56 protein-coding genes and 3 pseudogenes (2 of these 59 cut by a window edge) are annotated in these 55037 nt (G+C 60.2%); 24 read left to right on the top strand and 35 right to left on the bottom strand.

The window, feature by feature from the left end:
• Nucleotides 1-1658, top strand: partial view of a transketolase gene (gene tkt, locus ACQRBT_RS20820; RefSeq protein WP_412047341.1) — the 3' portion only. Its footprint begins 397 nt before the window's first position; 1658 of the gene's 2055 nt are visible here — the last part of the coding sequence; the start codon falls outside the window, past its left edge; its stop codon occupies nucleotides 1656-1658.
• A 110-nt stretch (nucleotides 1659-1768) separates the two neighbouring features.
• Here tkt and uvrA read toward each other — a convergent pair whose 3' ends face one another.
• The 7 genes from uvrA to ACQRBT_RS20785 form a co-directional block, all read right to left on the bottom strand.
• Entirely contained in the window at nucleotides 1769-4282 is a 2514-nt protein-coding gene (gene uvrA, locus ACQRBT_RS20815; RefSeq protein ID WP_412047340.1) for an excinuclease ABC subunit UvrA, read from the bottom strand.
• Nucleotides 4279-5991, bottom strand: a complete 1713-nt coding sequence (locus tag ACQRBT_RS20810) for an ATP-binding protein (RefSeq protein WP_244383308.1) — start codon at nucleotides 5989-5991, stop codon at nucleotides 4279-4281. Before ACQRBT_RS20810 ends, uvrA begins: the two co-directional genes overlap by 4 nt.
• A 109-nt stretch (nucleotides 5992-6100) precedes the next feature.
• Nucleotides 6101-9172, bottom strand: coding sequence for an error-prone DNA polymerase (locus ACQRBT_RS20805; protein ID WP_412047339.1), 3072 nt, complete (start codon nucleotides 9170-9172; stop codon nucleotides 6101-6103).
• Nucleotides 9169-10581 (bottom strand): Y-family DNA polymerase, encoded by a 1413-nt coding sequence (locus ACQRBT_RS20800; protein ID WP_412047338.1) that lies wholly within the window; start codon nucleotides 10579-10581, stop codon nucleotides 9169-9171. Before ACQRBT_RS20800 ends, ACQRBT_RS20805 begins: the two co-directional genes overlap by 4 nt.
• A gap of 7 nt (nucleotides 10582-10588) precedes the next feature.
• Nucleotides 10589-11203 (bottom strand): translesion DNA synthesis-associated protein ImuA, encoded by a 615-nt coding sequence (imuA, locus tag ACQRBT_RS20795; protein WP_060752535.1) that lies wholly within the window; start codon nucleotides 11201-11203, stop codon nucleotides 10589-10591.
• Nucleotides 11203-11820: a transcriptional repressor LexA gene (gene lexA, locus ACQRBT_RS20790; protein WP_412047337.1), complete on the bottom strand. Its 618-nt coding sequence runs from the start codon at nucleotides 11818-11820 to the stop codon at nucleotides 11203-11205. Before lexA ends, imuA begins: the two co-directional genes overlap by 1 nt.
• A 45-nt stretch (nucleotides 11821-11865) precedes the next feature.
• Nucleotides 11866-12453, bottom strand: coding sequence for an NUDIX domain-containing protein (locus ACQRBT_RS20785; protein ID WP_060752533.1), 588 nt, complete (start codon nucleotides 12451-12453; stop codon nucleotides 11866-11868).
• A gap of 193 nt (nucleotides 12454-12646) precedes the next feature.
• Between ACQRBT_RS20785 and ACQRBT_RS20780 the strand changes: the two genes are divergently transcribed.
• Entirely contained in the window at nucleotides 12647-13573 is a 927-nt protein-coding gene (locus tag ACQRBT_RS20780) for an alpha/beta hydrolase (RefSeq protein ID WP_412047336.1), read from the top strand.
• 192 nt (nucleotides 13574-13765) lie between these two features.
• Here the strand turns inward: ACQRBT_RS20780 and ACQRBT_RS20775 are convergent, their stop codons facing one another.
• Nucleotides 13766-14926 (bottom strand): alpha-hydroxy acid oxidase, encoded by a 1161-nt coding sequence (locus ACQRBT_RS20775; RefSeq protein WP_090370517.1) that lies wholly within the window; start codon nucleotides 14924-14926, stop codon nucleotides 13766-13768.
• A 121-nt stretch (nucleotides 14927-15047) separates the two neighbouring features.
• On the opposite strand from ACQRBT_RS20775, the gene ACQRBT_RS20770 reads away from it, so the two are divergent.
• Nucleotides 15048-15833, top strand: coding sequence for a DeoR/GlpR family DNA-binding transcription regulator (locus ACQRBT_RS20770; protein WP_412047335.1), 786 nt, complete (start codon nucleotides 15048-15050; stop codon nucleotides 15831-15833).
• Here ACQRBT_RS20770 and ACQRBT_RS20765 read toward each other — a convergent pair.
• Genes ACQRBT_RS20765 through ACQRBT_RS20755 form a run of 3 tightly spaced genes read right to left on the bottom strand, consistent with a single transcriptional unit; the run spans nucleotide 15798 to nucleotide 17169 of the window.
• Nucleotides 15798-16526, bottom strand: a complete 729-nt coding sequence (locus tag ACQRBT_RS20765) for a DUF72 domain-containing protein (protein ID WP_412047334.1) — start codon at nucleotides 16524-16526, stop codon at nucleotides 15798-15800. The genes ACQRBT_RS20770 and ACQRBT_RS20765 overlap by 36 nt on opposite strands.
• Entirely contained in the window at nucleotides 16523-16954 is a 432-nt protein-coding gene (locus ACQRBT_RS20760; RefSeq protein ID WP_060752528.1) for a hypothetical protein, read from the bottom strand. Before ACQRBT_RS20760 ends, ACQRBT_RS20765 begins: the two co-directional genes overlap by 4 nt.
• A gap of 2 nt (nucleotides 16955-16956) precedes the next feature.
• Complete coding sequence (locus ACQRBT_RS20755; RefSeq protein ID WP_060752527.1) at nucleotides 16957-17169, bottom strand: hypothetical protein; 213 nt, start codon at nucleotides 17167-17169, stop codon at nucleotides 16957-16959.
• 203 nt (nucleotides 17170-17372) lie between these two features.
• Here ACQRBT_RS20755 and ACQRBT_RS20750 point away from each other — a divergent pair, with 203 nt between their 5' ends.
• The gene (locus ACQRBT_RS20750) at nucleotides 17373-17933 is read left to right on the top strand and encodes a type 1 glutamine amidotransferase domain-containing protein (RefSeq protein WP_060752526.1); all 561 of its coding nucleotides are present in this window, start codon (nucleotides 17373-17375) and stop codon (nucleotides 17931-17933) included.
• Between the two features lie 60 nt (nucleotides 17934-17993).
• Here the strand turns inward: ACQRBT_RS20750 and ACQRBT_RS20745 are convergent, their stop codons facing one another.
• The 3 genes from ACQRBT_RS20745 to ACQRBT_RS20735 form a co-directional block, all read right to left on the bottom strand.
• The gene (locus tag ACQRBT_RS20745; protein WP_060752525.1) at nucleotides 17994-18200 is read right to left on the bottom strand and encodes a PLD nuclease N-terminal domain-containing protein; all 207 of its coding nucleotides are present in this window, start codon (nucleotides 18198-18200) and stop codon (nucleotides 17994-17996) included.
• Between the two features lie 91 nt (nucleotides 18201-18291).
• Nucleotides 18292-18852, bottom strand: coding sequence for a putative natural product biosynthesis protein (locus ACQRBT_RS20740; protein WP_244699416.1), 561 nt, complete (start codon nucleotides 18850-18852; stop codon nucleotides 18292-18294).
• A 62-nt stretch (nucleotides 18853-18914) separates the two neighbouring features.
• A complete protein-coding gene (locus ACQRBT_RS20735) occupies nucleotides 18915-19298 on the bottom strand; it encodes a DUF2946 domain-containing protein (protein ID WP_060752523.1) in 384 nt (127 codons plus the stop codon).
• 191 nt (nucleotides 19299-19489) lie between these two features.
• Between ACQRBT_RS20735 and ACQRBT_RS20730 the strand changes: the two genes are divergently transcribed.
• Together ACQRBT_RS20730 and ACQRBT_RS20725 are read left to right on the top strand one after the other, a co-directional pair.
• Nucleotides 19490-20098 carry an SCO family protein gene (locus ACQRBT_RS20730; RefSeq protein ID WP_060752522.1) on the top strand — a complete coding sequence of 203 codons (609 nt, stop codon included), beginning with the start codon at nucleotides 19490-19492 and terminating at the stop codon, nucleotides 20096-20098.
• Nucleotides 20098-20565 (top strand): copper chaperone PCu(A)C, encoded by a 468-nt coding sequence (locus ACQRBT_RS20725; protein ID WP_060752521.1) that lies wholly within the window; start codon nucleotides 20098-20100, stop codon nucleotides 20563-20565. The genes ACQRBT_RS20730 and ACQRBT_RS20725 overlap by 1 nt, the downstream gene beginning before the upstream one ends.
• A 312-nt stretch (nucleotides 20566-20877) precedes the next feature.
• Here ACQRBT_RS20725 and ACQRBT_RS20720 read toward each other — a convergent pair whose 3' ends face one another.
• A complete protein-coding gene (locus ACQRBT_RS20720) occupies nucleotides 20878-21207 on the bottom strand; it encodes a DHCW motif cupin fold protein (protein ID WP_090370508.1) in 330 nt (109 codons plus the stop codon).
• 136 nt (nucleotides 21208-21343) lie between these two features.
• The gene (locus ACQRBT_RS20715; RefSeq protein WP_244383299.1) at nucleotides 21344-21814 is read right to left on the bottom strand and encodes a GNAT family N-acetyltransferase; all 471 of its coding nucleotides are present in this window, start codon (nucleotides 21812-21814) and stop codon (nucleotides 21344-21346) included.
• 178 nt (nucleotides 21815-21992) lie between these two features.
• Between ACQRBT_RS20715 and ACQRBT_RS20710 the strand changes: the two genes are divergently transcribed.
• A complete protein-coding gene (locus ACQRBT_RS20710; protein ID WP_060752518.1) occupies nucleotides 21993-22325 on the top strand; it encodes a hypothetical protein in 333 nt (110 codons plus the stop codon).
• Here the strand turns inward: ACQRBT_RS20710 and ACQRBT_RS20705 are convergent.
• The gene (locus ACQRBT_RS20705) at nucleotides 22318-23931 is read right to left on the bottom strand and encodes an ATP-binding response regulator (RefSeq protein ID WP_412047333.1); all 1614 of its coding nucleotides are present in this window, start codon (nucleotides 23929-23931) and stop codon (nucleotides 22318-22320) included. The genes ACQRBT_RS20710 and ACQRBT_RS20705 overlap by 8 nt on opposite strands.
• 111 nt (nucleotides 23932-24042) lie before the next feature.
• Between ACQRBT_RS20705 and ACQRBT_RS20700 the strand changes: the two genes are divergently transcribed.
• The 6 genes from ACQRBT_RS20700 (at nucleotide 24043) to ACQRBT_RS20675 (ending at nucleotide 29021) form a co-directional block, all read left to right on the top strand.
• Nucleotides 24043-24645 (top strand): LuxR C-terminal-related transcriptional regulator, encoded by a 603-nt coding sequence (locus ACQRBT_RS20700; protein WP_090370502.1) that lies wholly within the window; start codon nucleotides 24043-24045, stop codon nucleotides 24643-24645.
• 108 nt (nucleotides 24646-24753) lie between these two features.
• Nucleotides 24754-26085, top strand: coding sequence for a flavin-containing monooxygenase (locus tag ACQRBT_RS20695; RefSeq protein WP_412047332.1), 1332 nt, complete (start codon nucleotides 24754-24756; stop codon nucleotides 26083-26085).
• A 25-nt stretch (nucleotides 26086-26110) separates the two neighbouring features.
• Nucleotides 26111-26521, top strand: coding sequence for a RidA family protein (locus ACQRBT_RS20690; protein ID WP_060752514.1), 411 nt, complete (start codon nucleotides 26111-26113; stop codon nucleotides 26519-26521).
• A gap of 11 nt (nucleotides 26522-26532) precedes the next feature.
• Nucleotides 26533-27210 carry a DUF1028 domain-containing protein gene (locus tag ACQRBT_RS20685; RefSeq protein ID WP_412047331.1) on the top strand — a complete coding sequence of 226 codons (678 nt, stop codon included), beginning with the start codon at nucleotides 26533-26535 and terminating at the stop codon, nucleotides 27208-27210.
• On the top strand, nucleotides 27207-28352 hold the full coding sequence (argE, locus tag ACQRBT_RS20680) for an acetylornithine deacetylase (RefSeq protein ID WP_060752512.1): 1146 nt from the start codon (nucleotides 27207-27209) through the stop codon (nucleotides 28350-28352). Before ACQRBT_RS20685 ends, argE begins: the two co-directional genes overlap by 4 nt.
• 288 nt (nucleotides 28353-28640) lie before the next feature.
• Complete coding sequence (locus ACQRBT_RS20675) at nucleotides 28641-29021, top strand: hypothetical protein (RefSeq protein WP_060752511.1); 381 nt, start codon at nucleotides 28641-28643, stop codon at nucleotides 29019-29021.
• Between the two features lie 48 nt (nucleotides 29022-29069).
• Here ACQRBT_RS20675 and ACQRBT_RS20670 read toward each other — a convergent pair whose 3' ends face one another.
• Complete coding sequence (locus tag ACQRBT_RS20670) at nucleotides 29070-29981, bottom strand: LysR substrate-binding domain-containing protein (protein ID WP_060752510.1); 912 nt, start codon at nucleotides 29979-29981, stop codon at nucleotides 29070-29072.
• A 256-nt stretch (nucleotides 29982-30237) separates the two neighbouring features.
• On the opposite strand from ACQRBT_RS20670, the gene ACQRBT_RS20665 reads away from it, so the two are divergent.
• Entirely contained in the window at nucleotides 30238-31653 is a 1416-nt protein-coding gene (locus ACQRBT_RS20665; protein ID WP_104994040.1) for a purine-cytosine permease family protein, read from the top strand.
• Nucleotides 31654-31720: 67 nt separating this feature from the next.
• Here ACQRBT_RS20665 and ACQRBT_RS20660 read toward each other — a convergent pair whose 3' ends face one another.
• Nucleotides 31721-33277: a methyl-accepting chemotaxis protein gene (locus ACQRBT_RS20660; protein ID WP_412047359.1), complete on the bottom strand. Its 1557-nt coding sequence runs from the start codon at nucleotides 33275-33277 to the stop codon at nucleotides 31721-31723.
• A 406-nt stretch (nucleotides 33278-33683) separates the two neighbouring features.
• Here ACQRBT_RS20660 and ACQRBT_RS20655 point away from each other — a divergent pair, with 406 nt between their 5' ends.
• On the top strand, nucleotides 33684-34052 hold the full coding sequence (locus ACQRBT_RS20655; protein WP_205345325.1) for a hypothetical protein: 369 nt from the start codon (nucleotides 33684-33686) through the stop codon (nucleotides 34050-34052).
• A gap of 391 nt (nucleotides 34053-34443) precedes the next feature.
• Here the strand turns inward: ACQRBT_RS20655 and ACQRBT_RS20650 are convergent, their stop codons facing one another.
• Nucleotides 34444-35145 (bottom strand): hypothetical protein, encoded by a 702-nt coding sequence (locus tag ACQRBT_RS20650; protein ID WP_205345324.1) that lies wholly within the window; start codon nucleotides 35143-35145, stop codon nucleotides 34444-34446.
• A gap of 26 nt (nucleotides 35146-35171) precedes the next feature.
• Entirely contained in the window at nucleotides 35172-35873 is a 702-nt protein-coding gene (locus ACQRBT_RS20645) for a hypothetical protein (protein ID WP_205345323.1), read from the bottom strand.
• An 82-nt stretch (nucleotides 35874-35955) separates the two neighbouring features.
• Here ACQRBT_RS20645 and ACQRBT_RS20640 point away from each other — a divergent pair.
• From ACQRBT_RS20640 to ACQRBT_RS20630, 3 genes and pseudogenes are all read left to right on the top strand, one after another.
• Nucleotides 35956-36087: pseudogene (locus ACQRBT_RS20640) on the top strand (fructose-bisphosphate aldolase); the annotation flags it as partial.
• A gap of 389 nt (nucleotides 36088-36476) precedes the next feature.
• Entirely contained in the window at nucleotides 36477-36815 is a 339-nt protein-coding gene (locus ACQRBT_RS20635) for a DUF6124 family protein (protein ID WP_205345322.1), read from the top strand.
• 130 nt (nucleotides 36816-36945) lie between these two features.
• Nucleotides 36946-37869 (top strand): hypothetical protein, encoded by a 924-nt coding sequence (locus ACQRBT_RS20630; RefSeq protein WP_412047330.1) that lies wholly within the window; start codon nucleotides 36946-36948, stop codon nucleotides 37867-37869.
• A 293-nt stretch (nucleotides 37870-38162) separates the two neighbouring features.
• Here ACQRBT_RS20630 and ACQRBT_RS20625 read toward each other — a convergent pair whose 3' ends face one another.
• Both ACQRBT_RS20625 and ACQRBT_RS20620 read right to left on the bottom strand, forming a co-directional pair.
• The gene (locus tag ACQRBT_RS20625) at nucleotides 38163-39272 is read right to left on the bottom strand and encodes a tetratricopeptide repeat protein (protein ID WP_205345320.1); all 1110 of its coding nucleotides are present in this window, start codon (nucleotides 39270-39272) and stop codon (nucleotides 38163-38165) included.
• Between the two features lie 70 nt (nucleotides 39273-39342).
• Nucleotides 39343-39555: pseudogene (locus tag ACQRBT_RS20620) on the bottom strand (hypothetical protein); the annotation flags it as partial.
• 66 nt (nucleotides 39556-39621) lie between these two features.
• Here ACQRBT_RS20620 and ACQRBT_RS20615 point away from each other — a divergent pair.
• Nucleotides 39622-39759 (top strand): annotated as a pseudogene (locus tag ACQRBT_RS20615) (IS3 family transposase); the annotation flags it as partial.
• A gap of 240 nt (nucleotides 39760-39999) precedes the next feature.
• Here the strand turns inward: ACQRBT_RS20615 and ACQRBT_RS20610 are convergent.
• The 4 genes from ACQRBT_RS20610 to ACQRBT_RS20595 all read right to left on the bottom strand — a co-directional run bounded on the left by ACQRBT_RS20610 (nucleotide 40000) and on the right by ACQRBT_RS20595 (nucleotide 41961).
• Complete coding sequence (locus tag ACQRBT_RS20610; RefSeq protein WP_244383292.1) at nucleotides 40000-40494, bottom strand: hypothetical protein; 495 nt, start codon at nucleotides 40492-40494, stop codon at nucleotides 40000-40002.
• Nucleotides 40495-40670: 176 nt separating this feature from the next.
• The gene (locus ACQRBT_RS20605) at nucleotides 40671-40913 is read right to left on the bottom strand and encodes a hypothetical protein (RefSeq protein WP_412047329.1); all 243 of its coding nucleotides are present in this window, start codon (nucleotides 40911-40913) and stop codon (nucleotides 40671-40673) included.
• A 12-nt stretch (nucleotides 40914-40925) separates the two neighbouring features.
• Nucleotides 40926-41405, bottom strand: coding sequence for a hypothetical protein (locus ACQRBT_RS20600; protein WP_412047328.1), 480 nt, complete (start codon nucleotides 41403-41405; stop codon nucleotides 40926-40928).
• Between the two features lie 55 nt (nucleotides 41406-41460).
• Entirely contained in the window at nucleotides 41461-41961 is a 501-nt protein-coding gene (locus ACQRBT_RS20595) for a GNAT family N-acetyltransferase (protein ID WP_412047327.1), read from the bottom strand.
• 170 nt (nucleotides 41962-42131) lie between these two features.
• Between ACQRBT_RS20595 and ACQRBT_RS20590 the strand changes: the two genes are divergently transcribed.
• Nucleotides 42132-42431, top strand: coding sequence for a hypothetical protein (locus ACQRBT_RS20590; RefSeq protein WP_244383289.1), 300 nt, complete (start codon nucleotides 42132-42134; stop codon nucleotides 42429-42431).
• 37 nt (nucleotides 42432-42468) lie between these two features.
• Here the strand turns inward: ACQRBT_RS20590 and ACQRBT_RS20585 are convergent, their stop codons facing one another.
• The 4 genes from ACQRBT_RS20585 to ACQRBT_RS20570 form a co-directional block, all read right to left on the bottom strand.
• Nucleotides 42469-43542, bottom strand: coding sequence for an NAD(P)/FAD-dependent oxidoreductase (locus ACQRBT_RS20585; protein WP_412047326.1), 1074 nt, complete (start codon nucleotides 43540-43542; stop codon nucleotides 42469-42471).
• Nucleotides 43543-43756: 214 nt separating this feature from the next.
• A complete protein-coding gene (locus ACQRBT_RS20580) occupies nucleotides 43757-44431 on the bottom strand; it encodes an anti-sigma factor (RefSeq protein WP_412047325.1) in 675 nt (224 codons plus the stop codon).
• Complete coding sequence (locus ACQRBT_RS20575; protein ID WP_412047324.1) at nucleotides 44428-45063, bottom strand: sigma-70 family RNA polymerase sigma factor; 636 nt, start codon at nucleotides 45061-45063, stop codon at nucleotides 44428-44430. The genes ACQRBT_RS20580 and ACQRBT_RS20575 overlap by 4 nt, the downstream gene beginning before the upstream one ends.
• Before the next feature lie 55 nt (nucleotides 45064-45118).
• Nucleotides 45119-45712, bottom strand: coding sequence for a fasciclin domain-containing protein (locus tag ACQRBT_RS20570; protein WP_104993344.1), 594 nt, complete (start codon nucleotides 45710-45712; stop codon nucleotides 45119-45121).
• A 283-nt stretch (nucleotides 45713-45995) separates the two neighbouring features.
• On the opposite strand from ACQRBT_RS20570, the gene ACQRBT_RS20565 reads away from it, so the two are divergent.
• Nucleotides 45996-46214 (top strand): hypothetical protein, encoded by a 219-nt coding sequence (locus ACQRBT_RS20565; RefSeq protein ID WP_412047323.1) that lies wholly within the window; start codon nucleotides 45996-45998, stop codon nucleotides 46212-46214.
• Nucleotides 46215-46343: 129 nt separating this feature from the next.
• Here the strand turns inward: ACQRBT_RS20565 and ACQRBT_RS20560 are convergent, their stop codons facing one another.
• Together ACQRBT_RS20560 and ACQRBT_RS20555 are read right to left on the bottom strand one after the other, a co-directional pair.
• Nucleotides 46344-47279 carry an SDR family oxidoreductase gene (locus tag ACQRBT_RS20560; RefSeq protein WP_198761731.1) on the bottom strand — a complete coding sequence of 312 codons (936 nt, stop codon included), beginning with the start codon at nucleotides 47277-47279 and terminating at the stop codon, nucleotides 46344-46346.
• A gap of 169 nt (nucleotides 47280-47448) precedes the next feature.
• Nucleotides 47449-48009, bottom strand: a complete 561-nt coding sequence (locus tag ACQRBT_RS20555) for a Crp/Fnr family transcriptional regulator (RefSeq protein ID WP_412047322.1) — start codon at nucleotides 48007-48009, stop codon at nucleotides 47449-47451.
• Between the two features lie 288 nt (nucleotides 48010-48297).
• Between ACQRBT_RS20555 and ACQRBT_RS20550 the strand changes: the two genes are divergently transcribed.
• Nucleotides 48298-49167: an AraC family transcriptional regulator gene (locus ACQRBT_RS20550; protein WP_412047321.1), complete on the top strand. Its 870-nt coding sequence runs from the start codon at nucleotides 48298-48300 to the stop codon at nucleotides 49165-49167.
• 405 nt (nucleotides 49168-49572) lie between these two features.
• Here ACQRBT_RS20550 and ACQRBT_RS20545 read toward each other — a convergent pair whose 3' ends face one another.
• On the bottom strand, nucleotides 49573-50499 hold the full coding sequence (locus ACQRBT_RS20545; RefSeq protein WP_244383286.1) for a DHH family phosphoesterase: 927 nt from the start codon (nucleotides 50497-50499) through the stop codon (nucleotides 49573-49575).
• Nucleotides 50500-50882: 383 nt separating this feature from the next.
• On the opposite strand from ACQRBT_RS20545, the gene ACQRBT_RS20540 reads away from it, so the two are divergent.
• Nucleotides 50883-51923, top strand: coding sequence for an alpha/beta hydrolase family protein (locus ACQRBT_RS20540; protein ID WP_412047320.1), 1041 nt, complete (start codon nucleotides 50883-50885; stop codon nucleotides 51921-51923).
• 101 nt (nucleotides 51924-52024) lie between these two features.
• Entirely contained in the window at nucleotides 52025-53086 is a 1062-nt protein-coding gene (locus tag ACQRBT_RS20535; RefSeq protein ID WP_412047319.1) for an SDR family oxidoreductase, read from the top strand.
• Between the two features lie 112 nt (nucleotides 53087-53198).
• Here ACQRBT_RS20535 and ACQRBT_RS20530 read toward each other — a convergent pair whose 3' ends face one another.
• Nucleotides 53199-55037, bottom strand: the 3' portion of a protein-coding gene (locus ACQRBT_RS20530; RefSeq protein ID WP_412047318.1) for an ABC transporter ATP-binding protein. Its footprint extends 15 nt past the window's final position; 1839 of the gene's 1854 nt are visible here — the last part of the coding sequence; its start codon lies beyond the right edge, outside the window — the gene reads right to left on this strand; its stop codon occupies nucleotides 53199-53201.

The raw sequence follows: 55037 nt of genomic DNA, 5'->3' as shown, positions 1-55037 counted from the left end.
CGCTCGGCCAGGGCTGTGCCAACAGCGTCGGCATGGCCATGGCCGAGCGCTGGCTGGCCAAGCGCTTCAACCGCGACGGCAAGGTGCTGTTCGACTACAACGTCTACACCCTGTGCGGTGACGGCGACATGATGGAGGGTATCAGCGGCGAAGCGGCATCGTTGGCCGGGCACCTGCAGCTGGATAACCTGTGCTGGATCTACGACAACAACACCATCAGCATCGAGGGCCACACGGAGCTGGCGTTCAGCGAAGATGTGATCCAGCGCTTCCAGGCCTATGGCTGGCACACCCTGCACGTCACCGATGCCAATGATCTGCAGGCCCTGAGTGCTGCGCTGTCAACCTTCCAGGCCAACACCGGCGCCCCGACCCTGATCGTGGTCGACAGCGTGATCGGCTATGGCTCGCCCCACAAACACAACACAGCCGCCGCCCATGGCGAGCCGCTGGGTGAAGAAGAAATCCGCCTGACCAAGGCCGCTTATGGCTGGCCACAGGACTCCAGCTTCCTGGTGCCCGATGCGGCGCGTACGGCGTTGCGCGATGCGCTGCTCGAACGCGCCGAGCCCTTGTTCAGCCAATGGAACCAGACCCTGTCCCAGCTCGACGCGCCATTGGCCGACGAACTCCAGCGCATGCGCGCCGGGGAAATGCCGGCACAATGGCAAGCCGACCTGCCGGACTTTGCGGCGGATGCCAAGGGCGTCGCCAGCCGTGCCTCGGGCGGCGAGGTGCTGAACGCCTTCGCCCAGCATATCCCTTGGCTGATTGGCGGGTCGGCGGATCTGTCGCCCTCGACCAAGACCAATCTCACCTTTGATGGTGCCGGGCGTTTCAGCGCCGACGACTACAGCGGGCGTAACCTGCACTTCGGGATTCGTGAACATGCCATGGGCGCCATCGCCAACGGCATGGCCTTGTCCTACTTGCGGCCCTACACCTCGACGTTCCTGGTGTTCAGCGACTACATGAAACCGCCGATCCGCCTGGCAGCGATCATGGAGTTGCCGGTGGTGTTCGTGTTTACCCACGACTCGATCGGCGTGGGTGAGGACGGGCCAACGCACCAACCCATCGAGCACCTCACGCAGCTGCGGGCCACGCCGGGGTTGCTGACCCTGCGCCCCGGCGATGCCAATGAAACCCTGGAATTGTGGAAGGTGGCCCTGGCGCAAACCCACCGGCCCAGCTGCCTGGTGCTGTCGCGCCAGGCGTTGCCGACCCTGGACCGTACGCAGTATGCGAGCGCCTCGGGAGCGGCCAGGGGCGCCTATGTGCTGGCGGGTGCCGAGCGCCCTGAAGTGTTGCTGTTGGCGACCGGCAGTGAAGTCAGCCTGGCCGTGGCGGCCTATGAACAGTTGACCGCCGAAGGGATTGCCGCGCAGGTGGTTTCAATGCCCAGTTGGGAGCTGTTTGAAGAGCAGGAACGCAGCTATCGCGACAGTGTGTTGCCGCCCGCAGTGAAGGCTCGGGTAGCGATAGAACAGGCCGGCCCCCTGGGTTGGGACCGCTATGTCGGGCAGACCGGGGCCAAAGTGGTGATGAACAGCTTCGGGGCTTCGGCGCCGCTGGCCAAGTTGCAGGAGAAGTTCGGGTTTACGGTTGAGAATGTGGTGGAGCTGGCCAGGCAGCAGATCCAACGGGCTCAACACTGAATGCGTTGATTCGCACTTGCTCTCGATGGCGGGGTTCAGTCGACACATGAAGTGACTGACAGGCCGTCATCGGGAGCAAGCCCCCTCCCACAGTTTGTCCCGCATCGGCCTCACAGTTCCCGGGCGAGGAAGGGGGCGGTACGGCTGGCCTTGCTCTTGGCGACTTTCTGCGGCGTACCACACGCCACCACCTTGCCGCCTTGAGCGCCCGCTCCCGGCCCGATATCGATCACCCAATCACTCTGGGCAACCACGCGCATTTCATGCTCAACCACCACCACGGTGTGGCCGGCATCCACCAGTTGATTCAACTGGCTGAGCAGGCGGTCGACGTCACGCGGATGCAGGCCGGTGGTCGGCTCATCCAGCACATACAACGTGGCGCCCCGCGCATTGCGTTGCAGTTCGGTCGCCAGCTTGATGCGCTGCGCCTCACCGCCCGACAACTCCGTCGCCGGCTGGCCCAGGCGCAAATAGCCCAGGCCGATATCCCGCAGTACCTGCAAGGAGCGCAATATCCCCGGCTGCTCGGCGAAGACCTCGACCGCCTGCGCCACCGTCAGCCCCAGCACTTGGGCGATGTTCAAACCCTGCCACTGGATCGCCAGAGTCTCGGGGTTGTAGCGGGCGCCATGGCACGTCGGGCACGGCGCATACACACTGGGCATGAATAACAATTCGACGCTGACAAAGCCTTCGCCTTCACAATTCGGGCAGCGGCCCTTGGCGACGTTGAAGGAAAACTGCCCGGCATCGTAACCGCGCTTTTTCGCCGCTGGCGTGGCGGCGAACAGCTTGCGCACGTTGTCGAACAGCCCGGTGTAGGTCGCAAGGTTCGAACGCGGGGTACGGCCGATGGGTTTCTGATCCACCTGCACCAGGCGGCGAAGGTGTTCCAGGCCGCTGCTGATCCGCCCGCCGCTGGCTTGCGGCGCGTCGTCTTCCAGGCTTGGTTCTTCGTCGTTCTCCAGCACGCGCCCCAGGCCCGTGCCCACCAGTTCCAGCAACGCCTGGCTGACCAGGCTGGATTTACCCGAGCCGGAAATACCGGTCACCGCCGTGAAGCACCCCAGCGGGAACTCCACGTCCAGGTCATTGAGGTTATTGCGCGTCACCCCTTCGAGCTTCAACCAGCCCGAGGGCTCACGATGCGGCTGACCTGGCGGGCGCCGTTCGGCGAACAGATACTCACGGGTCTGCGACGCCTCAACGTCGGCCAAACCGGCCGGCGGGCCGCTGTACAGCACCTGCCCACCCTGCTCGCCGGCCGCCGGGCCGACGTCGATCAGCCAGTCGGCGCGGCGCATGGTTTCCAGGTCGTGCTCGACCACGAACAACGAATTGCCCGCCACCTTCAAACGCTCCAATGCGCTGAACAACGCTTCACCATCGGCCGGGTGCAGGCCCGCCGAAGGCTCATCCAGCACATAGATCACCCCGAACAACTGCGAGCCCAATTGAGTGGCCAGGCGCAGGCGCTGCAATTCACCGGACGACAAGGTCGGCGTACTGCGCTCCAGGGACAGATAACCCAGGCCCAATTCGATCAAGGTGTTGACCCGCTCCAGCAGGTCCTGGGCGATGCGCTGCGCCGCCAGGCGCTTTTCCACCGACAGTTTCATCTTGTCCTGCCCCGCCGCCACCGGGCGCAACAGCTCGGCCAAGCGGGACAACGACAACTGCGACAACTCACCGATATCCACCCCGGCAAACTTCACCGACAGCGCCGCCTGGTTCAGCCGCTTGCCTTCGCACAACGGGCACGCGCTGCCCTGCATGAATTGCGCGACGCGCTTTTTCATCAGTGCACTTTGGGTGTGGGTGAAGGTGTGCAGGATATAACGCCGCGCACCGCTGAACGTGCCCTGGTAGCTCGGCTCCAGTTTGCGCTTGAGGGCGTCGCGGGTCTGTTCGGGGGTGAAGCCGGCATACACCGGTACGGTCGGGGTTTCTTCGGTGAACAGGATCCAGTCGCGCTGCTTTTTCGGCAGGTCGCGCCACGGAATATCGACGTCATAGCCCAGCGTCACGAGGATGTCGCGCAGGTTCTGGCCCTGCCATGCCAGCGGCCAGGATGCCACCGCACGCTGGCGCAGGGTCAGCGACGGGTCAGGCACCATCAGCGCCTCGGTCACCTCATACACGCGGCCCAGGCCATGGCACTCCGGGCAGGCCCCCTGGGGCAGGTTCGGCGAAAAATCTTCGGCGTACAGCATTGGCTGGCCCGGCGGGTAGCTGCCGGCGCGGGAATACAGCATGCGGATCAGGCTCGACAGCGTAGTCACGCTGCCCACCGATGAACGCGCACTCGGCGTGCCGCGCTGCTGTTGCAGGGCCACGGCGGGGGGCAGGCCCTCGATGCTGTCCACGTCCGGGACGCCGACCTGATCGATCAGGCGCCGCGCATACGGCGCCACCGACTCGAAGTAACGGCGCTGCGCCTCGGCATACACCGTGGAAAATGCCAGCGACGACTTGCCGGAGCCGGACACCCCGGTGAACACCACCAGGGCGTCACGGGGAATGTCCACATCGACATCGCGCAGGTTGTGTTCGCGGGCGCCACGCACCCGGACGAAGCCGACCGGGGTAGAAAGCTTGGGCATGTTGCGCTGTGAGGTCATGGACAACCTTGTCGGGTAGTGAGCACCGAGCGCACCCGTTGCGTCAGGGCATCGGGGCTGTAGGGCTTGCTCAGCAAGTTGATATCCGGGCTCAGCAAATGATTGCTGGAGAGAATGTCACGGGTGTGCCCGGAGGTGAACAGCACTGGCACGGGAGGCTGCTGCACGCGGGCCCAGTCGGCCAGGTCCGTGCTTTTGACTCGGCCGGGCATCACCACATCCGTGAAAATCAGGTCCGGCCGTACACCGTCCTGCAACACCCGCATCGCCCGGTCGCCGTCCTCGGCGGTGAGTACGGTATAGCCCGCTTGCTTGAGCAACTCGACGACCGTCAGGCGCACGCCTTCATTGTCCTCCACCACCAGGATGGTCTCCTGGCCGCCGCAGTGCAGCGCCAGTTCTTCCTGTGTGTCCAGGCATTCCGGCTCCAGGCTGTGGGGGAAATACATCTGCACCGTCGAGCCCTTGCCCTCCTCGCTCCACATCTCCACGTGCCCGCCGCTTTGGCGCACGAAGCCGAACACCATGCTCAAGCCCAGCCCGGTGCCCTGGCCCTCGAGTTTGGTGGTGAAAAACGGCTCGAAGACGCGCTTGAGCACCTCCGGGCACATCCCCACGCCGGTGTCGCTGACCGCCAGGCGCACATACTCGCCCGGCTTGATGCTTTTACCGGCGCAATCGTCAGGGTTGAGGATGATGTTTTCGCCGGTGATACGAATCACGCCTTCGCCGTGCATGGCATCCCGGGCATTGATCGCCAGGTTGAGCAGCGCGTTTTCCAGCTGGTTGCGGTCGACCTTGATGCACCAGGCATCCGTGGGCATCTGCACATCGATATGAATGGTTTCACCCAACGCACGCTGCAGCAATTCGCCCAGGCCCGCATAGATGCGCTGCGGGTTGTACACCGCCGGCGACAGCGGCTGGCGACGGGCGAAGGCCAGCAGTTGCGCCGACAGCTTGGCGCCGCGCTCAACGGCCTCAATGGCTGCGTTGACCCGGCGCTGCACCTGGGCGTTATCCGGCTCATGCCGGGCCAGCAGGTGCAGGTTGCCGGCGATCACCTGCAGCAGGTTATTGAAGTCGTGGGCTACACCACCGGTCAGGCCGCCGATGGCTTCCAGCTTCTGCGACTGGCGCAGTTGATCCTCGGCAGCGGAGCGCGCCTGCACTTCAGCGGCGACGCGTTGTTCAAGATTGTGGGTGAGTTCCTGGCGCACTTGCTCGGACTTCACCAGTTCGGTGGTCTCCACCACAATCGCCAGCACGCCGGCCGGCTGCTGGTTGTCGCCGGCAACCGGGCTGTAATACAGGTCCAGCCAGACCGTCTCCGGCTTGCCATGGCGCGACAGTACCAGGTCCTTGTTGTTGAATAACAAGGTCCCGCCCGCCAGGCAGGTGTCGACCACATGACGGTTGAAGTCGGCGACTTCCGGCCAACCCAACTCCACCGGTTTGCCCAGGATATGCGGATGACGGCCACCGGCAAACGCCGAATAGCTGTCGTTATAGATCATGTACCCCGCCCGCCCCCACAGCATCACCATCGGCACGGGCGAGGCCAGCATCATTTGCACGTTGCAGACCAGGCTGGTGGACCACGAGTCGATGGGGCCAAGATCAGTGGTCGACCAGTCGAACGCGCGGATTCGCCGGGCCATTTCACCGGCCCAGCCTTCGCAGCCATGAGAATTGGATAAAAAATGCATGGGTTGACTCAGTACGAAAAGAAAACATCGACCAGCGTTGGAGCGCGCCAACCCTAGATCGTTTCACCGCCTTAACGCCAGCAGGTAAATGCAACCCGCGTCACAGTCTTCAGTGAAAATCCCGGCTGCGCACATGGATCCCTTCCAGCAGCGGCGTCAGGTCGGTCAAACGTCCGGCAATCAGGTGTCGCACGTCGCCCACCGCCTCCCAGCGCCCATCCACCTTGAGCAGCCGAGAGCCCACCAGCGCCTGGCGCTGACGCTCGGCCAAGTCACGCCAGACCACCACGTTGAGGTTACCGAACTCATCCTCCAGGGTGACGAAGGTCACGCCACTGGCCGTGCCGGGCCGCTGCCGCCCCGTAACCAGCCCGGCAATGCTCACGTTACGACCATGCTCGACCGCCAGGAGTTCATGGGAGCTGCGGCAGCGTCGCTTGCGCAATTCTTCACGCAACAGCGCCAACGGGTGCGGGCCAAGGGTGGTACCAACGGTGGCGTAATCAGCGTGCAGGTCTTCGCCGACCGAAGGCGCCGGCAACTCCACCACCGCTTCGTCGGGGCTGGGCAGGCCGGCGAACAGGCCCAGTTGCTGCTGCACGCCCGCCACCTCCCAGCGCGCTTTGTGCCGATGCCCGGCCAACGCCCGCAAGGCCCCGGCATCCGCCAGCAAGGCCTGGGCCCGCGCATCCAGCCCGGCGCGTGCGCCCAGGTCGGCAATGTCGCTGAATGCCTGGTGTTGGCGAGCGGCCTCGATACGTCGTGCGTCCTCCTCGCGAAACCCCGCGATCATGCGCAAGCCCATGCGGATTGCCGGTTGCGCGCCGTCGATAGGTTCCAGGCTGCAATCCCAGTCGCTGGCCTGCACCTCCACCGGGCGAATCTGTAACCGATGGCGCCGGGCATCCTGCAGGATCTGGTCCGGGCTGTAGAAACCCATGGGCCAACTGTTGATGAGCGCACAGGCGAAGGCCGCCGGCTCATGGCATTTGAGCCAGCAACTGGCATAGGTCAGCAAGGCGAAACTGGCCGCGTGGGACTCGGGGAAACCATAGCTGCCAAAGCCCTTGATCTGCTCGAAAATCTGCGCGGCAAAGGCTTCGGTGTAGCCGTTCTTGAGCATGCCGTCGCGCAAGCGCTCCTGGTGCGGCTCCAGCCCGCCGTGGCGCTTCCAGGCAGCCATCGAACGGCGCAACTGGTCGGCCTCGCCGGGGCTGTAGTCGGCGGCGACCATGGCGATCTGCATCACCTGTTCCTGGAACAGCGGAATGCCCAGGGTGCGCTTCAACACCGTTTTCAATTGCGGCGACGGGTAAGTGGTGGCTTCTTCCTTGTTCCGACGACGCAGGTAAGGATGCACCATGCCGCCCTGGATCGGCCCCGGCCGCACAATCGCCACCTCAATCACCAGGTCATAGAAATTATTCGGCTTGAGCCTGGGCAGCATCGACATCTGCGCCCGCGATTCGATCTGGAACACGCCGATGGTGTCGGCCTTGCTGATCATCGCGTAGGTCGCCGGATCTTCCTTGGGGATGGTCGCCAAGGCCAGGTCACGGCCACGGTGGCGGCGCAACAGGTCGAAACAGCGGCGGATCGCACTGAGCATGCCCAGGGCCAGAATATCCACCTTGAGCAGGCCGACCGCATCGAGGTCGTCCTTGTCCCACTGGATGATGGTGCGCTCGGCCATGGCCGCGTTTTCCACCGGCACCAGGGTGTCCAGCGGGTACTCGGAAATCACGAAGCCGCCGGGGTGCTGCGACAGATGACGGGGAAAACCGATCAGTTGCCGGGTCAGCGTCAGCACGCGGCGCAGGATCGGGCTGTGCGGGTCAAAGCCGCTTTCACGCAAGCGTTCCAGGGGCGGAGCATCGTCACTCCAGCGCCCGCAACAGTCGGCCAGGGCGTTGATCTGGTCCGGCGGCAGCCCCAGGGCCTTGGCCACATCGCGTACCGCGCCGGCCGCGTGATAACAACTGACCACCGCCGTCAACGCCGCGCGGGTGCGGCCGTAGCGTTGGAACACGTACTGCAACACCTCCTCGCGGCGATCGTGCTCGAAGTCCACATCAATGTCCGGGGGCTCATTGCGCTCCTTGGACAGGAAGCGCTCGAACAGCATAGCCGTCAGGCTGGGGTCGATCTCGGTGATGCCCAAGGCAAAACACACGGCCGAGTTGGCCGCCGAACCCCGACCCTGGCACAGGATCGAACGGCTGCGGGCGAAGCGCACGATGTCGTGAACCGTGAGGAAATAGCTTTCATAACCCAGGGTGCCGATCACCTCCAGTTCCTTGTCGATCTGCTGCAAGGTCTTGCTATCAACGCCCTTTGGCCAGCGCCGGGCGATGCCTTCTTGCGTGACGGCACGCAGCCAGGACGTTGCATCATGCCCCTCGGGCACCAGCTCGCGTGGGTAGTGATAATGCAACTGGCCAAGGTCAAAGGTGCAACGGCGCGCAATGGCCTGGGTCTCGTCGAGCAACGCTTGCGGATACAGCGCAGCCAGGGCGCCGAGGTCACGCAAATGCCGCTCGCCATTGGGGTGCAGGCGCGTGCCGGCCTCGGCCACCGGCACGTGATGGCGGATAGCAGTCATGGTGTCTTGCAGGGCACGACGGCCGCGCACATGCATATGCACATCACCGCAGGCCACCGCCTTGATATTCAGGCTGGCGGCCAGCTGCAGGCGTTGCTCCAGATGACGCGCATCGTCCTGGCCGCAGTGCAGGTGTACCGCCAGCCACAGGCGTTCGGCGAAGGTGTGGCGCAGCCATTGGATCGACGCCTGGGTGTCGCTGTCTTCGGCCACCCACAATGCCAGCAGGCCCGGCAACGGTTGTTCAAAATCGGCTGGCAGCAGGCGATAACCGCCCTTTGCGGCACGCCGTCGGGCCAGGGTGATCAAGCGGCACAGGTGCTGGTAGCCATTCAGGTCTTCCACCAGCAGCACCAGTTTCGGGCCGTTTTCGATGCGCACTTCGCTGCCGATAATCAACGGCAACGCCACGGCCTTTGCCGCCTGCCAGGCCCGCACGATACCTGCCAGCGTGCATTCGTCGGTGATCGCCAGGGCGCTGTAGCCCTGGCCTTTGGCGCGCTCGAACAACTCCAGCGCACTGGAGGCGCCGCGCTGGAAACTGAAGTTGGACAGGCAATGCAGCTCGGCGTAACTCATGCAAACCAACCCTGCAACCACAACCCATCGGGTTCGCCGACGGTGCGGTAGGCCCAGCCTTGCTGGCCGGCACGGGTGCGGATCAGGTAATAGTCGCGACGGATATCCGCGCCGTCCCACCAGCCGGATTCGATGCGCTCCGGGCCCAAGAGGATCTGCACGCCCGGCTCGGCCAGCAGGGTCGGCTCGGCCAGCAACCAGCCGGGGCGGCGCACGTTGTCCAGGGGCTGGCACGGGTGTTTGGCCGCTGCCGCTTGCCAGGCGCATTCGGGGCGATGGTCGGCATGAAAACGCAGGCTCTGCACCGCGTCATCGCCAAGCCGCGCACGCAGGCGTTCGCGCAGTTGCTCCCAGGGCAAGGTCTGTTGCGGGCGGTCGTCGAACAGGTCCTGGCGCTGCGGCACGAATACGGGCAAGTCCTGGGCCAGCAGGCGCACGCCGCGTACCGGCGCGCTGACTTGCACCTGCTCCAGGCGCCCGCGGGCCAGTTCGAACAACATCGAAGGTTCCCGCTCGGCGCTGAGCAGGCCGACCTTGATCACGCTATCGGGTTGCTGGGCGTGTTCCAGGTGCAGGTCAAAGCGCTGCACACCACTGTCACGACCGCAGAGGAAGGCGGACAGGTCGCCGGTCAAACGGCGCAAGGGGAAGAGCAGCGCCTGGTGGGATTGCACGTCGAAATTCAATTCGATGCGTGCCTCGAACTGATCCGGCGGCTGATAGAACGCCAAAGCCAATGGCCGTTGCCCGGTGAGGGTATCCAGGTGCTTGAGCAAGCCCGCCTCGAAACGCCGCGCCAGGGTGTGCCGGGGCAACGCCTGCACCTGGGCCAGGGTGCGCAGGCCCATGCGGGACAACGCGATGGCGGCCTGCGGGTCGAGGCCGGCGCGGTCGATGGGCAGCGACGCCAGGGCCTGGCTCAAGGCGTCGTCAGTCACCGCCAGACCATCGTAGAGATTGGCCAATACCCGCGCCGCCGCCGGGTTGGGCGCGGCGACGATACGGTGGCGAAAACCTAACTCGTTCAGCTCCTGGCGCAAACGCGCTTCGAACTGCGGCCACGGCCCGAACAGGCCCAGGCTCGACTCGATCTCGAACAACAAGGCGCGTGGGTAGTGCAGGCTGACCTGGGAGCTGAAACAGTAGGCCCAGGCCGCGAGGAACTGCTGCCAACGCTCGATCTCGGCGGGGTCGTATTCGGCGCAGGCAAAGGACTTGGCCAGCGCATGGGCCGCCGTCAGCGATTGCCCGGGGCGCAGGCCCAAGGCACGGGCGGCAGCATTGACGGTCTGCAGCACGCGACGTTGCGGGGTACCGGCCAACAACGCGAGGGGTTGGTCCGGCTCGGGATGCACACGCTGCACGCCGTCCAGCGCCAATTGCGGAAAGACAATACACACCCAACGCATGGCAACCTCAGTGCCCCGCCAACGCGATGGGCGCCGGATGGGCCAACCCGCCCCGGCATTTGAGCACCCGCACTTGTGCAGGCGCTGCCTCAACCGCCAGGCGCAAAGCCGCAGGCGACGCATTGACCGCCTCGCTCAAGGCACGCCAGGCAAACGCCAGGGTCTGCCCGGTTTCCGCCGCCACCTGCAAGCGGCGCAGTGCTCGGTCATCGGCCTTGCGCGGCCAGCACAGCACCGCGCCGCAACTGCCGGAGCGCAGGCATTGCTCCACCGCCCACAACGCATCGCGCTCCTCGGCCCGGATCACCGACAGCTGGCGCACATCCACCCCGGCGTTCTGCCAGGCGTGGGGGTACGGCGTGTAAGGCGGCGCGACCAACACAATTCGCTCCCCCGCCGCCGACAAGCGCGCCAGGGTCGGCAGCACCAATTGCAATTCGCCGATGCCCTCTTTGGCCATCAGGATTTCGCTCAAGGCCGACTCCGGCCAGCCGCCCGTTGGCAACACCGCATCCAGCCTCGCCAACCCCGTGGGGTGCACGCTGGCCGGTGGTGCAACGGGCCGGCCCTTCCACACGCGCCCACCATTGAACAGCGCGTCCAGGGCAACCACGGCGCCCATCAGCCTTGCCTCACCAGGCCACAGAACACCCCTTCAATGGCCAGGTCCTGGTCGGGCCCGACCACGATGGGTTGATAGGCGGGGTTGCGCGGCAGCAGGCGCACGCGCTCGCCATTGCGCTCGAAACGCTTGATGGTGACTTCGCCATCCAGCCGCGCCACGACGATTTGCCCGTTCAATGCTTCGGCACTGCGGCGCACGCCCACCAGGTCGCCGTCGAGGATGCCGTCCTCGATCATCGAGTCGCCCTGCACCCGCAATAGATAATCCGGGGTTTTCGTGAAGGTGGCAGGGTCCAGTTGCAGGCGGCTGTGCACTTCGGCGTCGGCGCCGATGGGCCGGCCCGCAGCCACTCGGCCGAGCACCGGCACATCCAGCCATTCGGGGCGTGCCGGTTGGTTGAGCAGGCGAATGCCCCGCGCCTGGTTGGCGTTGACCTCGATGAACCCGGCTTCAGTCAGGGCTACCACGTGCTTGCGCGCGACGCTGCGCGAGGCGAAGCCGAACGCCTCGGCGATCTCGGCGAGGCTGGGGGGCTGACCTTGCTGCGCGATACGGTCGCGGATAAAAGTCAGGATGGCGGTACGGCGGGGAGTGAGAGTCGTCATGGAGTACATTTGTACTCCTCTGGGAAATTTCTGACAATAACCGCCAGTCGGGGCTCACCAGCCGTCTTTCAACATCCGCAGTTCCAGATACTGCAGCAGCATGATCGTCTTGCCATCCACAATCTCGCCGTTCTGTACCATCGCCAGCGCCTGCTCGAACCCCAGCTCCAGCACTTCGATATCCTCGCCCTCCTCCTCCAGGCCGCCCCCCGTACCGACCTGATCCGTCGGTTGGTACTCGCCGATAAAGAAGTGAATGCGCTCAGTCACCGAACCCGGGCTCATGAACGCCGAGTAGATTTTCTCCACGTGGCCGACGCGATAGCCGGTCTCTTCTTCGGCTTCCAGGCGAATGCGTTCTTCGGGGCTGGCGTTGTCGAGCAAGCCGGCCGCCGCTTCGATCAGATAGCCGTGGTAGTCGTTGACGAAGGTGGGCATGCGGAACTGGCGGATCAGCAACACCGTACGCTGCGCACGGTTGTACAGCAGGATGGTCGCGCCATTGCCGCGGTCGTACACCTCACGGGTCTGGGCTTGCCAGCTGCCGTCCTGGCGGCGCAAGTCGAAGCTGTATTTTTTCAACAGGTACCAGTTTTTCGAGAGGGTTTCTTCGGCGGTGATGCGAACGGGGCTGTTGTCCATGGTTGGGCCTCTGTACGTGGGAGGGCGAGCATGTTCCCGGGCGCCGGCCAGCGTCAAGTTGGCAGGTGCGCTCGAGTTCAACGGAGGCGATGTAACACTTTGCAAGCAATGCCCACTCACGACTGTCGAATTAATTCCTTACCCGATGTGCCATCTGGTAAAACCCCTGCTTTGTTTTTGTCCTGGAATCTTCATGTCCTCTCGTTTTCTGTCTCGCCTCGGCCTGCGCTGGTTTCCCCTGCTGTGCATGGCGCTGCTGATCATCGGCCTGCCCGTGGGGTGTGCCGTGCTGCAACACAAAGAACGTGAGCTGGTGTTTCGCATCGAACCGGGCACCGCCGGCTGGTATACCGGGCTGCCCAAAGCGGTACAGGAATTCGACCTCAAGCCGGCCAGTTTCAAGTCGGGCCAGAACATTCACGGCTGGTGGTACCCGGCAGACAAGAAGGACGCCCCGGCGATCCTCTACCTGCACGGCGTGCGCTGGAACCTCACCGGCCAGCTGTTTCGCATCGAGCAATTGCACGCCTTGGGGTATTCGGTGCTGGCCATCGACTATCGTGGCTTCGGCCAGAGCCAGGGTGATCTGCCGTCGGAAACCAGTGTCTACGCAGACGCGCGTATCGCCTGGGAACGCTTCAAGGTGCTGCAACCCGACCCGAACAAGCGCCTGATCTACGGGCACTCCCTGGGCGGCGCGGTGGCGATCGACCTGGCGGCCGAACTGAGCCGGCAAACGCCGATCCCCGTGCGCGGCCTGGTGATCGAATCCACTTTCACGTCGCTGGGGGACGCAGCGACCGCCGTGGCCAACACCTCGCTGCCGGTGCGCTGGTTGCTCTCGCAGAAGTTCGACTCCATCGACAAGATCGCTGATGTGCACATGCCGCTGCTGGTGGTCCACGGCTTGGCCGACCAGTACGTGCCGCCGCGTTTCAGCCAGCAATTATTCGACGCCGCCCAGCAGCCCAAGCGACTGCTGCTGGTGCCCGGTGCCACCCACAACAACAGCATGAGCCTGGCCGGTCGCAGTTATGGCCAGGCGCTGGACAGGTTGATGCAAGCGAAGGCGCCATCCCAGGTGGTCACACACTCCACAGCAGCCAACGGCGACTCCTGAACACGCATTTCGGCACTGAGTTCGCGCTTGCGTGTCAAGCGCAAACCCTGCCCATGCTGGCCCTCGCCGGCAGTTGATCAAATATTAACCGCAGGTTAAATCGCCAACCCAGCCGGGTCTTCGCAAAGTTATCCACAGAGATACCCACGGTTTTCGTGGACAACTCTTTTTACTTTTTTACGATTTTTTTGCTCAGCAATTCCCTTCAGGCAAGGTTCCCGGCAGCAAAATCTCGCGATTCACATCGCGTATATCGTTATAGCCGCACAGCGCCATCGACACGTCCAACTCGCGGGCGATGATGTCGAGAGCCTTGGTCACGCCCGCCTCCCCCATCGCGCCCAGACCGTACAGATGGGGGCGGCCGATCATCGTGCCCCTGGCCCCCAGCGCGACCGCCTTGAGCACATCCTGGCCGCTGCGGATACCGCCATCGAGCCACACTTCAATGCGCTGGCCTACCGCGTCGACAATCGCCGGCAATTGGCTGATGCTCGACGGCGCCCCATCAAGTTGACGGCCACCGTGGTTACTCACCACCAGTGCATCGGCACCGGCGTCTGCCGCCAGGCGCGCATCGTCCACATCGAGAATGCCCTTGATGATCAGCTTGCCGCCCCAGCATTGTTTGATCCACTCCACATCGTCCCAGCTCAGGCGCGGGTCGAATTGCTGGGCGGTCCATGACGAAAGCGAACTCATGTCGGCCACGCCTTTCACGTGGCCGACGATATTGCCGAACCCACGGCGCCTGGTACCGAGCATGCCCATCACCCAACGTGGCTTGGTCGCCATGTTGAGGATATTCGGCAGGGTCAATCGCGGCGGTGCCGACAGGCCGTTGATCAAGTCCTTATGGCGCTGCCCGAGGATCTGCAAGTCGAGTGTGAGCACCAGCGCATCCACGCCGGCAGCCTTGGCGCGCTCGATCAACTGCTCGATAAACCCGCGATCACGCATCACATAGAGCTGGAACCAGAACGGCTGGCCGACATGCTCGGCAATGTCCTCCAGTGAACAGATGCTCATGGTCGACAGGGTGTAGCGCAGGCCGAATGCGGCGGCGGCGCGGGCGGTAAGAATTTCGCCGTCGGCGTGCTGCATGCCCGCCAGGCCCGTCGGCGCCAGGGCCACCGGCATGGCCATGTCCTGGCCGATCATCGTAGTGCGGATCGAGCGCTGGTCGATATTGCGCGCCACGCGCTGGCGGAATTTGATCCGGGCGAAATCGCTTTCGTTGGCCCGGTAGGTGCTTTCAGTCCAGGAGCCGGAATCGGCGTAATCGTAGAACATCCGTGGGACACGTTTTTGCGCCAGCTTGCGTAAGTCTTCGATGGTTGTGATCAACGTCATCTAGGTCACCTCTCCCTGAACCGAGCACGAAGAGTAACCGTCCAGCGGTTGCGCAACCAGCCATTGCGTTTATAGCATCAGGCGGATAATGTCGCACAAACCAGCAAAAAGACGCACAAACATGCATAACACTCATCAAGCCACTGACCTGCCTTCCTTGCGCAAACAGAAGATCCTGTTGCTGCTGGAGCGCGACGGAAAAGTCACCGCAGCGGAGCTGGTGGAGCATTTTGCCGTATCCCAAGACACCATCCGCCGCGACCTCGGCGAACTGGCCGCCGCCGGTTTGTTACAGCGCGTACACGGTGGCGCCCTGCCCCGGCCCAAGGACACCGGCAAAGACTTCTTTACCCGGGTCGGCGAGACCAACGAGGCCAAGCGTCAGCTCGCCCAATTAGCGGCGCAGCGCGTGGAGGACGGCCAGATCGTGCTGTTCGATTCCGGTTCGACCACCCTGCGCATTGCCCAATCGCTGCCGCGCTCGATTCACCTGACGGTGGTCACGCCCTCACCGATGATCGCCATCGCCCTGGCCGACCATCCCCATGTGAAAATGATCCTGGCCGGCGGCCAGCTCAACCCGGCCACCCTTTCCACCGGCGGCCACGATGCCGTGCGCCTGATCCAGAGTATCAAGGCAGACCTATTGTTCACGGGCGTGTGCGCCCTGCACCCGCAAGTGGGCATCACCTCGTTGCACTTCGATGAAGTGGTGGTCAAACAGGCCTTGCTCGACAGCGCCTCCCACGTGGTCGCAGTGACCATGGCGGACAAGCTCGGCGCGGTGGAGCCCTTTGTCGTAGCGCCCTGCAACCGTCTTCACACGCTGATTACCGAGTGGCATGTGCCGAGTGTCGAAGCCTATGAACAGCTAGGTCTGGAAGTGGTTCGGGTAGAGGTCGAGTAGGCACAAGGCATCGGCCGTCGCATGGCCACTGGCGGTGTTATCGAAAATGCACCACGTGGGCACGCCCGCCGCTACCGATAGGTCGAGCTGTTGCCCGAACGCCTTCACGCGTTCGGGCCCATAGGCACTGTAATAGATGCGCTCAGCGCCGTGCAGGCGCCAATACTGCACGCCTGGCCAACCGGTGCTCATCTGGATGACAACCGGGTCGGCGATCACCCGGCCGATGTGCAGGTCCATCAGCAGCGACTCGGCCTCTCGCCAGCTGGGATGACGCGGCTCCAGCACCACGGCGCCGGCAAAACGTTGGCGCAATGCCATGAACCAATTCGACGCCACGGCCGGGTCATAGCTCAGTGAGGGCGGTAACTGCACCAGCAGGCAACCGAGCTTTTCACCCAGGTGCAGACACTGTTCCAGAAACTCATCCAGTGCCGTGTCACAACGCTGCAAACGCAGTTCATGGGTGATGCGCTTGGGCACCTTGACCGAAAAGCGAAAGCTTGCCGGCACCGATAGTGCCCAGCGCTCGTAGGTCTTGGGCTGGTGCGCACGATAAAACGAACTGTTGATCTCCACTGCATTGAAGCGCGACGCATAACGTTGCAAATGCGTGCCCTCGTCGGCAAATGCCGGCCAGTGCTCACGGGGCAAACTCCACCCCGCACAGCCTAGATACAACGGTGCGGTCAAAACAGCACCTTGGCCGCATCGCGCATGAAGATTTCGATCGTCTTGGGGCCAACCCCCTCGAACTCACCCAGGCGTTTCTCGAACCCCGGACGGTCGCCACTGGCGTCGCGTATCTGCGTGATCTTGCCGGCATACTCGGCGTTCAACTTGGCGCTAAGGTCCAACAGCCGTTGCGCGGTGGTTTCGTCATAGCGCACGTAGTGGGCACGCCCCAACATCCTGACCAGTTCGCCAGCAGTGCAGTGCTGCAACTTGCGCGCAGTATCACGCCCCTCTTGCTCGACGATCACGCGGTACGCCTGCGCGGCAATCGGCGCCTGGATTCGCTTGCCCATCAGAAAGCTGGCAATAAACCATTTGAACAGGCTGGCGTCGTCTTCGGGCGCCAGTTCGATACCCAGTTCGGAAGCGGTGATCGACTTGGCCATGATCACTGGTCCAGCCGGCGCTCAGCCTTGTCGGCCTGCCGGTTGATCGCTTCGGCCTGGCGCTCGGTGTCCTTGATCGAGGTGGGCGTGAGCACCTTGTCGATGGTTTCGGTCTTCGGGTTCGGATGCTCCAGCGTGCGGCCTTTGACGGGTTTTTCCGCGCCCTTCTGCGCTTGCTCGGAACTGATCGGATCAGGGGTTTTATCGGCAGTCATGCTCGGTCTCCAGGCTTTTTTTAATGCTCGCAATAAAGGCGAGCCCTTATGCAGCAGAGCCCGCCCCCTTTCGATAGTTCAAGGAAACTGCCCCGTACAACCGTCCAGCCCATCAACCCAAATTAATTTAAACCTTTAGCCCCTGGCCTTGATCAACTCTCCCATATCCACCCATAAACCCAGCCATCAGGAGACTCTCGATCATGAGCTCACCCCTTAGCGGCAAGAAGATTCTGGTCATCACCTCCAACACCGGTATCGAGCGCGATGAACTGCTCAAGCCCCTGGAGGCATTGCGCGGCTACGGCGCGACCGTGACCCACGGTTCCAGCAAGGGCGGCACCACGCAGACGTTCGTCGGCGATACAGAGAAAGACAAAACCGTAGAGTCCGACGTGGCGCTGTCGGATGTGTTGAGCAGCGATTTCGATGCCCTGGTCATCCCGGGTGGCACCGTCAATGCCGACACCCTGCGCCAGGACGCCGGTGCGTTGAAGTTGATCAACGATTTCGTCAAGGCCGGCAAGACCGTGGCAGCGATTTGCCATGGGCCGTGGACGTTGATCGACGCCGGCGTGATCCAGGGCAAGACGCTGACCTCGTATAAAAGCGTGCGCATCGACCTGGAAAATGCCGGAGCTGCGGGCTGGGTCGACGCCGAGGTCAAGGCATGCAAGGCCAATGGCTGGACCTTGATCACCTCGCGCACACCCGATGACCTGCCCGCGTTCAATGACGCGATTGCCAAGGCGATTGCTGGATAACGCCGAACCCTTGAATGAAAACAGGCGCCTCAAGGGCGCCTGTTCTGCTTCAGCTTCACGTTAGCTTCTACGTTGCTCAGGCATCTCGCGTTTAGGCCCGAACATCGCCCAGGCGATCAGCCCGAACAGCGGCACAAAGATCAAGATCACCAACCAGAAACCCTTGCTTTCCCAGCCCCCGGTACTGCGCAATACGGTACTGATCGCCCACAACTCCACCAGCACCAGAACCACGGCCAGGCCGATCCAGATGTATTCAGTTTGCATGCTTCACCTCCTAGGTCGTATGCGTTAGGTCAAGCCGATGCGCCAAGGGTTCATTAAAATTGCGCAGCCATCGCAGCGCGATGCTGACTGCTCAAGGCACCGGCAACCAGCCGCTGAACTCACCCCGTGCGTTCAGCGGGCTCCAGGCGAAGTCCAAGGTAGAAGCGGGTAATGCCTGCTGTTGCGCGCCGCTGATCGGCGGGCCTTTCCAATCGAAGAGAGTGGCGCCTTGCCAGGCCAGGACCAGACCCCGGGCCTGGCTGGTGTCTAGGCTGATCCAGCACGCCGCCGCAGCCGCCATGAACGCCTCGATCGGCTCCTCATTGATTTGCGCACGGTACGGGGAGCCCAGCAGCCAGCGCGCCACATTCAGGTGGTAGGTCCAATCCAGTGGCGGCTGCTTGCGATAGGCCCAGGTCATGAAGCTGCGGAACAGGTTCAAGCCCTCGGGCGGGTCGAGTTTGAGCAGCGTCGGGCAGATGTCGAACAAGCTGTGCCAATGAGGCAGCAGGCGTGCATCCAGGTGCACGAAGCAACGGGAATTACTCGGGTAGTGCGCCAACAACGGTTCCGTACGCAGGGGTTGCGCAAGCGGGCGACGGGACGCCTTGCTGACCAGGCGACTGGCGCCTGCAGGCAATAGAGAGGTCATCAAATGGACTCACAGTCGTGACGATAGAACGCCTCCTGATCACAGGAAGCCCAAGGCACACGTCAGGCTGCGGGAGAAGCGCGGGGGTTGGCCGAGGGCCAGGAATAACGCGGCGGCGCCTTGTTGCGCCGCTCATGGGCCGGGCCCGGGGTTTGCTGAAGGCTCAGCAGCCAGGCCAGGCCGATAAGAAACACGATGGCCACGGTGACCGCGTTGCACACCGGGCAGGCAAAGTAGTTCGAGATGTTGCTGGACGACGGAGTGCCCAACCCTTTATCGGAAAGTGGCGCCTGGCTACCGTCCACCGAACAGAACGCGCCGCCGATACCGTTGAGCTGCTGGCCCAGCATCTGCCCATGGCCCAAACCGCACACGAACACGTTCATCAGCACGCAGAAGTACAGGGTCCAGGCGATCAGCGAACGGTCGGGATGGCTCAGTTTCATGGCGGCGACTCTACCACCGAAGCCGTAAAAGGATGAAGCGCGACGCGCCCCTGTGGCAGAACGTCGCAGATTACGCAGGCAGGCCTGGGTTGGTAGACTGTGCGCCCTCCTCGTTTCTACGTTTCAACGCCTTTTCAAAGCCTGATGTGTAGATCCAGAGCCATGCAGGCGCTTCACAGGATGCACAGTTGATGAGTACGTTATTCACCCGCCGCAAAGTGCTGACCGGTATGGGCCTGTTGGGCCTGGGCAGCCTGCTGGGCGGCTGTGACTACAGCCCCAAGCTGAACTTCAAGTACGGCAAGGACCTCAGTGACAAGATCATGGGCCGCACCTTCAAGCTCAAGAACACCGACGGCGAAACCGTCACCCTGAGCTCGTTCCGTGGCCTGATGCCGGTGGTGTTCTTCGGTTTCACCCAGTGCCCGGCCGTATGCCCCACCACTCTGGCGCGTGCCGCCCAGGCCAAGAAGCTGATGGGCCGCGACGGCGAGATCATGCAGGTGGTGTTCATCACCCTTGACCCCGAGCGTGACACACCGCAACTGCTCGACCGCTACGTGAAAGCCTTCGACCCCAGCTTCGAAGCGCTGTACGGCACCCCGGAAGAAATCGCCGTGGCCGCCAAGGAATTCGGGATCTTCTATGAAAAGATCCCGGCCGGGGACACCTACACGCTGTCCCACACTTCGACCAGTTTCGTCTTCGACACCCGCGGCAACCTGCGCCTGGGCCTGTCGGCATCCCTTACCGCTAAAGAGTGCGCAGAAGACCTGCTCACCGTCATGGAGGTCTGCTAATGACTGCCGTTCAACACCTCAAACGCGTTGCCTTCGGCCTGACCCTGCTGGGCCTTGCCGCCCACGCCAGCGCCCAGGTACAAGTCAGCGATGCCTGGGTGCGTGCCACAGTGCCGGGCCAGCCGTCCAGCGGCGCGTTCATGACCCTCACCGCCGACAGCGACAGCCAGTTGCTCAGCGTGGCGTCGCCGGTGGCCAAGGACGTACAGATCCATGAGATGAGCATGAAGGACGACGTGATGAAAATGGGCCCGGTAGACTCGGTCGCCCTGCCCGCCGGCAAAGCCGTCAAGCTCGACCCGGACGGCTACCACGTGATGCTGATGGGCCTCACCGGCCAGATCAAGGAAGGCGACCAGGTGCCGCTGACCCTGACCGTCAAGGACGCCAAGGGCGAGAAACAGTCCATCGAAGTGAAAGCAGCGGTCCGTGCCCTGAACGGCATGGACCACAGCAAGATGCACTGACTGTAGTGAGCGGGCTCGCCCTAATGCCAGTCAGTTAAGGATTAACGCGGTCACTGTGGGAGGGGGCTTGCTCCCGATGGACTGCGTAGCAGGCCCATTTTTGAGGCCGCTGCGCGGCCTATCGGGAGCAAGCCCCCTCCCACAATTTATTCATCACCCGCTTTATCGCTTAACTGACTGGCATTAGGGCTTGCCGCGCGCTGGGTGGCGCAGCCGCCCCAATAAGAACGCCACAGTATTTTCAGTGAAACCGAGGTGCCTGGGTTAGGGCCGCTTCGCAGCCCAGCGCGGGGCGAGCCCGCTCACTACAGATCAGTCGACGATGAAGAGTTTGGCGCCAATGGCCGTCGAGGAGCGATGGCCCTCCATGTCATTGCCCACCTGATAACTCATCCCGGCCGTCAGAATGAACCGGCGGCCATCTTCCAGCTCCGTGTGCAACTCGCCTTCAAGGCACAACAGCACATGCCCTCTCCAGCACCAATGATCCGCCAGGTAACCGGGCGTGTACTCCACCAGACGCACGCGGGTGGTGCCGAAATGGCAAGTACGCCATAAGGCATTGCCGGTAACGCCAGGATGGGTTGTGGGTTCGAGGGTGGCCCAATCCGTGGTGCCAAACGGGACAGCGGTAAGATCCATGGGACACTCGGTCGTCAGTTAGCGTGGCATGAAACTACCGGGCCGAGGCCGTTGGCGATAGACACAGATCCGACGGGTTTGCGGGATACAGGTGCCTTCGCTTGTCAGGCAAGCAAGTGCGGGGGTTCTGCAGGGTTCAAACCGCAGCCAGCCGCTTCACCATCGGCACACACGCCAGCGTCAGCCCCGACGGCGAGTGATAGACCGCCTGCTCCTCACCCACATATCCGTTGGCGCGATAGAAGCTTGCCGCGTTCAGCGTGGCGTCCAGCACCACTTCTTCAATCGCCAATGCCCGCGCCACGCTTTCCAGATGATCGAGCATTGCCTTGCCGTACCCGCGGCCGGTGAAGGCCGGCAGTACAAACAACGCGCCGACTTCATTGTTGGCAAGGTCGAGCATGCCGGTGGCGACAGGCTGACCGTTCACCCACCCCAGGTAAAACAGTTTTTCCATCAGGGCGTTGTAACCGTCGCTTGCGCAACCTCGGGTCCAGAGCGCCATTTGCTCAGCGCTGTAGGCACCGATGCATTGACCGCGAATGGCCTCGCGGCGAATCTCAAACGCGCGGTCAGCATCGTCTGGCGTGGCTCGTCTTATCTCCAACCGTACTGCCTCCTTCCATGACTTCAAATTGCCACTAGCCCATTTGTGCTAATCGACCCTGCCGGTCCCCGGCGCTATATTCCCCGGCACTTCCAACGCTCCGCCAACACCGTGCCTCCAGGGCGCGAGGGCTCGTTGCGCGTTGGAAAAGCCATAACAACCCCAAGGAAGATCCATCATGAAACTCCACGCTCCCCTGACCCGCCTCGCCCTGCTCGGTACTTTGATTATCGGTGTGGCCGGTTGCAGCAATATCAAGCCCACCGAAGACCATCTCAAGACGCTGTCGGAAACCAACCTGGGTGAGCCGGTCAAGCGTATCTCCAATGTGCGCAATGACTCCATGACGACCTATTACATCGCCAGCACCGCCAGCGGTGATTACAACTGCTCCGTGCCCAGCGGTGCCAGCGGCGGCATGTTCGCCGTGGCCAGCTTCGGCATGATGAAGCCGGCCGCTTACTGCCAGCCCAAAGGGGCTCGCGGCAATGGCTTGGTGCCGTTCAACTGATCACCGCCTGCTGGCTAAGGTCGCGCAGGGCGCCGCGCAGTTCCGCGGGGCGTACCGGCTTGGACAGAATCGCGATCTGGCGGTCGTGCAACGCGGCCTGGATTTTCTCCACATCGTGCCCGGTGAGGATCAGCGCCGGGACCGCCCAGCCGCGTTGCGCCCGCAAGGCGTCGATGCACTCGATACCGGTGGCATGGTTGCCCAGGTCGTAGTCGGCGACGATGATGTCGCAATCGCTGACCAGGTCGCGTCCTGACAGTTCGGCCTGTACCTCGCAGCCCCAGCGCTCCAGCAGCGCCTGGGTCGCGAGCAGCACGTTCTGGTCATCTTCCACCAGGCACACTTTCAAACCGGTCAGCAGACCGGCCTGTCGCGCATCATCACGGGGTGCCGGGGTCTGCGGTGCGGTCGCCAGGGTCAGGCCGTACAGGCTCACGGAGGTGCCATGGCCCACCCGCGAACGCAGGTTCACCTGCACGCCCATCAGTTGCCCCAGGCGCTTGACGATGGACAGCCCCAGGCCCACGCCTTCGACGTCTTTGTCCCGGCGGTGGCGCACCCGGTAAAACTCCTCGAAGACCTTGGACAGATGCTCCTCGGCAATCCCCCGGCCCCGATCATGAATCTCCACCGCCAAGCCACCTTGACGAATGCGCACGCCGATCAGCACTGGCCGATGCGCGCCGTATTTGAAGCAGTTGGACAGCACGTTCTGCACCATCGTGGCCAACAGCGCAGGGTCTACCAATACCCAGTGAGCACACGGCCGCAAGCGCAGTTCCACACCGGCCCAACGCGCGGCCTCGGCATTCTGGCGCACCAGGTCGGCCAGAAACTCGCCCAGGTTCACCGGCTGGTACTTGGGCAGCAGGCGGCCGTTGTCGAGGGTGTAGAGGTCGAGAATCGAACGGAACAATTGCGAGACGTTGAGCAGCGAACGGTCGATGTTATCCACCAGCCGCCGCTCTTCATCGCCCAGGCGCGCTTCACGCAGGCACGCGGTGAACAGGCCGATGGAGTGGATCGGCTGGCGCAAGTCGTGACTGGCCTGGGCGAGGAAGCGGGATTTTTCCAGGTTGGCGGCGATGGCCTGTTCAGACGCCTTGCGCGTGCGCTCCAGCAGGATATGCGCGTACACCGGGATCACGGTGCTGGTGATCATCAGCATCAGCACCATGAAGGGTTGCGCCTGCCACACCGGCGTAAGCCGATACACGATCAGCAGCGCCAGCAACGCCAATGCCGTGGCGATCGCCAGGTAGCGCGAGCCATAGCGCATGCCATTGCCCAGGTTGACCCACACCATCACCGCATACAGCGGCAGCGCCGCCTCGCCCCCCACCACCATGCCGAACGAGGTGCCGGTGTAGTCATGCACCATGCCGAAGATCCGCCGCGCCGGGTAATGCCCGGGCCAGCGCACGATGACCTGGCGCAAGGCGATGGATGCCAGCAGGAACACAAGGATGTAGAGAATGACCGGCAGGTAGGTGTCCACCGACTGCCCGGGCAGGAAGCCCAGCGCGCCGATGTACACGATAGCGATGCTGGCAACCACAATTCGCAGGTTGGCCTGGTCGAGTTCGGAGTTGGTCTCATGACTCATGCACTACGTCCTTGTCGTCACGTTCAGCGTATCAAGGGGACTGAGCGGGCATCCCGCCCGGTGGTAAAGTAACATGCCTCAGCAACGTCGTGCCCCAGGAAGGAGCCCACCATGACAGGCCGGATCATCATTGCCGACGACCACCCGATGTTTCGCGAAGGCATGGCGCGCACGGTACAACGGCTGCTGCCCGGCGCCGTGATCCAGGAAGCCGGCGACCTGGACGCGGTGCAAGCCTTGCTGCTGGATCCCGGCGAGGTCGATACGTTGATCCTCGACCTGCGCTTCCCCGGCCTGACCTGCATGAGCCAACTGGCCAAGCTGCGCCAGCAACTGCGCCGCACCACCCTGGTGGTGGTGTCGATGGTGGATGACCGTGAGTTGATCGAACAGGTCATGGCGCTGGGCGTCGACGGTTTTATCGGCAAGAACATTGCCCCGGATGAAATCGGCCAGGCGTTGCTGGCGATCCGCGAAGGCGAAGTGCTCGTCAAGTTCGCCCCCTCCGGCCTGCTGCCGCTGGACACCCACACCCTCACCCCGCGCCAGCAGGAAGTGCTGCGCCTGATCGCCCAGGGCAAGACCAACAAGGAAATCGCCAAAGCCCTGGCTATCTCGCCGTTTACCGTGCGCATTCATGTGTCGTCGCTGCTGCGCGCACTGGATGTGCCGTCGCGTGCGGCCGCAGCGGTGAAGTATTCGGGGGAGTTCTAGGCGCTTGACGATGCACAGCCGCGCCCGCCGGCTGCATCCGATATTTATGCTCAATTCCCAGCTTAATAATATTTTATTAAAAACCGCCCTCCCCCTAGCCTTGAAGTCATGCCCAAGCTGAATCCAACTGCATTACGCAAGGACAGACACATGACTCAAGCAATAACAACAATAGACACGCTGGTGGTGGGAGCCGGTCAAGCCGGCGTCGCCATGAGCGAGCACCTGAGCAAGCAAGGCGTGCCGCATCTGGTGCTGGAGCGCAGCCGCATTGCCGAGCGCTGGCGCACCGGGCGTTGGGACTCGTTGGTGGCCAACGGGCCGGCCTGGCATGACCGTTTTCCCGGGCTGGAATTTGATGACGTGGCCGCCGACGGCTTCGCCCCGAAAGAACGCGTTGCCGCCTACTTCGAAGCCTATGCCCGCAAGTTCAATGCGCCGATACGCACCGGTGTCGATGTGCTTTCTGTGGTGCGCAACGTGGGCCGCCCCGGTTTCACCGTGCACACCAGCGAAGGGGTGATCGAAGCCAACCGTGTGGTGGCGGCGACCGGGCCGTTCCAGAAGCCGGTGATTCCGGCGATTGCGCCCAAGGACACCGAGCTGCATCAGATCCATTCCGCCGACTATCGCAACCCTGCGCAACTGCCGGCAGGCGCCGTGCTGGTGGTGGGGGCCGGTTCGTCCGGCGTGCAGATCGCCGATGAACTGCAACGCTCCGGGCGCCAGGTGTACCTGTCGGTCGGCGCTCACGACCGCCCGCCGCGTGCCTATCGCAAGCGTGATTTCTGCTGGTGGCTAGGAGTGTTGGGCGAGTGGGACCAGGCGGCGATGAAGCCCGGCCGCGAGCACGTGACCATTGCCGTCAGCGGCGCCCACGGCGGCAAGACCATCGACTTTCGCGAGCTGGCCCAGCAAGGCATGACCCTGGTCGGCCTGACCCAGTCCTTCGACGGCAACGTCGCCCGCTTCCAGGCCAACCTGGTGGAAAACCTGGCACGTGGCGATGAGAACTACCTGGCGCTGCTGGATGCGGCAGACGCCTATATCGAGCGCAACGGCCTCGACCTGCCGGAGGAGCCCGAAGCCCGCCGCGTGTTCCCCGACGCCGAGTGCATCCAGCACCCGATCCTGGAACTGGACCTGGCCAAGGCCGGCATCACCTCGATCATCTGGGCCACCGGGTTTGCCGTGGACTACAGCTGGTTGAAAGTCGACGCGTTCGACGCCGCCGGCAAGCCGCAACACCAGCGCGGCGTGGCCAGTGAGCCGGGCATCTACTTCCTCGGTTTGCCGTGGCAATCGCGTCGGGGTTCGTCGTTCATCTGGGGGGTGTGGCACGACGCCAAATACGTGGCCGACCACATCGCCATCCAGCGCCAATACCTTGAATACCGCGAAGCCGCCCCGGTGGCTCGCCCGTCCCCTGTCAGCGCCTGATCACTTTTTTGCCGGAGTCTTTTTGATGCCTACCCACACTCGCATCCGCATGTTCAACACCAAGCAAACCTACCCCAACCAGAGCCTGGACAACGACCTGTGCCAGGCCGTGCGCGCCGGCAACACCGTGTATGTGCGCGGGCAGGTGGGCACGGATTTCGAAGGCAACCTGATCGGCCTCGGCGACCCGCGTGCCCAGGCCGAGCAAGCCATGCGTAACGTCAAGCAGTTGCTCGAGGAAGCGGGCTCCGACCTGTCGCATATCGTCAAGACCACCACCTACCTGATCGATCCGCGCTACCGCGAACCGGTGTACCAGGAAGTCGGCAAGTGGCTCAAAGGGGTGTTCCCGATTTCCACCGGGTTGGTGGTGTCGGCCCTGGGTCAGCCACAGTGGTTGATGGAAATTGACGTGATCGCGGTTATCCCAGAGTAAGGAGGCAACCCATGACCTTTTCCATCGTTGCCCGCTGCGCGGACACCGGCCAGCTGGGGATCGCCATCAGTTCCTCGAGCATCGCCGTAGGCGCCCGTTGCCCATGGCTGCGGCCCGGTGTCGGCGCCGTATCGACCCAGAACATCACCCTGCCGGCCCTCGGCCCGGACGTACTCGACCTGCTGGAACAGGGCCTCGCACCGGCCGACGCCCTCGACAAGGCCCTGACGAGCAACGGCTACAGCCAGTACCGGCAACTGACGGCGATTGATCACCTGGGGCGCAGCGTACATTTCAGCGGCAGCGAAACCCTCGGCACGCACAATGCCGTGTCAGGCGAACAGTGTGTGGCGGCGGGCAATATGCTCGCCGGCCACGGTGTGATCGAGGCGATGGTCATGGCCTTTGAACAGAGCGAAGGTCAATTGGCGGACCGGTTGCTGGCGGCGATGCACGCGGCCATCGCCGCCGGTGGCGAAGCCGGCCCGGTGCATTCCGCTGCGCTGGTGGTGGTGGGTGAGCTGACCTGGCCGATCATCAACCTGCGCGTGGACTGGGCCGATGAAGCACCCATCGTTGAGCTGCAAAAACTCTGGGACGCGTACCGCCCGCAGGTGCAGGACTACATCGACCGTGCGCTCGCCCCTGATCGCTCACCCGGCTACGGCGTGGCCGGAGATGACCGATGAGCCACAGCCGCGCATTGCTGCAAACGCTGGTGGGGTTCGACACCACCAGCCGCGAATCCAACCTGCAGTTGATCGAGTACGTACGTGATTACCTGGCCGGTTTTGGCGTGGCCTGTGAGTTGATCTACAACGACGAACGCAGCAAGGCCAACCTGTTCGCCAGCATCGGCCCGGTGGAACTACCGGGGATTGTGCTGTCGGGGCATACCGACGTGGTGCCGGTGGATGGCCAGCCCTGGAGCGTGCCGGCGTTTGCGCTGACCGAGCGCGACGGCAAGCTGTTTGGACGGGGCACGGCCGACATGAAGGGCTATATCGCTTGCGTGCTGGCGCTGGTTCCGGCGCTGGTCCAGGCGACATTGCGCAGGCCAGTGCACATCGCCCTGTCGTATGACGAAGAGGTCGGTTGCCTGGGCGTGCGCTCGCTGCTGGCGCTGCTGGAGCAGCGGCCGGTCAAACCGATGCTGTGCATCATCGGCGAACCGACGGAACTGAAACCGGTGCTCGGCCACAAGGGCAAGCTGGCCATGCGCTGTGATGTGCACGGCGAAGCCTGCCATTCGGCGTATGCGCCCTGCGGCGTGAATGCCATCGAGCACGCCGCCGACCTGATTGGCGAACTGGGACGCATCGGGCAACGCCTGCGCGAGCAACAAGACCCAAGGTTTGATCCGCCCTTCAGCACCGTGCAGGCCGGCGTGATCAGCGGCGGCAAGGCGCTGAATATCGTACCGGCCGACTGCCAGTTTGACTTTGAGGTTCGCGCACTGCCCTCCCAGGATCCGGCCGAGGTCGCACAAGCCCTGCAAGCCTATGCCAGGCAACAGGTGCTGCCACGCATGCAAGCGGTAAGCGCGCAGAGTGACATCCGGTTTACCGCGCTGTCGGCTTATCCAGGGCTGGTCACCGATGAGCGCAGCCAGGCCGCGGAGTTGATTGCCGCGTTTTGCGGTTCACGGGAATTCGGCACCGTGGCGTTTGGTACCGAAGGCGGGTTGTTTGATGCCGTGGGCATACCCACCGTGGTGTGCGGGCCTGGGAGCATGGACCAGGGGCATAAGCCGGATGAATTCGTGAGCCTGGAACAACTGGCGGGCTGCGACGCAATGCTGCAACGGATGCTGGACTCGATCCGCGCTTGAGCCGGACACAGCCCTCACCGCCCTTCCCGGCCTGACACATTCGAACAGGCCTGGCGCCGGATATTGCCTACTACGTTGTGGCTGTCCGGCGCTTTCGCTGTAAAAACTTATCCTCCTGCAAAGATGAAATGTTCCGCCACATTTGGTGAGTTATCGCCTGGAACCGAAGGAACTTAATGACCACCCAGGAAGGCGTCAAACTTGATTGCCTATATCACGAGCAACTTACAGGTACTCGAACATCAGGTTTGCGCCCCTTCAAGTCCACACTTACCTGCGAGCATTATCATGAACAACATTCAATCCTCACCCTATTCGAACACCCTTCAAGCGGCACCGGAAGCATTGCGCAAGCGCCCCGAACCCAACACCCCGGACAAAGAATCCAACCGCATCACGGTAAGAGAAGAAGACTACTCGAGGGTCATTTATCTGCTCTCTGAAGCCGCCAAGCGCAACGGTACTCAAGTAACGATTGGGCGGCCGGAATCGAGCGACCTGGATTATGGCGATGGGCCGATGAACTCGGAGACCTTCAGCTTCAACTTCCATCCCGACAAGGCCGACGGCAGCTATAGCCCCAAATACCTGGAAAGCGTGAACAAGACCAACCAGTTATTTGAAAACTGGATGCGCATCGAGGGCATCAGGAACTACGCACCTGAATAAAGACCCGCGTTGTTGATCGTTCCCGCGCCCGGCGCGAGAACGATCCTGTCAGCCAAGCAGCCGCGCCAGCTCCTCACGGCAGTAATCAACAAACAACTGCACCGGCTTGGTCAACGGTGCGCGCCGCAGCCATACCGCCGACAGGCCCGACCCGGTGACCGTCTCGGCCAACGGCACACACACCACCTTCTGCCCGTCATAGGCGTACTCGGAATACGGCTTGGTCACCAGGATCGAAAAGCCGAACCCCCGGCCCACCATGCCCCGCACCATCTCGATCGACGGCGAGCTGAACACGATATTCGGCGTCAGCCCGCGCTCTTCAAAGATGCTCACGAAGTAGGTCCGACTGGGCAGCACATCGAGCAAAATCATCGGCTCCAGCACCAGGTCCGCCAACGACACCTTGGCCTGCTGCGCAAAGCGGTGATCTGCCGGCAACAAGGCATACGGCTGTTGCGGCGGCATCAATGGCGTCGTCTCGATGGTGCCGCCCAGGTCATGCTCGAACAGCATCGCCATATCGATACTGCCCGCCGTCAACGCTTGCACCAGCTCTTGTTGTTCGCCGTCGCGAATGCGGATTTCCACCCCCGGCCAACGCGCCTTGAAGCCTGCGATCAAGCGCGGCAGATACAACGGCGCCACGGTCTCAAAGCAGCCGATATCGATCTGTCCCGCCACCACGTCATTGTCCGCCAGGGCGTTCTGCTCGAACTCGTGGGCCACCCGCAACAGCTCCAGCGCCTTGCGATAAAACCGCGCGCCGCTGGGTGTAAGCGACACCCCCTGCGCGTGATGGCGGATAAACAGCTGCACGCCAAAGCTGTCTTCCAACTGCTTGATGGCGGTGGACACCGACGGTTGCGCGATATACAGCTTGCGCGAGGCCTCGGCGACGCTGCCGCATTCTGCCGTGGTTACAAAATATCTGAGCTGGCGCAGGTTGTAAGCAGCCATCAGAACCTCCAGAAACGTGGGATTTCGCCCCAAACAAGTGCGTGAAAATCGGCTTTTTTACGAGGATTCAAGTGCATGCAACATACCGGAGCAGAATCCGCCGCGAGCTATATTTTTTAAGGTCTATAGCAACAAACTTACTAATTTACCTCCCCGCCCCCATTGCAGATGATCCCTCCAAACAACAAAGAAAGCGCCTCTCCGTGCGGCGCACAGCGAAGTACGTCAACGTACTCACCTTGCCTTGGAGCTCGTCATGGTCACCACTGCAACATCCTCCGCCCCGCTTATCGAAAAACACACGATTGGATACGTGCCCCCGGAAGATCGCCACGGAAAGGTAAGAGACCTGTTCACCCTGTGGTTCGGCGGCAACATCGCGCCGTTGCCGATCGTCACGGGTGCGCTCGGCGTACAACTGTTTCACCTGAACCTGCTGTGGGGCATTGTCGCCATCCTCGTCGGCCACCTGGTCGGCGGCGTGTTGATGGCCTTGCATTCGGCCCAGGGCCCGCAGATGGGCATCCCGCAAATGATCCAGAGCCGCGCCCAGTTCGGTTCGCTCGGCGCATTGCTGGTGGTGGTGATTGCCGGCGTCATGTACGTCGGCTTCTTCGCCTCCAACATCGTGCTGGCGGGCAAGTCCCTGCACGGCGTGGTCGACAGCGTACCGGTGCCGGTGGGCATCGTGATCGGCGCGATTGGCTCCGGCGTGATCGGCATTATCGGCTACCGCTTCATCCACGTGCTCAACCGCATCGGCACCTGGGTACTCGGCGCCGGCATCGTGCTGGGCTTCGGCTACATCTTCACCCATGTGCAGACCGCAGACTTTCTGACCCGTGGTGAATTCAACCTGTCCGGCTGGCTGGCGACCGTGTCGCTGGCGGCGCTTTGGCAGATCGCCTTTGCCCCCTATGTGTCGGACTACTCCCGCTACCTGCCGGCCGACGTACCGGTGGCGTCGACCTTCTGGACCACCTACCTGGGCTCCGCACTGGGCTCCAGCCTGGCCTTCATTTTCGGCGCCGTGGCCGTGCTCGCCACCCCGGTGGGCATGGACACCATGGACGCCGTCAAGCTCGCCACCGGCGCCATCGGCCCATTGATGCTGGTGCTGTTCCTGCTCAGCGTCATCAGCCACAACGCCCTCAACCTGTACGGCGCGGTGCTGTCGATCATCACCTTGGTGCAGACCTTCGCTTACCGCTGGATACCCACCGCCAAAAGCCGCGCGGTGATCTCGGTACTGGTGCTGGCCGCGTGTGCGATTGCCGCCGTGTTCGCCTCCAAAGACTTCATCGGCCACTTCGTCGACATGGTGCTGGTATTACTGGTGGTGCTGGTGCCGTGGACGGCGATCAACCTGATCGACTTCTATGCGATCCACAAGGGCAAGTACGACATTGCCTCGATCTTCCGCGTGGACGGCGGCATCTACGGCAAGTACAACCCACAGGCGCTGCTGGCCTATGCGGTAGGCATCGTGGTGCAGATTCCGTTCATGAACACGCCGCTGTACGTGGGCCCGATTTCCGAGCACATCAATGGCGCGGACCTGTCCTGGGTGGTGGGATTGCTGGTGACGTCGCCGCTGTACTTCTGGTTGGCGAGCCGGGACAGCGCGTATAAGCGCCGCATGGAGGGGGGCAAGTTGGTCGGCGGGGTTTGACGTGCGCAGGCTTGGCGAGAGGTCACCTGTCGCCAAGCCTGCTTACACTTCATTCAAAAAAACCGCGTCACACTACAAAGCGATTGACCAACTGATTCAGGTTGATCGCCAGTTTTGACATTTCACCGCAGGCACTCGCGGTCTGGCTGGCACCCGCGGCACTCTGGGTGGCCAATTCGCGAATACTGACCAGGTTGCGGTCAACTTCACGCGCAACATGCGACTGCTCTTCGGAGGCTGTCGCGATCAGCAGGTTACGTTCGTTGATCTGCACAATCGCCGTGGAAATCTGATCCAGCGAAGTACTGGCCTCTTGCGCCACACCCAGTGATTCAGTCGCCAGGTCCCGGCTCGTGTTCATCGCCTTCACTGCCAGGTCCGATTCACTCTGGATGCCGGCGATCATTTGCTCGATTTCCTGGGTCGACACCTGGGTGCGATGGGCCAAAGCCCTGACTTCGTCAGCCACCACCGCAAAACCACGACCTTGCTCACCGGCGCGTGCCGCCTCGATCGCGGCGTTCAACGCCAACAGGTTGGTCTGCTCGGCAATCGCCCGAATCACATCCACCACTTTGGTGATGCTCTGCGCACGATCCGACAACCCCTGAATCTGTTCGCTGGTGTTTTCAACGTTACCGTTGAGCTTCTGGATCGACTGCAGCGTCTGCGCCACACGTGCCAGACCGACCTCGGTATAGCCCTGGGTACGCTTGGACTCCTCGGAAGCCGACTCCGCGTTGCGAGCGACCTCATCCACCGCCGCGCTCATTTCGGTGACCGCCGTGGCCGCCTGATTGACCTCATCATTCTGCGCCACCAGGCCCCGGCTCGACTCTTCCGTGACCGCCGTCATCTCCTCAGACGCCGAGGCCAATTGAGTAGACGAATCGGAAATCTGCATGATGGTACTGCGCAGGTTCGCCTGCATCTGCGCAAGCGCCTTCAACAAACGCCCGGCCTCATCCGTGCCGCTGACCAAAACCTCCTTGGACAGATCACTGCCGGCGATACGCTCCGCGACCGTCAAGGCATCATTGATCGGCGAGGTGATGCTTCGGGTCAGCAACAGCGCCAACCCCACCGTCAGCACGATAACCCCGGCAATCAGCCCCACGATCAGCCAAAACCCGTTGTTATAGACACTGGTGGAATATAACCCCGCCTCCGCTGCGCCATCATTGTTGAAGGTGGTCAACGCATTGATCTGCGTCTCCATCGCATCAGTCAGGGGCCGAATACCACTCCTCACCAGGCCGACCGCGCCCTCCAGGTCACCCTGGCGCATCAACGGCTCGAGCAGATCCAGTTGACGGATGTACGCCTCGGCGCTGGTTTTCACCGCCGTGTATAACGAGCGCTCTTTATCGCCCCCAACCAGAGGCTCGTAATTCGCCACGGCTTCGGTGAACGCCTTGCGGTAACCGGGGAAGGCTTCAAGAGTTTTTTGAATGGACGTGGGGTCAGCCAGACCCCGCTGCGTTTCAAGCCTCAAACGCAGGACCGTGCTGTTCATCAACGCCGTTTGTCGGACGCTGGCCATCCAGTTGAGCTCGACGTCCTTTTCGGAATCCTTCAGCTTGCCCATCTGCATGACTGCGAATACGCCCTGCACAAAGACCAGCGCGATGATTAACGCGAAAAAAAGCGCAGCGCGTGGGGCTACGTTGAGATTTCTGAGGCGCATGCGGGATACCTGCTTTTCGAGGGGGGTGGAGGCTTTCAATACTGTATCGACTTGGGGGGGGAAAGTTTGAGGGGGGTCGGTGGTCGGGTAACGAGCTTGTACAAAACTTTGCTTAGCGCTGGATTTATTGCGCGAGAGGCTGGGCGGTGATCTCGGCGTGTGCGATGGGCAAGGGGGGAAATGGTGGCAGTTGAAAAGCGGTGAAAGACTTAGGCGGCTATCGGCCAGAAGCGATCATTCCACCTGCCTGCCAAATTAGGGCGTTTCAGACTTCGGTGCGCGCTTGCAGTGCGTCGTAAGCATGCAACTACACTCTGTGTAGTGAGCAACTTAAGGACAGCACATGGACATCACTATTCAGCGCAAGAAGGGAACGTTTGACAGTGCCTATGGCCAGGCTATCCCGCTGGCAATCTTGTTTGATGGCGCGATTGTGGGCCGCCTGGAAACGGGTGAAACATTATCTTTGGACCTTCCGGACGCTTGCGGGACGTTGCAAGTCGGTATGCTCGACCCCAGAAACTCGCCTTACATTGGAAGCACGTCTGGTGAGCTCATTTCGACCAGCAATGTACAGAGGGTTAGCCCCGGACAAGCCGTTCAGTCTTTTTCGGTAAAGACCCGGAAATGGGTGTTCTTTGACGTGCTGGGTTTGGCTGGCTCAGCGCCGTTCAACCGCTGGGTACTGGCGCTAGAGACCGATCAACTTTAGGACGCTTCTGACAGGCTTCAATCGGCCAAAAGCAGGCACTCGCAAGTGTCCGTTATCGACCCAAAGCTGACGGTGGCGGCAGGTAGAAATCGGCCCTGAGCAGACATTCAAGAGACGACGTCAGTGGGAATGCTACTAAGCACCTCATAGGTCAACCCAGCCTCAAAATATGACGCTCTCCACTCAAGGAATCCTACCCCTGGCTCGCACAACAAGAGAACGGTACATCCAGCCCCCCATTGAAACCCTTTCCACCACGGCGATATCTCCAGGAGCCACCTCCCGCGAGTTCATCCAGTCCGTGAGTACCAACGCTGCCCGATCAATAGTGACCGGCTTTATGATACTGCCCTTGAAAAGGGTTATACCGTCTAGCCTGAAAACTGATCGTTTATTCGGGAATTCCGGTCACCGTATGCACTACGCGCATTGCACAAGGCGGTCGCGCCCCTTCCGGGTCAAGCTGTTCGCATTTTTTCAGCAGCGGATAGGCATCGGCAAACTTCATAGCCGCCACCTGTTCGGCGTGCTGCTGCGAAACAAAGCAGCGCTCGAACCGGAAAGCGGCATACACCTCGGGCCGAAGTGCCGGATAATCGTAAACTTCGTCGACGATACTCTTCAGCATCTGGGACATCTGCCCGTTGGCTGCGGGGGAAATTCTCGTGAGCAGTTCATCTTTAGCGACGCCCGCTTGCCTGGCCTCAATAGCTTGCTTCGACGCGCTGATGGATGCCTGCATTCCCTGCGGAAACGGACAATCAGACTCAGCCAATGCCGAGGCCGACCCCATGCAACTCAGTAAAGTGAAAACAGCGGCCATCCTTGTCATGAAATTTACTCGTACGTAGCTAGGGCCGCAGATTCTAACCGATACCAGTTGATGATGCGTTCCATTGACCTGGTCCGTTCTGGGTCGGTTACTGACCGCCAGGCGCAAAATCAACGGTTTCATCAATGACGGATAGGAATGCCTAAGAACGAAAAGGCCGGAGTTGCCCGGGGCTGTAGACTGACAGCGTTTGGCCGATCGCTGCCCGTAACCAAGGGCAGAAATCGCCCAGACACGAACCTTTGCTTCAAAGGGAGACATCCCCTTTTCGAGTGTCACGCTTGAGGTTACTTGCCATTCCCCATACGCCTTTTCACCCTGTAACAGTCATTGATATCGAGCGCCTTTTGATAATATTCCGAGCGTTGTGCACGGTTACTGTCCCCCTGTAACCGGTAAATTTCCGCTTGGTAGTCACGACTGCTGCCCCACTGCATGGCCAGGCCCACAGGATCTTCCCGCTTGCACTCAAGCTTCACAACAGGCTGTGGAAAGTACTTCTCATAGATTGGCATTGTAGTCTCTATGGCCTGTAATGCTGTTTGGTACAGAGGCGTGTCGGTGTATGCAAAACACCAGGACGAAATCTCAAGTGCCGGTGGAGCAAAGCCATGAGCAAGGCTTTGTTCAAACAAGGGGCAAGCTTTCTCTTTAATGACTTCGCCCGGATACAGCATCACGTAGATCAGCCCGAGACGATATTGGGCTACGGGATGATCAAGGGCGGCTGCCTGCTCAAGCAGAGTGATCGCTGGCTTTAACAAGGCGCCGGCTTCATCGATCAGGGCCAAAGAGCGCTTCTTCTCCTCTGCGCTTGCCGTTGGGGTGTTAGCCTGTACTGCTTCGAGCTTGCTATTCGCCTGTTGTAAATACGGGACAGCTTGCTGATAGAGGCTCTCACCGCGAGGGTCAATATGAAATGTGTTGGCCATGCACGAAAGCGATAGCAGGCACCCTGCCAGGGTGTAGCTCCAGCGATTAAGAAACATTGTTTACTTCCTTGCAGCACATCATTTGAGAGCAGCGCAGCCTACCGATAGTTTTCGCTAAAAACTACTTTCCCGGATTTTGACTCCCTTGTCTGATGGTGAAGAGCACGATATCAATATCGTCACCAATTCCGCCCGGATCATGGTGCAGGATGTGACGGATGTGTCTACCGTGAATGAGCAGCGCGGGCTTGATTCGCCCGCTGTCGCTTGATGTGATTTAAGCTGTGGAAAAAGCCCGCTTTGGCGGGCTTTCTGATTTTTGGTGAGCAGCCCAATCGCACCTTGAGCAAGCCCGGCTAGGCACGCGCCCCTCCAGGAGTTTCTTCCAGTGTCCGAAACGCCAAACGTTTCACGTTGTCCTCGCCTTAAGGTGGCCTGGTCGCTGACAACTCAGTGATAGGGTTTAGTAGCCCGCGTGACAACATGAAGTGCATGAGCCTCATCGATCAGATGTTCTTGTCTGTACTTGATGGTGGCTGTGCGCAGGGCGCCCTCGGGCACGCCGGCTTTGTGTGTTCCCCGGTCTACTAACCTGCGTACAGCTGCCACCCTCTCGTTTAGTAGCGAAAAGGTGTTGGCCCTAACACAGGTACAACACACATGTTCAAAGTCACCCCCAACCCTCCAAACGGACCCGACCTGAAACTGAATCAGGCGGCGCACCGCGCAATTGATCATTACCTCAACGCACGCACCGAACGGCCAGAACCCCCTCCTCCACCTTCGAAGACCCTGTTCAGCGTCGCTGACGATGCCAACAGTGAAATGCTGATTGCCAATAGCTATGAGACTTTTTCTTCGGTGACCGCGTTGTTGCTTGACCTGTCGGATGAACTGACGGGAAAACAGCGAGATGTGGCGTTGGCGATTCACCAACTCAGCGAGTTGGGCGTATTGCTGATGGATAAGTTGATGACGCACGAGGCGGCTATCAGCTAGACGCTTTACCCACAAAAGGTCGCCGAGTCGTCCCAACCTATGCAAAAACCCGGCGACCTCTTGCATATATAGCCGGCGCACGATCTTCTACAGGCTGTCCCCGTTGCGACCTCAGAGCATGATTTGATCCATGAGAGATACCCCCTACACACTGTTCATGCGCTTTCAGACACCCGACCCTGACATTGCCCCACGCGAACAGGCGCCGATGCTCGCCCAGGAGCAAGCCTGGGCGCGGGAGCACGCGTGCAGGCACCGCTTCAGTTGGATCGAAGTGTTGGTGCCGCCGCTGTGCTTTGGCCCTGTGTTGCCGGGTATCGCGTTTTTACTGGGCCTGTTGCTCTATCGCTCGTTATTCGCCCCCGGCCTGGATATTGACCGGATCGTCGGAGCCTCCTTTGGCTGGCTTGCCCTCGCCACGCTGCTCTTCATGGCGGGCTGGGGGTTACGCAACTTCTTGCGCGATGCCCGCGACCCGACCAAACGCTACTGGCGGTCCATGCCGGAGCAAGGGTTGGTCGAGCTTGAGCACCATGGCCTGGTATCCGGCACCAGCCTGTGGTCCTCCGATTATGATCCGGACTGCAACACCCTCATGCAATGGGCAAACGGCAAGCTTGAATGCGTGCAACACAGCGGTGTAACGCAATGGGTCCTGGCCAGGACGACTGCGGGCCACTGGCTGGTGCTCAAGGAAGAATACGCGGGCAACTTCAACTATGGACGGGTTGGCAAAATGCCCACCCCGGACAAGCACATGCAGCCCTGCCAGGCGCTGACGATCGCCTTTGCACCCGGCACCAACCTCTCTCTCGGAAGGCGTTTCAGCGGTGCGCCGATGCCATTGGTCGACACGCCGTATTGGCTGTCTGCCGATGAACTCAAGCGCCTTGTCGAGGTGGCCCATCACTGGGCCTTTTTGCCCCCGGACCGTTACGCCGTGGTCAATCAGCAGGATGCCGAGTGGGTGCAACGGCTGGCGGACAAGGCGCAAGCCAGCGTCGGCCCCCGGCCGGACGAGACAGCCAGCAATCGGCCAGAAGCAGCCCTCTAGACCAACTTTTGGGTGCTCCTTCTGTGGCTGAATCTCCACCGGAGTAACACGCTACAATTCGACGAACCCGACCACGATTGTATATTCGCGAGAAGCTGGAAACGGCAAAAGACGGGTCATCGTAACCTTCATATTGCCCATCACCGAATTCTCCGGCACTGGGCGCGACACTGTGCAACTGTGCAACTGTGCAAGCGAACTCGACTTCTTCCTAGATCACATTATGTATGCGTTCACGTGGCTCTCCATAGTTCACGTAACTCGCTCGTGAACGCTGTTCCACTTCCATATGCCTACTGCACGCTCGTTATATCTGCCAACAGTTGTTCGAGCCCTTCCGGAGTTGAATAGAGGTTTTCCAGTGCCGCAACCTCAGCCAATTGGCCTGGCGAAAGCTCCCTTTCTTCATGCTCCAGCTGGTCGCGCATTTCATCTTGATTTTTCGGCAGTTTGCGTTTCAAAGCTACGCGCAAGAGCCCGCACGCCTTGAGCTTGTTACGTTCGAAACCTCGACCGGTATCTACCTGCACTGCAAGGATCGCGGTTGCAAAGGCATGGCCTTGCGCAGCAGCCTTGAGCAACCACCTATTCGCTGTCGGGTAGTCGACCGGTATTTCATCACCCTTGCTGTAGAGAACGCCGAGAATGAACTGTGCATCGGCCCGGCCTTGCTCGGCGGCGCGGGTAAACCACTGCAGGGCGGCGGGTACATCCTTGGGTGTGCCGCTGCCACTGAGCATCGCGGCGCCCATCAATTCGTAAGCCTTGCCACTGCCGGTGTCGGCTGCCTGAGCAAGTAGCTTGACCGAGCGTTCAAGATCGACCGGCGCGCCTCTGCCATGTGCGTAAATAGTTGCCAGTTGTATGAGTGACTCGGCATCCCCTTGAGCACTGCCTTTGCTTGCCAAGGCGAACGCCTGTTGATCGCTCGCCTCAACGCCATCACCTCGGTAGTAAAGCCTGGCGAGGTCTCCTTGTGCTTTTGCATGCCCTTGTTCGGCGGCTTTTTGAAACCACATGGCGGCCTGGGCAAAATTCCTGGGTTGATCCGTGCCTGCGAGATTGGAAATACCCAGGAAATACTGGGCATCCGGGTTTCCGTGCTCAGCCGACCGAGTGATCCACTCCAGGCCCTTGGAATGATTCACCGCTACGCCGCGCCCGTAGTAAGTGAAAAAACCGGTTTTATACTCAGCGACGGGTTCGCCGTTTTCAGCGGCGCGCAAATACCACTGTGCGGCCTTGACCGGGTTTTTATCGACCACCAGGCCTTCGTCGTAAAAAGCCCCAATCATCAACGTGACGCTATACGGACTGCGCCATACGGTGATAGCGAGCGTGATTAAAAGATAGGCCAGACAGCCGAGGAGCAACGCAACCAAAGGAACGACAAACCGGCGCAAATTCGAATCCATTCGTGAAGTGTGGGGGGGCATTGTAGCGACGCTCGTGAGCGGGGGCATAGGTGCCTTTTTACAACAGGTTTAACCTCACTCGGCGCTGAAAAGCGTCGACCCAAGTCGGGCGTGCCATCAACAACACCGTCGTCGCCGACAACAATCCGGCACAGCATCGATTGAACATCCATCCCAAAGGGAAAATTGCGGCATGTGGGTGGTTGGGGATCACTGATTGCGCAAGGAATGCAGTGAAGATCAGGATCGCTTTCGGATTACTCGAACCTAGGTTGATTAATCGCTTACCGGATGGAAGCTTTCGGCCAATAGCGGTCGGTCAGCATTTACGGAAATCGAGTTCCTGCTGTATCGCCCTAAAAATTTGGCGGACGCAGTGAAAATGGTGGATGAGTCGGTGCTGATCTACAACGGGGAACGGCCACATCTGTCCCAGAAATACAAAACGCCCAATGCGGTGCATCGGGCGTTTTGAGTCTGAAATGGGTGTAAACCTATTTCAGGACTAGACAACATACTTAGGCCAATTTCAACGACTGCTTTTGGCTGACTTCTGCCGGTCAAAAAAAGATCTCCGAGCTGCCACCTTATGCAAAAGCCCAGCGACCTCTTACATCTAAGGTCGGCGCGCGATCTTCTACATACTGTCCCCTTCCCGACGGCCGGACACAACGCGTCTAGTGCTGCTTACCCAAGCGGAGCGCGGTAGCGATTATCAAGGATTGACCACCGGAATAGCTGGCAGCTGAAACCCGTCATCCACTCTTTTTTGGGTGAAGTCGTCACCGCCGTCTTGCGCCTTGCTCCGATAAGTAGTGGCGGTTAGCTCAATGATTTCATACGCGTCATTCAGATGAGGGTTTCCTGGGTTGGCGGGAGCAATCAGATCCCCCACTTTTTTCCCGGTAGTGATGGTGAAGTAGATCTTGCCGGAAACACCCCATAGGCCGAATTCCTGTTGCTCAAACCATTGGCCGGATTTGTCGGTCACGCGAAACATCACGATGAAGGTGCCATTGGCTCGACGCTCACTCAGTTGCTGCATACGTTTACCGTCGAGGGTTGTTGCTTCGCCATACCATTTACCGATCATCAGGGCGTGTTCTTGTTCCTGAAGGGTGGAGAGGGGCTTTTCGGTATGAACAAGGGGTTGTTGACTGCAGCCGAACAGGCACGTGAAGGCAAGTGCAGAAGCGAAAATCTTGAACACGTAAATTCCTTTGCGAAAAGGGGATGGATTTATTCCTGAACAATGTCTAGTTCTAAAATAGGTTTATACCTTCTGATCTGTTTTTCAGGAGGAGGTAACGAAATCAACAAAAAGGCGTATTCAGCGAGCACTAGACAGGGCTTCAGAGCGCGAATTAATGAAAACGCCTGCCACCCTCACCCCCTCTGCTCGAATCGCCGCCGCTTTAGGAACAACCCCACCCCGAGTGCAACGGCAAAGACCGACACCAACCCCAGGTCAACCCCAGACAAGCGGACTTGGCTCGCGGCAACGCAGCCGACCGCCCCCACCGCTACCAGCAGTACCCCTAACCATTTGCGAAACGGGTACGATTTGAGAAACCGATCGATCAGAAAGAACAGCACCAGAGCAACGACCAGTTGGGTGATATCAGACACGTGTTTCTCCCGTCAGGTCTTGATGATCAGTGTCGAGGCGGTACGTTGCGGGCCGATGCCGCCATTCACCTGCGCCTCAATACTCACCAGTACGTCGCCTGCATGATAGGTGGGCAGGGTTTCATTCACGTACATGCGCACACCGGCGCCGACCGGGGCACCCACATAGGGGGAGGCAACATAAGAGGTGGCGCCAGCGAACGCCGAGGCCGCAAGGTTGGCGATTTGGGTGCGTTGGGCGTTGAGAACATCGCCCTGCTGCCGGGTCAGCGGCTTGGAAATGCCGATCATCATCAGGCACGGCAGGTTCTTGGCCAGCATCTTGTCGTACACCTCGACCACCTTGCGGTTGACCTCGTAGTGGGCGCTTTTCGCCTCGCCAAAATGCAACTCGCGCAGGCGTCCGCGTTCGCTGTCGGTGAGAGTGATCTGCGAGACGTTGAACACGATCCCGTGATTGCCTATGTATTGGAAAGTCCCTTCGAACTTCATCGCACGCATCCTTTCGAGCCAAAGGCGGGAATTATCTAGAAGGCATGCGCTGGATTCAAATCATTTCACCTGGCTGGCAAGGTGCGATGCCCGCCGTAAGGTGTTGACGGACATAGTAATTGTCGAACTCACTGCTTTCGACGAACTGGAAGCCATGGCGAGTGTAAAAACGATTCGAGGCACTTTCTTTGAGGGCACCTACCTTGATCGGGAGTGCAGCCGCATCCGCAGCTTTGAAAATCTGAGTGAGCACCGCAGAGCCGATCCCCGAACTTTGCGCGTTCGGCCTCACGTATAAGTGGTCGAGCACAAGTTCATTGGGGTGGTGTTTGACCACTACAAAGCCAACCCTTTCTCCAGCAAGCTCAATGTAATGTGTGTTGTGGGCTTCAAAGCAGCGAACAAACCGCTCGCGCGCCCGCACTGGATCAAATCGCCCGATGCGCTCCAAACTTTCGCGCATGGCCTCAATTCGAATGGCAACAAGATCGTTCAAGTCGCTTTGTTGAGCGCGGACTAACGTCACTGGGAAGTGTTGATTGGGTTTGATCGGCATATTGAATCGGTCCTGAATTCGTAGATGTTCAATGCGCGCTTTTAGCCGACTATTGCCTTCTGTGAAGGGCTGCAACCGACCCAAAGTGGTCTTTGCTTTTGACAGTCTGAAAGTTTATGTAACCTCGCGAAATCCGTTCGCATTCGTTAGTAATACCCCAGGATATCTTTATGCAGACTGCTCAAACTCGGCTACTCGCGCTTGCACTGATAGAGATCAGGACGTTGCTTGCTGATTATCTGGGCAGTGATGTAGATGCTCCAATGAGCGTCCGTGTCGCGGCCCATATGGCCTATGCGCTCCACAATGAGGCGGAGGCTGCATACAGGAACTCTGAGTTTCAACTAGACTGTGCGACGCAGAAAATAGCCGCAATTGACCAGATTCTCGGTGTTTCGGATGGAGCCGCATTGCTGAGTAGATTTGACGTGGAAGACAAAATCAATCCGGATGACGCCCCACCTAGATGACCGCTTCTGGCCGATACCTGTCTCACAGGAGCAGCCACTAAGCTTGGAAAAATCTATCGGGCCGGCATGGGTAAAGGGCACTGGACGCCACGCCGTCAATGATTTCCTCGCTGGCAAGGCGCCCGACTATCGCCGCCAAAGTAATACCGGGGTGCATTGCGCAAACATACGCGCCGACTACCTTGGGTAGATAACCGATAATGGGGATACCATCGGCAGGTATGGGTCTGAGTCCGACACAAGCACTCTCCACATCTATTGAATTGACCCCATGGAGTTCGTTCCGGATTGTCTGGGCCGTTCGAAGTGCGATCGCTAACGGTTGGTTCTCCATGGCTTCGTCCAGGTAATCTTCTGCCGCCAGCAACGCACCGTCCGAGCTTTGCCTCACTTCCATTTCGGGGCTGGAGATCAGGGTGTGAACGAGGTTGGGTTGTGGTTTGTAGCGGATGAAAATGGCAGGCGAGGCCTTTATTGGTAGGGACACCTCAAGCATGTCGGTCAGCTTCGTTATGCCTGTCCCGGCTGCTAATACGACGATATCGGCATCGATGCTGCCTATTGTTGTTTCAACCCCGGACACCTTTGCACCCTGCGTTACAAAAGCTAGAACTCGCGTCTGAGTGAGAATCTTCGCCCCATATGCCTCGGCGCCCGCGATTAACGCATGCGTAGCTGCCACGGCGTCGAGCGCCCCTTCTTGCGCCACAAATAAAGCAGCCTCCGGAGGATTCTTAAGATTTGGCTCAAGGTCGAGAATCTGCGATCGAGAGACCCAGTGATCCGATGCCTGCTTACCCGAAGCCGACAGCGCCGCATTCGGCATCACGCTGTATGACAAGGCGCCTGTCCATCGTATTTCCATGCCAGGCAGCTGTGTTTCGAGTCGGCGGTACTCTTCGATGGCAGAAGCGCGCAATTGCGCAATTGGGTCAGGTTCGGGGTGTGTGGTATTGATCCAGGCGAATGAACTCCCAGTTACTCCAGACGCTATACCTTGCGCCTCGACCAAGATGACATTCGCACCTTTACCAGCCAGGTGATACGCAAGTGACGCGCCTACAATGCCTGCACCAATGACAACGACTCGTTTGCCATGACCATTTCCCATATCAACCTCCGTTTTGTCGACATGCCGATGGTACGACAGCTGGATGCTTTTTGAATGTCTGCTGCTGGCCCAAAGCGGAGGCTCATGAACGGCCACTTTCGGCCAGAAGCTGCCATTCACTACTCATGAGTCGGTTGAGCTGGCTTCGAACTCTGGACGACCGATCATTGCGTCGTTTACTCACGAAAAGATTTAAAGACTTACCGCCACGGAGTTACAGTGCCGTAAGCGCGCCTTGGTAAAGCACCGGACCTGTCGGCTGTCCTGTTGGCGATCCGCCCTCGGGTTCAAGACTGACGGCCAAAGTGCTTGACTTACCCATGAGAGCTTTCTGCGCGCTGGCCAACTTGATCTCCCCATCTCCACCTGGCGGTATCAGCCCAAGGGACATGGGTTTGCCACCTAGCGGAATAAGCCACATTTCCAGGCTACGACCCTTTTCAACTTTCGCCAACGCCTGCGGTTTGATTCTCAGGTAGTCCTCTTGCGTTTCAATGCTCATCCAAGACTGTGCGTCAGCGCTATACAACGTGGCACTGTAACGTACATCGTCACGGTTGTAGATAACGCCTAGCGTTACTACTACTACCAGTGAACATGCTGCGATCGTCACTCGGAGCCAGTTCCAGAGAGGCCGTTTCATAGGCAGCTGCATTGTTTGCGGATCTATGCGGGCCGTAACTTTGCGCCAAACGCGATCCGGTACAGGTTGTTCAGGCAGAGCCTCAGTAAGGCTCATGAGGCATTCCTGCCATTGCGCAAGTTCCGCGCGAAGTTCCGAGTCTTTTAATAACAGCTGCTCAAAGCGCCGTCGTGCGGTGTGCGGCATCAACCCGATGGCATAGTCGGCGGCAAGTGCGCGACGCATACTTGGAGTTTGGTAGTTCATGACTCAAGGCACCTGCGCAGATGCTCCATGCCCCGGCGTATCCAAGACTTCACCGACCCTAGCGGTGCCGAAAGGTGTTCGGCCAACTCTGAACAGGAGAGTCCCCCAAAGTAGGCAATGGTGATCGATTGGCGTTGCATCCCTTCTAGCTTATCCAGGCACCGATTCAATGCGCTGGTCTCACGGGAACTGTTCAGTTGGTCATGTGCCGAGGGGCTATCATCGACCAACATCTGCGCGTCGAGATCATTCAGCGGACGGTCGCGATATTTTCGCAATTGGTCGATGGCCTGGTTTCGCGTTATGTTGATCATCCAGGTCATCGGCGCCGACAGGTGGGATTGGTAGCGTGAAGCATTGTTCCAAATGCGCACAAAACTTTCCTGCAACACCTCTTCAGCGAGATCCGAACGTCCCATGAGCCGCAAAGCCACGCCGTGCAAGCGCGGACTCACGCTACGATACAGCGTTTCAAAAGCGCGTCGATCACCTAGGGAGCACTGGGCTAAAAGGTGTTTGAGTTGGTCGATGTCGGCGATTGGAATAGCCTTTCTCCAAACGATTAAGTCGTGAGGTGCTAAATGTCGATTGCAGCCAGAGGTTAGCCCACGGCGCGCTGTTGTTCCATTCACGGGTGGGCTCCTCGGAAAACTCGCCGATCCTGCGGATGGCGACCGGCGATGTCAGTCAACTTTTCGGCATCAGCACCTTATCGATGACCTGTATCACACCGTTCGACTGGTATACGTCATAGGTGGTGATGTCGGCGACGTTACCCTTCTCGTCTTTGATGGTGATGTTGTGCGGGCCATTCATCATTGCCCACAGCTTGCCTCCTGAGACAGTGGTAAGTTCGGCCTTACCGCCACCGGCCTTGATCTTTTCGGCAAGGGTGGCCATGTCCAGTTTGCCGCTCACAACGTGGTAAGTGAGGATCTTGCTGAGGGTTGCCTTGTTTTCCGGCTTCAGCAACGTATCGACGGTTCCGGCGGGCAAAGCAGTAAAGGCTGAGTTGACCGGTGCGAACACGGTAAAGGGACCTTTGCCCTTGAGAGTGTCGACTAGACCGGCAGCTTTGACAGCGGCGACCAGGGTCGTGTGATCTGCGGAATTTACCGCGTTATCAACGATGTCCTTGCTTGGCAACATGCTTTGCCCACCTACCATTACGCTGTCGTGGCTCATCGTCGCTGCCTGTGCCGCGTTGAACACTAAGCCGCTGCCTGCCGCCAAGGTCAGCAGGCCCACTATCAATGGCGCTTTGATCGAAATGCTTTTCATCGCGATGATCCTTTATGAGGAGATTCGGCCAGGAAAGTCTGTCCGTGCTTGATATACGCGGCGGCGTTCGGAATGGATGCAGTACCTCAGTTTTTTTTGATCTGGAAATTACGCGATCCACTGACCACTGCTTCTTAAGCAAGGTGGCCATATTCCAGCTAGCAGGTATTTTTTGTGAACGGCTGCTTTTGGCCGATAGCTGACGTTCTGATTGGAAAGGCCGAGCTGGAAGGGCTGATAGGCAGCTAGTACGCTTGAGTTCCTCTAATGATAGGAACCTGACATGGGACATGATTTCTCGTTGCAGATCGAACGCGCCCCTTATGAGGAGTTCGTTCGGCTTTGGAGTCAAGGAAACTTCGAGCATCAGCGACTGGGCCAAGCGTTTTATAACCACTTCAATCTACACAAACTCACCGATCAGGCCGGTTTACACGGTCTCTATGAGGCCGACGGTGATAAAGCCCCACGCTTGATCTTGAGGCTTTTCCACCTTCACTGAGATGCTGCTACCGACCCTTAGCTGCCCTTAGCTGCCCTTAGCGAAGAGCAGCTACCGACCTAAAACAGCTGTTGGGGTCTAGGGTGCATTGGTGAGAAGCAAGCAAAGGGGACGCTCGACACCCAGCATCTATTCGCCCTTGGTCATTTCAACTTTCCCCATCTCCAACGCACCGCTGAGCTGCACTGCATTTCGTACACTGGTGGGAAGGATAGTTAAAAGGGCTGCCAGTAGACCATGTCGCCAGTGGCCATGAGATGCGAATGTGTGGCCTAAATGAGACAGTGCTGCGCTGGCAGCCAATTCTGGTGGAATGGTGATTGCAGCAGGTTCTGTGCCTGCTGCCATAGCTGTCGCCATGACGGTGGGCTGGAAGGACAAAACGTCGAGTTGATCTGAATACTCAAATGCCAGCGGGACAGTGAGATGATCAACGAAAGCCTTGCAGGCTCCATATATCTGCGTACCCGGCCAATAAAAACGCCCCACAATGGAGCCTACGTTAAGAAGTGCTGCACGTCTTCCTGTCGAGGATGTGTGCCTGAGGAGCCCAGGCAGCAACGTATGGGTCACGATAGCGGTGGTACTGACATTTACTGCCAGCAAACGGCGTAGAGTGGCAGTCGGCACATCCGCATAACGCCGATGTACCGTGGTGCCTACACAGTTGATCAGCACCGAAAGATCAACATCCTCTGCGGCGGCAGCCAGGGCTTGATAGGTGTGTGGGGCCGAATCCGACAGGTCAAGCGCGACAGTTCGAACTTGAACCCCCAACTCATGCAACTCGCTCTGAAGGCGGTCAAGTTTGGATTGGGTGCGTGCTACCAAGATCAGGTTAAAGCCGCAGTGGGCTAATTCGTGGGCGAAAGCTTTGCCCAAACCGTCGCTGGCACCCGTGATGAATGCCCAGCTCCCTTGTCCGTAGCGTTTGGCTAAAGATTCGCCGTTGAATCGCGCTGGTAGCCAGAGGTAGATCCAAAGCCACCGTGCTAGCTTGACCAATGCCCAAGTCAGAAGTGCTGCGCCGGAAATCTGCAGTACAGCAAGTAAATTCATTGCCATCGAGATACCTCAAGAAGTAGATGGATGCTTGAAAAGTCTCATCACTACTGTGGTAACAAAGGGTAGAGGGCTGTTTCGAAACATCAGCCCGTTAGCTACCGCAGATTGGCCAGAGCAGTGGTGAAGGCCAATCGTGATTCTCTGGCGTCATGTTGTCATTTACGTATGTTCAGATGCCGCTTTTGTCTGCGCTCGCTTTCAGCTTTCGCCGAATTCGGCTCAAGTGAACTGGAGTCACCCCCAGATAACCTGCAAGCACGTGCATGGGGATTCTTGCCAATCGATCTGGCTGAGTGGAGAGCATGCCCAAATATCGTTCTGTAGGGGTTTGCGAGATGGCACTGGTGTAGAGCTTGATGTAGTCGACCAGTCGCAACTGCGTGAGTGCCAGCAACTGAGTCTGCAAGATTGGTTTCGATAGGATCTGCGCCAGAACGGTGTCCCGGTCTAGCACGCACAGGTGGCACGCTTCCATCGTGATAATTTCCAACTCGCTTGGACAGCCGCTAAGCAAGCTCTCCAGAGAGCTAACGACCTCGCCCTCAAAAAAGAATTGGACACTGGTATCCGCACCTTCTGGGTCGCGCACGCAGATCCGCACTGCACCAGCTTTGATGAGGTAGAGGTTTTTAGCGAAGTCACCCGACCGTAATAGAGCATGGTTGGCCTCTATGTGGAGGTCTTTGCCGCACGTTAGGAAAAGCTCGCCTAGGAGAGTGTCTAGTTTCATGAACGCAGTATCGCACAAGGACTGCGTGCGCCGCCGTCGACAGGCCGCTTCTGGCCGATTTCTGCCGGTCAAAAAAGCCAAAATAAATTCGCCCCCTTTTCGATTAGAAGCGCAGGTTTGCTTCGCCCACTGTTGCCTGATGTGATTTAAGCTGTGAAAAAGCCCGCCTTGACGGGCTTTCTGGTTTTTGTTGAATGGCCCAACCGCACCTTGAGCAAACCCGGCTAGGCACGCGCCCCTCGCTGTAGGCGACTCTATCGCCGACCGCCCCTCCAGGAGTTTCTTCCAGTGTCCGAAACGCCTAGCCACCTCGCCTATACCAAACGTTTCAACGTCGTCCTCGCCTATATCGAAGCCAATCTCGAAGGTGACCTATCGGTGAATACGTTGAGCCAGGTGGCGAACTTTTCGGCGTTTCACTTCCATCGACAGTTCACTGCGTTTGTCGGCGTGCCGGTGTCACGGTATGTGCAGCTGATGCGTCTGCGTCGTGCGGCCCATAGCTTGGCGGGTCTTGCCGAGTATTCGGTGCTGGATGCCGCGCTCGGTGCCGGTTTTGAAAGCCCGGAGGCGTTCAGCCGGGCGTTTCGGCGGGCGTTCGGTATGGCGCCGAGTGCGTTCAGGAAGGCGCCGAACTGGCAGACCTGGAATGCGGTGTTCGCCATCCCTCACTTTTCCAGGACGATCATCATGCAACTACGCATCTTAGAATTCACTGAAACCCAGGTCGCCGCGCTTGAGCATCGCGGGCCCGCCGGGCTCGTCAATCACACGACCAGCCGATTTATCGAATGGCGCAAGCACAGCGGCCAGTCGCCGGTGGCGTCTAGCCGCACGTTTGGCATTCCCTATAACAACCCCGATACCACCCCGCCGGAGGAATTTCGTTTTGTCATCTGTGGCGAGATTGACGAGGCTGTGGCGCCGAATGCGTTTGGCGTGCATGAGCGCGTCATTCCGGGTGGGCGATGCGTGGTGGTGCGGCATGTGGGGTCGCCGGATCATATCGGCGAAACGATCTATCCGATTTATCGCGATTGGTTGCCTGCCAGTGGCGAGGAGCTTCGCGACCATCCGCTGTTCTTCCATTACCTGAGCGTTTACCCAGAGACGCCGCAGGATCAGTGGCAGACCGATGTGTATGTTCCACTGAAATAGTGTCCGGAAAGGGGACGGATTTACTTCTGAAGGCATCCCGCCCCCTTTTCGCTCAAGCCCTGCAAGAAGCCTCGGCGCCTTGCTCCATTGCCTACAGTTGCGTCAGAATCCGCCGGCTTGTGCGCTTGAGTGGGCGTCTCTAAGGTGGCCTGGTCACTGACAACTCAGTGATCGGGTTTAGTAGCCCGCGTGACAACATGAAGTGCATGAGCCTCATCGATCAGATGTTCTTGTCTGTACTTGATGGTGGCTGTGCGCAGGGCGCCCTCGGGCGCGCCGGCTTTGTGTGTTTCCCCGGTCTACTAACCTGCGTACAGCTGCCACCCTCTCGTTTAGTAGCGAAAAGGTGTTGGCCCTCTCCATTATGAGGCGGCCGGCTTTTGCATGATGCGGGCTTTGGCGACGCTACCCGTTTTTAATGCAGATGCGGGCCAACCCCAGCTTCAACAGTTCCTTACGTAGCAGCGCGTGTTCAAGCACAGCCATTCCGGCCTGCCATTCGATCGACAGCAAATCGCTCAACTTTTGTTGGCTGACCAAGGGCTCAGCCAGAAAGTAGCTTTTGCACTCGCGGATGCTGATGACGTTTAACAGCCAGTCTCCACCCTGCGCCGTCAGCCAGTGACCGATCGTTGAACGATGCGTTCGGATGAGCGCACTGGCATCCCACACCGCCATCTGCGCGAAAACCTGCGGCAGGTTGCTATCGGCTTTCAGCCGCTTCAAATCACCAGCCAACGCGCCAATCAGGTCTGACTCGATAGTGGCTTGACACTCGGAGAAATATCGCTCGGGCCAGTCGGCTTCCAGTTTCGCCCGGCATGCGAGGACTTCATGAGCCCGGATATCCGATGGGGTGGTCAACTGCCCTGTAAAATTCAGGGTATTGTCCAGAATTGCCGTGGCCAGCAACGCAGCACTTTTTTCGCTGATCAGCGGCAACAGCCCTGCCGCTTCCCAACGCTGAAAAATCAGAGTCGCCGCTGCACCGATCGGCAGGATGTCTGCCGCAGATCCGAGCTTCTGCGCCCAATGGTTTTCAAAGCCTGGGTGATGGTCAATGACTTCCACCACCTGTTCAAGAACCACCAACGGATCGAAATGGTGGTAGTCGGAGACATCCACCAACACGAACTCATCACCCGCTCCCGGCAGATAATCGTCCAGAGATGATTGCCATCCGAGCACGGTTCTGGAGATGCTGACATTGAGCGGGGCGCTACTGACGGCCCGAGCATCAACACCTTGGTGATTCAACAGCTCGGCGTACGCAATGCAACAGGCATACGCGTCGATGTCCAGGTACGCCGAACCCGAGGTCACCACTCTCATGACACGTGGGTCACAGCGTGAGCTGCCGAGACGTTCGAAGACAGCTTCAGCGCATGGGCGATACCCTCCGGAATCCGCGCTTGCAGCGTACGTTCAAATGCTTCCCGGCTTTTCTGACAACACACCGACATCGGCCTTCCTTAAAATCAATTTTACATAATTAAAACATGTACTTAGATTGGTTTAGCACACTGCTACGTCCTCTTTCCGCGGAAAAAATCGCATTTTTTCATTGCAAAAATATGACGAAATCTAGACCGCCAGCCCGAGCGCGCGCTCAGCCAGGGCTACTACGGGTATGGATGAAAAACGGCGCGCAGCTCATGGCACTGAACGGGGAATTCAGGTCATGATGCCCCCCCGAATCAAGGACGATAACCACAATGAAAACCGCCCTGCACGCCCTGCTCCTGCTGTGCCTGACCGCCCCCGCCTTCGCCGCCGAAAACCCCGTCGGTTTCAACACCGTCACCCTGCCCGACGCACAAAACAACCGGCCACTCGAACTGGCCGTCTGGTACCCCGCCACCACCACGGCCATCCCCACGCTGATCGCCGACAACGCGGTGTTCATCGGGGCCCTCGCCGTACCCGACGCCCCGCCGGCGGCCGGTGAACATCCGTTGGTGGTGCTCTCCCATGGTTATGGCGGTAACTGGGGCAATCAGGTGTGGCTGGCCAGTGCGCTGGCGCATCAGGGGTACATCGTCGCGGCGGTCAACCACCCGGGCACCACCTCCAAGGATCGCAACCCACACACCGCTGCGCAGTTGTGGTTACGCCCGACCGACCTGAGCCGCGCGATTGATGCGGTGCTGGCTCAGCCGAAGGCATTTGGCGCGGTCGCGGCTGGCCAGATTGCTGCCGTGGGCCATTCCCTTGGCGGCTGGACCGTGCTGGAAACCGCCGGAGCACGCTTCGACCCCGACCTGTTCAGCCGTGACTGCAGCGCCCACCCCAAGCTCGGCGGCTGCATCGGCTATCAGGCGATGAACCCCGCCGGCACGCCAGCCGGCAAGGCTCGGTTGGCCGCCGATTTGAGCGACAAACGCGTCAGCGCCATAGTGTCGCTGGACCTGGGCCTGTCACGCGGCTTCACCGACATGAGCCTGGCGACGCTGCCGGTACCGGCGCTGGTGATTGCAGGGGGCGTGCCTTCAGAGGATATGGACCCGCAGCTGGAGTCCGCCGCCCTGGTCAAGCGCCTGCCTGAAGCAACCACGAAATACGTGGAGATCGCCGATGCCACCCACTTCAGTTTTATGTCGATCTGCAAGCCGGGCGGCATGGCGTTGATTGAGGAGAGCTCACCGGGCGACGGCATGATTTGCCGCGATGGTGAAGGGGCTCGGCCGAGGGCGGTGATTCAGCGACAGGTGGTGGGGCTGATCAGCGAGTTTTTACGCCAATCGTTTCAACATTGAAGCCGGTGTCGACCTTAAAGCACCTAGGACGAGACTGGCGGATAAGGTTGAACCTCTCCCACACGTAGAGGCTCAGAACCCTACATCTTCGGGAGAATTTTATGACCAAGACTGCATTAGTCGTCGGGGCCAGCGGTATCGTTGGCAGCGCCATCACCCAGTTACTGCTCGACCAACAGTGGCAGGTCGCAGCGCTGTCCCGCCACCCCTCGCAAGTACCCGGCGTGATTCCGGTGGCCGCCGACCTGCAGGACCCTGCATCGCTGCAACAGGCCCTGGCCGATTTGAAACCCACCCATGTGTTCATCACCACCTGGTCACGCCAGGCCACCGAAGCCGAGAACATCCGTGTCAACGCGGCCATGGTGCGCAACGTGCTGGACGCCGTGCGCCCCGCCGCAAGCGTGCAGCATGTGGCGTTGGTCACCGGCTTGAAGCATTACCTCGGGCCGTTCGAAAACTACGGCAAGGGCAGCCTGCCGCAAACGCCGTTCCGCGAAGAACAAGGCCGCCTGGACGTAGAGAACTTCTACTACGCCCAGGAAGACGAAGTGTTCGCCGCCGCAAAAAAGGACGGTTTCACCTGGAGCGTGCATCGCCCCCATACCGTCACCGGCGTGGCGGTGGGCAACGCCATGAACATGGCAACCACCCTCGCCGTCTATGCCAGTGTCTGCAAGCACACCGCACGCCCGTTCGTATTCCCCGGTTCCCGCGTGCAATGGGACAGCCTCACCGACATGACCGATGCGCGCCAGTTGGCCCAGCAGCAGCTATGGGCGGCCACCACGCCGGCGGCGGCCAACCAGGCGTTCAACATCACTAATGGCGATGTGTTCCGCTGGAAATGGATGTGGGCGCAGATCGCCGATTATTTTGGCCTTGTGCCCGCAGCGTTCCCGGCCAAACCCTCGCCGCTTGAAAGCCAGATGGCCGATGATCAGGCGGCCTGGAGCGAGATCGCAGCCAAACACGGGTTGAAGGAAACCGACATCAGCCGCCTGGTCTCGCCCTGGCATACCGATGCCGACCTGGGGCGCCCGATCGAGGTGGTCACCGATATGTCCAAGAGCCGGAAGATGGGCTTTACCGCCTACCAGGCCAGCGACCAGGCGTTTTTTGAGGTATTCGATCAGTTGCGTGAAGCGCGGTTGATCCCTTGAAGAAACCGGCCGTCATTCACGGGCGGCCGCTTTTCTCTGAATGGCTGGCCACACCCGGTTTACCTGCGCTGCACGCCCCCGGTGGTTTATTTGTGAAATAGCAGACCGCTGCTCATTCCATACCCTCGACCACGCCTTGATCCTCCCCCAAAAAGCCCCCGCTCTGGTGATGCCAGAGCCGCGCATAGGTGCCATTTTTTTCCAGCAATTGGGTATGCGTGCCCTGCTCGATGATGCGTCCGTTGTCCATGACGATAAGCCTGTCCATGGCCGCAATCGTCGACAACCGATGGGCAATGGCAATCACCGTCTTGCCTTGCATCATTTCATCGAGGCTTTCCTGGATGGCGACTTCGACTTCCGAGTCCAGTGCGCTGGTGGCTTCGTCCAGCAGCAGGATCGGCGCGTTTTTGAGCATGACCCGGGCAATGGCGATGCGTTGACGCTGACCGCCGGAGAGTTTGATGCCCCGCTCGCCCACCAGCGTGTCGTAGCCGGAGTGGCCCTGTTTGTCGCTGAGCTGGCTGATGAACTCATCGGCCTGGGCACTGGCCGCGGCACTGCGAATCTGCGCGTCGGTCGCGTCGGGGCGGCCATAGGCGATGTTGTCGCGGATCGAGCGGTGCAACAGGGAGGTGTCCTGAGTGACCATGCCGATCACGCTGCGCAGGCTCTCCTGTGTGACATGAGCAATGTTTTGTCCATCGATGCGAATTGTGCCCTTGTCCACGTCGTAGAAGCGCAACAGCAGGTTGATGAGCGTCGATTTTCCGGCGCCGGAGCGCCCCACCAGCCCGATTTTTTCGCCGGGGCGGATGGTCAGGTTCAAGCCGTCGAGCACCTGGCGTTCGCCGTTGTAATTGAAGCTCACATTGTCGAAGGTCACCTCACCGGCTGTGCTGATGAGCGCGGGAGCGTCGGGCAGATCCTGCACCTTGGGGCCGCGCGTCAGGGTTTGCATGCCGTCCTGCACGGTGCCGATGTTCTCGAACAGCGCGGTCATCTGCCACATGATCCAGTGAGACATGCCGTTGATGCGCAATGCCATGGCGGTAATGGCCGCCACGGCGCCGGTGCCGACTTCGCCCTGGTGCCACAACCACAGCGCATACCCGCCGGCCCCCATGATCAACCCGACCACCAGGGCCTGGTTGACGATCTCGAACTGGCTGACCAGGCGCATCTGGCGAAAACCGGTCTGCTTGAAATCCTCCATCGCCGCGCGCGCAAAATGCGCTTCGCGCTTGGAGTGAGAGAACAGCTTCACGGTGGTGATGTTGGTGTAGGCGTCCGAAATCCGTCCGGTCATGGATGAGCGCGCATCAGCCTGTTCCTGCCCGACTTTGCCAAGGCGCGGCACGAAGTACGCCATGGCCAGGCCGAACAACGCCAGCCAGGCAATGAAAGGCAGCATCAACTTGGGGTCGAAGCCGGCGGCCAGCGCAATGATCGCGATGAAGTACACGCCGATACCGGGTGCGATTTCGATCAGGGTGAACAGCACCTCGCGCACCGATAGCGCGGTTTGCATCACCTTGGTGGTGACGCGGCCGGAGAACTCATCGGAGAAGAAAGACAGGCTCTGGCGCAGCATCAACCGGTGAAAATCCCAGCGTAGCCGCAGTGGCAGATTAATCGCCAAGACTTGGTGCTGCACCATCGTGCGCAAGGCCACCAAGCCGATGCTGGTCACCAATACGATAGCGATACCCCACACCACGCGGCTCTCCTGCCCTGCCGCCTCGCCGCCGGCCTGCCAGGTCGAGAGCAGGTCCACCACCTGGCCGAGAAACGAAAACAGCCAGGCCTCGTAAATCGACACACCGGCACTGAGCAGCGCAAGCGCGAGGATGTAACCGCGTGCACCTCGCGTGCAGGCCCACAGGAACCGTGCAAGGCCTTCCGGCGGCGGCGGTACCTCGTCAGGCGGGAAAGGGTCGAGACGTTGTTC

It is taken from the genome of Pseudomonas sp. R19M (assembly GCF_050312585.1).
Classification (GTDB): domain Bacteria; phylum Pseudomonadota; class Gammaproteobacteria; order Pseudomonadales; family Pseudomonadaceae; genus Aquipseudomonas; species Aquipseudomonas palleroniana.
The sequence above is the reverse complement of the archived record's forward strand: the minus strand, read 5'-3'. Positions and strand labels throughout refer to the sequence as shown.

Excerpts from the sequence above, each read along its gene's own strand:
- uvrA (WP_412047340.1), bottom strand. The coding sequence starts at position 4,282 with ATGACCTCACAGCGCAACATGCCCAAGCTTTCTACCCCGGTCGGCTTC.
- ACQRBT_RS20810 (WP_244383308.1), bottom strand. The coding sequence starts at position 5,991 with ATGCATTTTTTATCCAATTCTCATGGCTGCGAAGGCTGGGCCGGTGAA.
- ACQRBT_RS20805 (WP_412047339.1), bottom strand. The coding sequence starts at position 9,172 with ATGAGTTACGCCGAGCTGCATTGCCTGTCCAACTTCAGTTTCCAGCGC.
- ACQRBT_RS20800 (WP_412047338.1), bottom strand. The coding sequence starts at position 10,581 with ATGCGTTGGGTGTGTATTGTCTTTCCGCAATTGGCGCTGGACGGCGTG.
- imuA (WP_060752535.1), bottom strand. The coding sequence starts at position 11,203 with ATGGGCGCCGTGGTTGCCCTGGACGCGCTGTTCAATGGTGGGCGCGTG.
- lexA (WP_412047337.1), bottom strand. The coding sequence starts at position 11,820 with ATGTACTCCATGACGACTCTCACTCCCCGCCGTACCGCCATCCTGACT.
- ACQRBT_RS20785 (WP_060752533.1), bottom strand. The coding sequence starts at position 12,453 with ATGGACAACAGCCCCGTTCGCATCACCGCCGAAGAAACCCTCTCGAAA.
- ACQRBT_RS20780 (WP_412047336.1), top strand. The coding sequence starts at position 12,647 with ATGTCCTCTCGTTTTCTGTCTCGCCTCGGCCTGCGCTGGTTTCCCCTG.
- ACQRBT_RS20775 (WP_090370517.1), bottom strand. The coding sequence starts at position 14,926 with ATGACGTTGATCACAACCATCGAAGACTTACGCAAGCTGGCGCAAAAA.
- ACQRBT_RS20770 (WP_412047335.1), top strand. The coding sequence starts at position 15,048 with ATGCATAACACTCATCAAGCCACTGACCTGCCTTCCTTGCGCAAACAG.
- ACQRBT_RS20760 (WP_060752528.1), bottom strand. The coding sequence starts at position 16,954 with ATGGCCAAGTCGATCACCGCTTCCGAACTGGGTATCGAACTGGCGCCC.
- ACQRBT_RS20755 (WP_060752527.1), bottom strand. The coding sequence starts at position 17,169 with ATGACTGCCGATAAAACCCCTGATCCGATCAGTTCCGAGCAAGCGCAG.
- ACQRBT_RS20750 (WP_060752526.1), top strand. The coding sequence starts at position 17,373 with ATGAGCTCACCCCTTAGCGGCAAGAAGATTCTGGTCATCACCTCCAAC.
- ACQRBT_RS20745 (WP_060752525.1), bottom strand. The coding sequence starts at position 18,200 with ATGCAAACTGAATACATCTGGATCGGCCTGGCCGTGGTTCTGGTGCTG.
- ACQRBT_RS20740 (WP_244699416.1), bottom strand. The coding sequence starts at position 18,852 with ATGACCTCTCTATTGCCTGCAGGCGCCAGTCGCCTGGTCAGCAAGGCG.
- ACQRBT_RS20735 (WP_060752523.1), bottom strand. The coding sequence starts at position 19,298 with ATGAAACTGAGCCATCCCGACCGTTCGCTGATCGCCTGGACCCTGTAC.
- ACQRBT_RS20730 (WP_060752522.1), top strand. The coding sequence starts at position 19,490 with ATGAGTACGTTATTCACCCGCCGCAAAGTGCTGACCGGTATGGGCCTG.
- ACQRBT_RS20725 (WP_060752521.1), top strand. The coding sequence starts at position 20,098 with ATGACTGCCGTTCAACACCTCAAACGCGTTGCCTTCGGCCTGACCCTG.
- ACQRBT_RS20720 (WP_090370508.1), bottom strand. The coding sequence starts at position 21,207 with ATGGATCTTACCGCTGTCCCGTTTGGCACCACGGATTGGGCCACCCTC.
- ACQRBT_RS20710 (WP_060752518.1), top strand. The coding sequence starts at position 21,993 with ATGAAACTCCACGCTCCCCTGACCCGCCTCGCCCTGCTCGGTACTTTG.
- ACQRBT_RS20705 (WP_412047333.1), bottom strand. The coding sequence starts at position 23,931 with ATGAGTCATGAGACCAACTCCGAACTCGACCAGGCCAACCTGCGAATT.
- ACQRBT_RS20700 (WP_090370502.1), top strand. The coding sequence starts at position 24,043 with ATGACAGGCCGGATCATCATTGCCGACGACCACCCGATGTTTCGCGAA.
- ACQRBT_RS20695 (WP_412047332.1), top strand. The coding sequence starts at position 24,754 with ATGCCCAAGCTGAATCCAACTGCATTACGCAAGGACAGACACATGACT.
- ACQRBT_RS20690 (WP_060752514.1), top strand. The coding sequence starts at position 26,111 with ATGCCTACCCACACTCGCATCCGCATGTTCAACACCAAGCAAACCTAC.
- ACQRBT_RS20685 (WP_412047331.1), top strand. The coding sequence starts at position 26,533 with ATGACCTTTTCCATCGTTGCCCGCTGCGCGGACACCGGCCAGCTGGGG.
- argE (WP_060752512.1), top strand. The coding sequence starts at position 27,207 with ATGAGCCACAGCCGCGCATTGCTGCAAACGCTGGTGGGGTTCGACACC.
- ACQRBT_RS20675 (WP_060752511.1), top strand. The coding sequence starts at position 28,641 with ATGAACAACATTCAATCCTCACCCTATTCGAACACCCTTCAAGCGGCA.
- ACQRBT_RS20670 (WP_060752510.1), bottom strand. The coding sequence starts at position 29,981 with ATGGCTGCTTACAACCTGCGCCAGCTCAGATATTTTGTAACCACGGCA.
- ACQRBT_RS20665 (WP_104994040.1), top strand. The coding sequence starts at position 30,238 with ATGGTCACCACTGCAACATCCTCCGCCCCGCTTATCGAAAAACACACG.
- ACQRBT_RS20655 (WP_205345325.1), top strand. The coding sequence starts at position 33,684 with ATGGACATCACTATTCAGCGCAAGAAGGGAACGTTTGACAGTGCCTAT.
- ACQRBT_RS20650 (WP_205345324.1), bottom strand. The coding sequence starts at position 35,145 with ATGTCTCCCTTTGAAGCAAAGGTTCGTGTCTGGGCGATTTCTGCCCTT.
- ACQRBT_RS20645 (WP_205345323.1), bottom strand. The coding sequence starts at position 35,873 with ATGTTTCTTAATCGCTGGAGCTACACCCTGGCAGGGTGCCTGCTATCG.
- ACQRBT_RS20635 (WP_205345322.1), top strand. The coding sequence starts at position 36,477 with ATGTTCAAAGTCACCCCCAACCCTCCAAACGGACCCGACCTGAAACTG.
- ACQRBT_RS20630 (WP_412047330.1), top strand. The coding sequence starts at position 36,946 with ATGAGAGATACCCCCTACACACTGTTCATGCGCTTTCAGACACCCGAC.
- ACQRBT_RS20600 (WP_412047328.1), bottom strand. The coding sequence starts at position 41,405 with ATGAAGTTCGAAGGGACTTTCCAATACATAGGCAATCACGGGATCGTG.
- ACQRBT_RS20595 (WP_412047327.1), bottom strand. The coding sequence starts at position 41,961 with ATGCCGATCAAACCCAATCAACACTTCCCAGTGACGTTAGTCCGCGCT.
- ACQRBT_RS20590 (WP_244383289.1), top strand. The coding sequence starts at position 42,132 with ATGCAGACTGCTCAAACTCGGCTACTCGCGCTTGCACTGATAGAGATC.
- ACQRBT_RS20585 (WP_412047326.1), bottom strand. The coding sequence starts at position 43,542 with ATGGGAAATGGTCATGGCAAACGAGTCGTTGTCATTGGTGCAGGCATT.
- ACQRBT_RS20580 (WP_412047325.1), bottom strand. The coding sequence starts at position 44,431 with ATGAACTACCAAACTCCAAGTATGCGTCGCGCACTTGCCGCCGACTAT.
- ACQRBT_RS20570 (WP_104993344.1), bottom strand. The coding sequence starts at position 45,712 with ATGAAAAGCATTTCGATCAAAGCGCCATTGATAGTGGGCCTGCTGACC.
- ACQRBT_RS20565 (WP_412047323.1), top strand. The coding sequence starts at position 45,996 with ATGGGACATGATTTCTCGTTGCAGATCGAACGCGCCCCTTATGAGGAG.
- ACQRBT_RS20560 (WP_198761731.1), bottom strand. The coding sequence starts at position 47,279 with ATGGCAATGAATTTACTTGCTGTACTGCAGATTTCCGGCGCAGCACTT.
- ACQRBT_RS20555 (WP_412047322.1), bottom strand. The coding sequence starts at position 48,009 with ATGAAACTAGACACTCTCCTAGGCGAGCTTTTCCTAACGTGCGGCAAA.
- ACQRBT_RS20545 (WP_244383286.1), bottom strand. The coding sequence starts at position 50,499 with ATGAGAGTGGTGACCTCGGGTTCGGCGTACCTGGACATCGACGCGTAT.
- ACQRBT_RS20540 (WP_412047320.1), top strand. The coding sequence starts at position 50,883 with ATGAAAACCGCCCTGCACGCCCTGCTCCTGCTGTGCCTGACCGCCCCC.
- ACQRBT_RS20535 (WP_412047319.1), top strand. The coding sequence starts at position 52,025 with ATGACCAAGACTGCATTAGTCGTCGGGGCCAGCGGTATCGTTGGCAGC.